The following is a 51,104-nucleotide window of genomic DNA, read 5'->3' on the forward strand; positions in this document are numbered from 1 at the left end:
CGGCGGCGCCGTCCGGGCCGCCGTCGGGCGCCGGGCGGCGCGGTTCGGCCCGCCGGGCCGCCGAGGGCTCGCGCTGGGCGGAGTCCGGGCCCGCCAGGAAGGTGGCAGGCACGGTACGGGGGGTGCGGCCGGGCGGGTCGAGCGGCGTCACGGCGTGGTCCTCCTGCGGAATCGGGGTGGCCGGGGGCGTCGGTGGCGGGCGGGCGTTCTCGGGGGCGGGGGCGGGTGCGGAGCCGGTCTGGCGGAGCCCTCAGACGGTCAGGGCCAGCCGGTTGATCGCGGCCAGCGGGATCGGCAGCCAGCCGGGCCGGTGGCGGGCCTCGTAGACCACCTCGTACACCGCCTTGTCGATCTCCAGGGCGCGCATCAGCTCGGGCGAGGCGGCCGGGTCGGTGCCGCCGCCGGCGGTGTAGCCGGCGCAGAAGGCGGTGCGGTTGCGCTGGGCCCAGGCGGCGGCGAGGTGGGCCAGCTCCGGGTCGGGCGGCGCGCCGGCCAGCAGGTGGGCGGCCGCGTAGTCGAAGGAGCGGAGCATCGCGGCGACGTCGCGCAGCGCGGTCTGCGGTTCGCGCCGCTCGGCGACGGACTTGGCCGGCTCGCCCTCGAAGTCCAGCAGCACCCAGCCGTGCGGGGTCCGCATGGCCTGTCCGAGGTGGAGGTCGCCGTGGATCCGCTGGACCGGCATGCCGTCCGGGTGGGCGTCGGCGAGCTGCTGGAAGGCGGCGCGCAGGGCGGACCGGTAGCGGAGCAGCCCGGGCACGGCGGCCACCGCGCTGTCCAGCCGGTCGGCCATCGCGGTCGCCAGCTGCCGGGTCTGGGTGCGGTCCAGCCGGGCGACCGGCATCGAGCGCGCCAGGACCCGGTGGACCTCGGCGGTGGCCCGGCCGAGCCGGTGCGCCTCGATCGCGAAGTTGCCGGGGGACGGGTCGCCCTTGAGCCGGCCGACCTGGTCCAGGGCCAGCTCCCAGCCGTCCTCGGCCTCCGGCAGGTAGCGCTGGAGCAGGCCGAGAGTGGCCGGTTCCGCGCGCTCCAGCCGGCTCTCGAACCAGGCCGCGACCCGGGGGATCCGGGTGGAGCCGGCCCGCGAGAGCGCCAGCGACAGCTCCAGGTCGGGGTTGGTGCCGGGGTGGATGCGGCGGAAGAGCTTGAGGATGTACGCGGTGCCGTAGATGACCGAGCTGTTGGACTGCTCCGCGGTGGAGGCGCGACCGGGCAGGTTGGTGGGCAGCCCGGAGCCGGGGGTGCGGCGGAACGACAGCGAGCCGAACCGGTCGCCGGTGGCCAGGTGCTCCAGCAGCCGCCCGGTCAGCTCGGGATCGTGCACCGCGTCGTAGAGCGCCGCGCCGTCGTACGGGCCCTGGTTGAGCCGGCCGAGGACGGCGCTCGGCTCGATGTCGGCCGTCCCCGCGGAGCGGATGCCGAGCAGCAGCTGGTAGATGTCCCCGTGCGGTGCGCCCGCGGTGGTGGCGTGCTCGACCCGCAGCAGCAGGTGCAGCAGGGCCGGATCGCCGACCTGGAGCGGGGTGCCGACCACGGGGGTGAGGCCGGTGATGGGCCGTCCCTTGCCGGCGTACCAGCGCTGGGTGGGGAGCCACTCGGCGATCAGGGGCAGGGCCGCCTGGACGAGTTCGCTGACCCCCAGAGCGGTTCTCCGGGCCGCGGCGCCGCGGGAGCCCACCGGCGCGGGGCCGGTGGGGGTGTCGCGGTGCAGATCGGCTTGAGAGCGGGAGGTTTCGGACATGACTCCCTTTCCCCGGAAGCGGGCGGACTGCCCGACGGGTCTGGCCGGGTCCGTCAGTCTTCCGGATTTCGGCGGCGCGGCGGCGACGGCACGCGAGCGGTGCTCAGGTGTCACGCCTTCGTGTAAGTGGCCGTTGGGCTGTTCTCCGTACGCGGTGGTGCAGAGACCTCCGGGGGCGCGGGGTGTACAACTCTCGCGCCCCCGGAGGGTTTGGTGGAACGGGTGCTCCTGACGGATCGTTACTTCGATCGCCTGGCGCTGCTGAGGCGCGGGGGCTGCCGGAGCTGGAACCAGTAGAAGCCGTGCCCGGCGAGGGTGAGCAGGTACGGCCACTCGCCGATCGAGGGGAAGCGCACCCCGCCGATCAGCTCGACCGGGTACCGCCCTCCGAACTGCCGCAGGTCGAGTTCGGTCGGCTGCGCGAACCGCGAGAAGTTGTTCACGCACATGACCAGGTCGCCCTCGTGCTCCCGCACGAAGGCCAGGACCGCGGGATTGCTGGAGGGCAGCTCGGTGTAGGTGCCGAGGCCGAACGCCGAGTTGAGCTTGCGGATCTCGATCATGCGACGCGTCCAGTGCAGCAGTGAACTCGAACTGCTCTGCTGCGCCTCGACGTTGGTCACCTGGTAGCCGTACACCGGATCCATGATGGGCGGCAGACTGAGCCTGCCCGGGTCGGCGGACGAGAAACCCGCGTTGCGGTCCGGGGTCCACTGCATCGGCGTGCGCACGCCGTCCCGGTCGCCCAGCCAGATGTTGTCGCCCATGCCGATCTCGTCCCCGTAGTAGAGCACCGGGGAGCCCGGCAGGGAGAGCAGCAGGGCGGTGAACAGTTCGATCTGGTTGCGGTCGTTCTCCAGCAGCGGGGCGAGCCGGCGGCGGATGCCCACGTTGGCGCGCATCCGGGGGTCCTTGGCGTACTCCGCGTACATGTAGTCGCGCTCCTCGTCGGTGACCATCTCCAGGGTCAGCTCGTCGTGGTTGCGCAGGAAGATGCCCCACTGGCAGCCGTGCGGGATGCGCGGGGTCTTGGCGAGGATCTCCGACACCGGGTAGCGGGACTCCCGGCGGACCGCCATGAAGATGCGCGGCATCACCGGGAAGTGGAACGCCATGTGGCACTCGTCGCCGCCGGAGGCGAAGTCGCCGAAGTAGTCGACGACGTCCTCCGGCCACTGGTTGGCCTCGGCGAGCAGCACGGTGTCGGGGTAGTCGGCGTCGATCTCCTTGCGGACCCGCTGGAGGAACTCGTGCGTCTCCGGCAGGTTCTCGCAGTTGGTGCCCTCGCGGGCGAACAGGTACGGCACGGCGTCCAGCCGGAAGCCGTCGATGCCGAGGTCGAGCCAGAACCGCAGCCCGGCGATCATCTCGTCCTGGACGCGGGGGTTGTCGTAGTTGAGGTCCGGCTGGTGGGAGAAGAACCGGTGCCAGAAGTACTGCTTGCGCACCGGGTCGTAGGTCCAGTTGGAGGTCTCGGTGTCGACGAAGATGATCCGGGCGTCCGGGTACTGCTTGTCGTCGTCGGCCCACATGTAGAAGTCGCCGTACGGGCCGTCCGGGTCCTCCCGGGAGGCCTGGAACCAGGGGTGCTGGTCGCTGGTGTGGTTCATCACGAAGTCGATGACCACGCGCATGCCGCGCAGGTGCGCGGCGTCGACGAACTCCATGAAGTCGGCGAGGTCGCCGAACTCCGGCAGGACCGACTTGTAGTCCGCGACGTCGTACCCGCCGTCGCGCAGCGGCGAGGCGAAGAACGGCGGCAGCCAGAGGCAGTCGACCCCGAGCCACTGGAGGTAGTCGAGCTTGGACGTGAGCCCCCTGAGGTCCCCGATCCCGTCGCCGTTGCTGTCCTGGAAGGACCGCACCAGCACCTCGTAGAAGACCGCACGTTTGAACCACTCGGGGTCCAGGTTCTTCTTCGAGGTCTCGGGGAAGGTGTCGGGGACGGGCTCGTTCACTGTCACGCTGGGTTCCTCCGAACCGTGAGGAGGTGAGCCGGCTCGGCTGAGGGATCGAGCCGGACGTAGTTGTGCCGGCCCCAGGTGTAGGCGGCGCCGGTGAGCTCGTCGTGCACCGCGAACGGGCCGTCCCCGTCGAGGGTGACGGTGGCCTCCTGGGCGTGGTGCGGGTCGAGGTTGACGACCGTGATGACGTGGTCGGTCAGGCCCTCGGTCGTGGTGGCGGTCTTGGAGAAGGCGAGTACCTGGTCGTTGTCGGTCGGGTGGAAGCGCAGGCCGCGCAGCTGCTGGAGCGAGGGGTGCCGGCGGCGCAGCCGGTTCAGCACGGTGAGCAGCGGGGCCAGGGAGTCGGTGCGGGTCCAGTCACGGGGTCGCAGTTCGTACTTCTCGGAGTGCAGGTACTCCTCCGAGCCCGGGTGGGCCGGCTCGTTCTCGTACAGCTCGAAGCCGGCGTAGACGCCGTAGCTGGGGGAGAGGGTGGCGGCCAGTACGGCACGGATCGCGAACGCCGCCCGGCCGCCGGTCTGCAGGTACTCGTGCAGGATGTCCGGGGTGTTGGCGAAGAAGTTGGGCCGCATGTAGGAGGCGGCGTCGCCGGCGAGCTCGGTGAGGTATTCGGTGAGCTCCTGTTTGGTGGTGCGCCAGGTGAAGTACGTGTACGACTGGTGGAAGCCGATCTTCCCGAGGGTGTGCATCATCGCCGGCCGGGTGAAGGCCTCGGCCAGGAAGACCACGTCCGGATCGGTGCGGGCGATGTCGGCGAGCACCTTCTCCCAGAACAGCACCGGCTTGGTGTGCGGGTTGTCGACCCGGAAGATCCGCACGCCGTGGCTCATCCAGAACCGCAGGACCCGGAGGGTTTCCTTGACGATTCCGTCCATGTCCTGATCGAAGTTGATCGGATAAATGTCCTGGTACTTCTTCGGGGGGTTTTCGGCATAGGCGATGGTGCCGTCGGCGCGGTGGCTGAACCACTCCGGGTGCTTGTTGACCCAGGGGTGGTCCGGCGAGCACTGCAGCGCGAAGTCCAGGGCCACCTCCAGGTGCAGCGCCGCCGCCTCGGCGACGAAGTGGTCGAAGTCCTCGATGGTGCCGAGGTCCGGGTGGACGGCGTCGTGGCCGCCCTCCGGCGAGCCGATCGCCCAGGGTGAGCCGACGTCGTGCGGACCGGCCGTCAGGCTGTTGTCCGGCCCCTTGCGGAAGGCTCGCCCGATCGGGTGGACCGGCGGCAGGTAGACCACGTCGAAGCCCATCGCGGCGACGGCGGGCAGCCGCTCGGCGGCGGTGCGCAGGGTGCCCGAGCGCGGCGGCTCGACGCCGGAGGGGTCGACCACCGCGCCCTCCGAGCGGGGGAAGAACTCGTACCAGGAGCCGTACAGCGCGCGCTCGCGGTCCACCTGGAGCGGCAGCGGGCGGGAGGCGCTCACCAGTTCGCGCAGCGGGTAGCGGGCCAGCAGGTCGAGCACCTCGGGGGCGAGCGCCGCGGCCAGCCGGGACAGCGGCGGCAGACCGGCGTCGCGCAGGGCGTCCACCGCGGCCAGGATGTGCGCCCGGCCCTCCTTCTTCGGCACGCCGCCCGCGGCCCGCTCCAGCAGCAGCGCGCCCTCCTCCAGCACCAGCGCGGTGTCGATCCCGGCGGGCAGCTTCACCGCGGCCACCTTGCGCCAGGTGGCCAGCGGGTCGCTCCACGCCTCCACCAGGTAGGACCAGCGGCCGGGCGCGGTCGGGGTGACCTGCGCGCCCCAGCGGTCGGTGCCCTCGGCGAGTTCGCGCATCGGCGTCCACGGGCCGCTGCGGCCGCGCGGGTCGCGCAGGACGACGTTGGCGTTCACCGCGTCGTGGCCCTCGCGGAACACGGTGGCGGTGACCGCGAAGGTCTCGCCGACCACCGCCTTGGCCGGGCGACGGCCGGCGTCGACGAGGGGGCTGACGTCCAGGACGGGGATGCGGCCGATCACGGTGTCGCTCTCTGTCGTCTTGCGGGCGGCTGGCTTGCGGGCTGGGGTCTTGGCGGCGGTCTTGGCGGCCGGCTTGGCGGCGGGTCCGGTCGCGGACCCGCCGGCGGCCGTGGTGCGGGCGGGTGCCCGCCGGGGCGCCGGGCCGGCCTTCGCGGCGGCGCCCGTTCCGGAGCCGGCGATCGTCCCGGTGCCGGCGGTGGTGACCTCGGCGCCGGTGGCGGCGGTGCGGCGCGTGGTGGTGCGCCTGCGGGGTGCCGCCGGCCGGCTCTCCTCGGTCCCGGGTTGTCGGGCCGGTTCGGACGGCTGCTCCGGACGGTCGGCCGCGGCGCCCCGGGGTCCCGGCATCGCCGCGTCTGTCCGAGTGTCAGAATCCATCCGTCCGGCGGATTCCGCGACCGCTGCGTCGTGGCTTTCGGCCACCGGTGTGGACTGGTCCCGCGTGTCGCCGTGCATGCCAAACTCCTGCCCGAGATCGGCGGCAGCTCCCGCGGGCCGGGCCGGCCGGGGGGGAGTACCGGGAGGACTGCTGGGTGGGGAGGACGTGCGACCGGAAGCCTGCCCGCGCCGCCGTCCCCGGCAACCTGCCCCGCTCCCGCCGAGCCCCTGGCGGGGCGCCCGAGAGCCCGCGCGCGTCCCGGCGCACGCCTCTCGGGGCACGCCCCTGGGCGACCCAACCCACCCGTGAACGAGCAGGCCGAGTCCCAGGACACGCGGCGGCGCGCGGTGAGCGCCGAATGGGCTAAGGAGGTTGGGAATCGATCAACGCGAAAAGGATTCGGACGTGCTGCTTCAAGGAGGGCGCCACCCGTCGCCGCACTCCCCGCAGCATCCACGACCTTGGTTCATAGTCGCACCGGCGACCGGACTTTTGCAGCGGTACGACAGTAGTTTCGGGCTTTGTCCGGGGCGGCTCCGCCGGTGGAAATGGATCTGTTCCGCAATGTTCACGCATTGGTAGCGCGATCCGACGGAACGTGCGCCGCGCGCGCCCCCTGTGCAGCCCAATGCGCCGAATGCGATCTCATCAATAGCCCGAACGGAGGCTCAATAGCCCACTTGACGCACCCTCATGACAGCCGCCGGGGCTACGCTTCACGCCGTGAAGGCAATCCGCAGATTCACCGTCCGCACTGTCCTGCCCGAACAACTCCAGCCGTTGCACGAGCTGGCCCTCAACCTGCGCTGGTCCTGGCACCCCGAGACCAGGGACCTCTTCCGGTCCGTGGACCCGGAGGTCTGGGCGGCCACGGGGGAGGACCCGGTGCGCCTGCTGGGCGAGGTCCCGGCCGCGCGGCTCGCCGCGCTGGCCACCGACCGCCGGTTCCTGCGCAGACTCGGCGACCTCGCCGACGACCTGCGGGAGTACCTGGCCGGACCGCGCTGGTACCAGGCCGCCCAGCACGGCCTCGACCAACCGGTCGCCGATGCCGCGCAGCCCACCGCCATCGCCTACTTCTCGCCCGAGTACGGCATCGCCGCGGCGCTGCCCCAGTACTCCGGCGGCCTCGGCATCCTGGCCGGCGACCACCTCAAGGCGGCCAGCGACCTCGGCGTGCCGATCATCGGCGTCGGGCTGTTCTACCGGCACGGCTACTTCCGGCAGTCCCTCAACCGGGACGGCTGGCAGCAGGAGCGCTACCCGCTCCTCGACCCGGACGAACTCGCCGTCACGCTGCTCCGGGAGAGTGACGGCACCCCCTGCCGGATCGACCTCGCGCTGCCCGGCGGCCGCACCCTCGCCGCGCACGTCTGGCGGGCCCAGGTCGGGCGGGTGCCGCTGCTGCTGCTCGACTCCGACATCGAGGCCAACTCGGCCGCCGAGCGCGACGTCACCGACCGCCTGTACGGCGGCGGCAGCGAGCACCGGCTGCTCCAGGAGATGCTGCTCGGCATCGGCGGCGTCCGTGCGGTGCGCGCCTACTGCCGGCTCACCGGCCACCCCGCGCCCGAGGTCTTCCACACCAACGAGGGCCACGCCGGCTTCCTCGGGATCGAGCGGATCCGCGAGCTGATCACCGACGGTCCGGCCGAGCCCGGTCTGGACTTCGCCGCCGCCCTGGAGGCCGTCCGGGCCGGCACCCTGTTCACCACCCACACGCCCGTCCCGGCCGGCATCGACCGCTTCGACCGGGACCTGGTCGCCCGCCACTTCGGCGGCGACGCGGCACTGCCCGGCGTCCCGGCCGACCAGGTGCTCGCGCTCGGCGCCGAGACCTGGCGCGGCGGGGACCCGAAGCTGTTCAACATGGCGGCGATGGGCCTGCGGCTCGCCCAGCGCGCCAACGGCGTCTCGACCCTGCACGGCGAGGTCAGCCGGTCCATGTTCAACGGACTCTGGCCGGGATTCGACGCCGCGGACGTCCCGATCACCTCCGTCACCAACGGCGTCCACGCGGCGACCTGGATCGACCCGGCGGTCGTCCGGCTCGGCGCCGCCGAGATCGGCGCCGACCGCGCCGAGGACGCCATGACCACCGGGGACGCCAAGCGCTGGACGGGCCTGGAGCGGATCGGCAACAGCGAGATCTGGGAGCTGCGCCGCGGCCTGCGCGCCCAGCTCGTCGACGAGGCCCGCCACCGGCTGCGCGCCTCCTGGCGCCAGCGCGGCGCCGGCGAGGCCGAGCTCGGCTGGGTCTCCTCGGTGCTCGACCCGGACGTGCTCACCATCGGGTTCGCCCGCCGGGTGCCCTCCTACAAGCGGCTCACCCTGATGCTGCGCGACCAGGAGCGGCTGCGCGCCCTGCTGCTGAGCCCGACCAGGCCGGTGCAGATCGTGGTCGCCGGCAAGGCCCACCCGGCCGACGACGGCGGCAAGCGGCTGATCCAGCAGATGGTCGCCTTCGCCGACGACCCGGCCGTCCGGCACCGGATCGTCTTCCTGCCGGACTACGACATGGCGATGGCCCGCCACCTCTACCCGGGGTGCGACGTCTGGCTGAACAACCCGCTGCGCCCGCTGGAGGCCTGCGGCACCTCGGGGATGAAGGCCGCGCTGAACGGCTGCCTCAACCTGTCCGTCCTGGACGGCTGGTGGGACGAGTGGTACGACGGCCAGAACGGCTGGGCGATCCCCACCGCCGACGAGAGCGCCGGCGTCCTCGACCCGGAGAGCGGCGAGGCCGAGCGGCGGGACGACATCGAGGCCGCCGCCCTGTACGACCTGATCGAGCACCAGGTGGCCGCCCGGTTCTACGACCGGGGCGCGGACGGGCTGCCGCACCGCTGGATCGCCATGGTCCGGCACACCCTGGTCACCCTCGGGCCCAAGGTGCTGGCGGGGCGGATGGTCCGCGAGTACGTCGAGCGGCTGTACACCCCGGCGGCGCTGGCCCAGCGGGAGCTGGCGGCGGCGGTGCCCGGCGGGCCGGTGACCGGCCCGTACGCGGGCGCCCGCGAGCTGGCCGGCTGGAAGGCCAAGGTCCGGGAGGCCTGGCCGGCCGTCCGGGTCGAGCACGTCGAGGCGGAGTGCCCGGACGAGGCGCAGGAGCTGGGCAGCTCGCTGGCCCTGCGGGTGCAGGTCGCGCTCGGCGCGCTGGAGCCCGGTGACGTGGAGGTGCAGGTGGTCTCCGGCCGGGTGGACGAGTCGGACGGCATCTCGGACGCCTGCCTGCTCGCCCTCAAGCCGGTCGGCGGGCCGGACCTCGACGGGCGCACCCGCTACGAGGGCTCGCTGGAGCTCTGCCGGACGGGCCCGTTCGGGTACACCGTCCGGGTGCTGCCGGCCCATCCGCGGCTGGCCTCGCCGGCCGAGCTGGGCCTGGTGGCGCTGCCGCCGGAATCCACCGGAATGGACGCGGGGCTGCTGCGCTGAACGGGTGGGGAGGGCCGGTCGGTCCGGCTCTCCCCACCCCGCCCGGCCGGGCGGGGCCTAGCGGACGGCGGCGACCAGGGAGTCGGTGACGGAGCGCCAGGCCACCCCGGCCTCGCGGAACCCGGTCTCGACGAGCCGGGCGGTGTGCCAGTCGGCGGGGTGCACGGCGCCCTGGGCGTGCGAGCCGTAGAGCGCGTTGCGGGCGGCGACCTCCTCGGCGAGCAGCGGGTCGGCCGCGGCCGCCGCCCACCAGCCGGCCCAGTCGAGCACGCCGTCGGCCCGCTCGCGTTCCTGGCGCCGCTGCTGGAAGGCCTCGTCGGCCGCGGTGAGCAGCGGGATCGTCGACTCGGGGGTGTGGTCGGCGTTGAGGAAGACGCCCCCGGGGCGGACCAGCCCGGCGAGGTCCCCGTACAGCCGGACGAGGTCGTCGGTGGGCAGCCAGTGCAGGGCGGTGGCGGTCACCACGGCGTCGAACGGGCCGGGCGGGAGCCGGGTGGCCCAGTCCGGGTCCTTGAGGTCGGCGGTCACCAGGGTGAACCGGGGCTCGCCGGCGAAGACGCCGCGGGCGATGGCCATCAGCGCCGGGTCCTGGTCGACGCCGACACTGACCGCGCCGGGCAGCCGGGCGAGCAGTCGTTCGCTGATGCTGCCGGTGCCGCAGGCCAGGTCGAGGACGCGCGGCTCGGGGCCGGCGACCGCCTCGACGACGTCCAGCATGGCGCGGAACCGCTCCTCGCGGTCGGGCAGGTACCACTCCTGCTGGCGGTCCCAGCTGCGCTGCCAGTCCTGCCAGTGCGTCCGGTCGGTCACGTCCGCTCCCTAGGTCGTCGGCCTGCGGACCGGTGCGGGCCGGTGTGGCCCGGTCGGTCCCGGGAACGACTCTAGGCCCTTTCGGTAATGGATGAAAGGGCCTAGAGGCTATTACCCACGGGGCGCGGTCAGACCAGGCTGTCCCGCCAGGCCTGATGCAGCTCGGCGAAGCGGCCGGAGCCGTCGATCAGCTCCTGCGGGGTGCCGTCCTCGACGATCCGGCCCTGGTCCATCACCAGGACGCGGTCGGCGATCTCGACGGTGGAGAGCCGGTGGGCGATGATCACGGCCGTCCGCCCGGCCAGCACGGTGCGCATCGCGCGCTGGACGGCCTGCTCGCCGGGCACGTCCAGCGAGCTGGTCGCCTCGTCCAGGATCAGCACCGCCGGGTCGGCCAGCAGGGCCCGGGCGAAGGCGACCAGCTGGCGCTGGCCGGCCGAGATCCGGCCGCCGCGCTTGCGCACGTCGGTGTCGAAGCCCTCCGGCAGCGCGGCGACGAACTCGTACGCGCCGATGTCCCGGGCGGCTTGCTCGACCTCCGCGCGGGAGGCACCGGGACGGCCGATCGCGATGTTCTCGGCGACGGTGCCGGAGAACAGGAACGACTCCTGCGTCACCATGACCACCCCGCGCCGCAGTTCCGGCGTGGCGAGGTCGCGCAGGTCCACCCCGTCGAGGCTGATCCGGCCGGCGGTCGGGTCGTAGAAGCGGGCCAGCAGCTTGGCGACCGTCGACTTGCCCGCGCCGGTCGCCCCGACCACGGCCACGGTCTGGCCGGCCGGCAGCACCAGGTCGAAGGCGGGCAGCACCTCCTTGCCGGAGCGGTAGCCGAAGGCGGTCTTCTCGAAGTGCACCTCGCGCCCCTTGGCCGCGGCGGTGGACCGCTGGGCCGGGAGCTCCTTCGGCTCGGCGGGCTCCGCGACGGTCGGCTCGTGGGCGAGCAGGCCGGCGATCTTCTCCAGGGCGGCGGCGGCCGACTGGTAGCTGTTCAGGAACATCGCGAGCTGGTCGATCGGGTCGAACAGGCGGCGCAGGTAGAGCACGAAACCGGTGAGCACACCGAGCTCCACCGCGCCGTCGGTGACCAGGAAGGCGCCGAGCAGCACCACACCGGCGCTCCAGACGTTCGCGGTGGCGCGGGAGAGGCCGACGTAGCGGGCGATCTCCAGCAGGCCGTCCGCCGTGGCGGCGGCCGACTGCCGGTTGACCACGGAGAACGCGGCGTCGTTGGCCCGCTCGCGGCGGAAGGCCTGGACGGGGCGGATGCCGTTCATGGTCTCGGTGAAGCGCACGATCAGCGAGGCGGCCGAGGTGCGCGAGCGGCGGTAGACCCGGCGCGAGCGGCTCCGGAACGAGCGGGCGATCAGGAACAGCGGGACGAACGAGGCCAGCGAGACCAGGCCGAGCCGCCAGTCCATCACCAGCAGCAGCACCGAGATGTAGAGGACCGAGAGGAAGACGGTCAGCAGCTCCTGGAGGCCCTCGGAGAGCAGCTCGCGCAGCGCGTCCACGTCGGAGGTGGCGCGGGAGATGATCCGGCCCGAGGTGTACCGCTCGTGGAAGTCCAGGCTGAGCCGCTGGGAGTGCCGGAAGATCCGGCCGCGCAGCTCCAGCAGGATGTCCTGGTTGATCCGGGCGCTGATCTTGATGAACGCCCACTGCAGCACGGTGCTGATCAGCGCGCAGGAGAGGTAGGCGGTGATCACCGCGACCAGCGGGCCGGCGTCGTGGTCGCGCAGGGCCGGGATGCCCCGGTCCATGGCGATCGCCACCAGCAGCGGACCGGACTGCAGCGCCGCCTGCTGGAGCAGGATCACCACCATCGCGACGGTGATCCGGGCCCGGTGCGGGCCGAGCAGCGCGCGCAGCAGCGCCCGGGGCGCGCCGGGCGGGACGGGGATGTCCTCCTCGTCGGCCGGGGGCGCGGGCAGCTCCTCCTCCGGCGCGGCCTTCGCCGCCTCCGTGGACTTCGCCGACTTCTCGGCGGGTTCGAGCGTGGTGGTCATCGGGCGGCGCCCCTCTCCGGTACCAGGGCGGCGTCGCCCGACATCAGTTCGCGGTAGCGCGCCGAGCTGCGCAGCAGCTCCTGGTGGGTGCCGACGGCCTCGATCCGGCCGTCCGAGAGCACCGCGACCCGGTCGGCGAGCAGCACGGTGCTCGGCCGGTGGGCCACCACCAGCGCGGTGGTGGAGCCGAGCACCTGCCGCAGGGCCCGCTCGACGAGCGCCTCGGTGTGCACGTCCAGCGCGGAGAGCGGGTCGTCCAGGACGAGGAAGGCCGGGGCGCCGACCACCGCGCGGGCCAGCGCCAGCCGCTGGCGCTGGCCGCCGGAGAGGCTGAGGCCCTGCTCGCCGACCTCCGTCCCGGCGCCGTCGGGCAGCTTCTCCACGAAGCCGGCCTGGGCGGTGGCCAGCGCGGCGGCGAGCTGCTCGGGGCCGGCGCCGGGCGCGCCCATCAGCACGTTCTCCCGGACGGTGGCGGAGAACAGGGTCGGCTCCTCGAAGGCGACCGAGACCAGCTCGCGCAGCCGCTCGCGGGACAGCTCGCGGATCGGGCGGCCGTCCAGCGTGATGGTGCCGGCGGTGGCGTCGTACAGCCGGGGGAGCAGCGCGGTGAGCGTGGTCTTGCCGCTGCCGGTGGCACCGACCAGGGCCATCGTCTCGCCGCTGCGGATGTGCAGGTCGATGCCCCGGAGCAGGTCGGGGGTGTCGGGCGGGGCGTCCGGGTAGCGGAAGCGGACGCCGGTGAGCCGGATGCCGTCGGGGGCGGCGCCCGGCGTCGTGGCGGTGGCCGTGGTGTCGGCGGCGTCGGCCGGGGCCGGCTCGGTGTCGTCGTCCGGCAGCGGCTCGTCCAGCACCTCGAAGAAGCGGTCGGCGGCGGTGGCGGCCTCGTTGGCGTAGGCGAGCAGCCAGCCCAGCGACTCGACCGGCCAGCGCAGCGCGAGCGCGGTGGAGAGGAAGGCGACCAGGGTGCCGGTGCTCAGCTCGTCGTGCGCGACCAGGTAGCAGCCGACCGCGAGGGCGCAGCCGAGCGCCACCTCGGGCAGGCCGACGATGACCGCCCAGAGGTTGGCGAGCAGGCCGGCCTTGCGCAGCTCGGTCCGGCGCAGGTCGTGCGTCCGGGCCCGGAAGCGGTCGGCCATCGACCGGTGGCGGCCGAAGGCCTTGAGGATGCGGATGCCGAGGATGGACTCCTCGATCACGGTGGCGAGGTCGCCGTTCTGGTCCTGGGCGAGCCGGGCGGCGCCGGAGTAGCCGGCCTCGAACCGCCGGGTCAGCACCATCAGCGGGACGGCGGGCGCCAGGACGATCAGGGCCAGCCGCCAGTCCTGGGTGAACATCAGGGCGGTGCCCGCGAGGAAGGTCGCGGTGTTGACGATCAGGAAGACCAGCGGGAAGGCCAGGAACAGCCGCATGGTGTACATGTCGGAGGTCGCCCGGGAGAGCAGCTGGCCGGAGCCCCAGCGGTCGTGGAAGGAGATCGGCAGCCGCTGCAGCCGGGCGAAGAGGTCGCCGCGCATCGCCGTCTCCACCCCGGCCAGGGGTTTGGCGAGGATGACCCGGCGGGCGTAGAACAGGGCCGCCTCGAAGAGCCCGAGCGCCAGGAGCAGGCCGATCAGCGGCCAGAGCGCGCCGACGTCGTGGTCGGTGATCGGTCCGTCGACGATTCGGCCGAGAACGATCGGGACGAGCAGCACGCTGAGCGCGGCGAACAGCGCGGCGGCGACCGAGGCGGTCAGCCGCCAGCGGATCGCGCGGGCGTAGGGCCACAGGCGCAGCAGCGAGCGGACCGTCGACCGGCGGGCGGACGTGGGGGCGGGGGCTTGGTTCTCGGCCATCGCCGTGAGCGTAGGTCGGGCCCGCGTCATTTCTCATCAGGTTTTTCGCACCTGTCGTCGAGAACCGGCCACCGGTGGCCGGGACGCGTGGGGTGCGGGGGTCAGCGAGGGGCGGGTGCGCGCAGCAGGCGCAGCGAGTGCCCGCCGAGCAGGGCGGTGTCCGGGGAGGGGAGCGGGCCGTTCTCCTCGCTCGCGGTGTCCAGCACCGTCTCGTACCGGGCGTCCGGCGCGGCCCAGGGTTCGCCGGGCAGCGTGAAGGCCACCGGGTCGGGGCCGGTGTTGAGCAGCAGCAGGAAGCTGTCGTCGCGCAACGGGCGTCCGTGCTGGTCGCGTTCGGACATCGCGGTGCCGGAGAGCAGCATCCCGAGGCAGGCCGTGGGGGCGAACCAGTCGGCCTCGGTCATCTCCTTGCCGCGCGGGGTGAACCAGGCCAGGTCCGGCTGGCCGCCGGGGGTGGCGGCCCGGCCGGAGAAGAACGCCCGCTGCCGCAGCACCGGGTGGGCGCGGCGCAGGCGGACGAGGCGGGCGGTGAGGTCGCGCAGCCCGGCCCAGTCGCGGTCCGCCAGCAGGGACCAGTCCAGCCAGCTGATCTCGTTGTCCTGGCAGTACGCGTTGTTGTTGCCGCGCTGGGTGCGGCCGAACTCGTCCCCGGCGGTGATCATCGGGACGCCGGTGGAGAGCAGCAGGGTGGCCATCAGGTTGCGCAACTGGCGCAGGCGCAGGGCGTGGACGGCCGGATCGGCGGTCTCCCCCTCGGCGCCGTGGTTCCAGGACCGGTTGTCGTCGGTGCCGTCCCGGTTGGCCTCGCCGTTGGCCTCGTTGTGCTTGCGGTCGTAGGAGACCAGGTCGCGCAGGGTGAAGCCGTCGTGCGCGGTGACGAAGTTGACCGAGGCGTAGGGGCGTCGGCCGCCGCGCTGGTAGAGGTCGGAGGAGCCGGAGAGCCGGTAGCCGAGCTCACGGACGTCCGGGCGGGCGCCGCGCCAGAAGTCCCGCACGGTGTCCCGGTACTTGTCGTTCCACTCGGCCCACAGCGGGGGGAAGCCGCCGACCTGGTAGCCGCCCGCGCCGACGTCCCAGGGCTCGGCGATCAGCTTGACCCGGCTCAGCACCGGGTCCTGGGAGACGGCGGCGAGGAAGGGGTGGTCCATCTCGACGCCGTCGCTGCCGCGGGCGAGCGCGGCGGCGAGGTCGAAGCGGAAGCCGTCCACGCCCATCTCGGTCACCCAGTACCGCAGCGAGTCGGTGATCAGCCGGATCACCTGCGGCCGCCGGGTGTCCAGGGTGTTGCCGCAGCCGGTGTAGTCGGCGTAGCCGCGCGGGCGGTTCAGCGGCAGCCGGTAGTACCCGGCGTTGTCGATGCCCCGCAGCGAGAGGGCGGGGCCCAGCTCGGCGCCCTCGGCGGTGTGGTTGTAGACCACGTCGAGGACGACCTCGATGCCGGCGGCGTGCAGCGCGCGCACCATCCGCTTGAACTCGCCCACTTGGCCGCCGCGGCTGCCGGAGGAGGAGTAGCCGGCGTGCGGGGCGAAGAAGCCGACGGTGTTGTACCCCCAGTAGTTGCCCAGGCCGCGGGCCTGGAGGTGGTCCTCGCTGGCGTACTGGTGCACCGGCAGCAGCTCGACGGCGGTGACGCCGAGCCCGGTGAGGTGGGCGATCGCGGCGGGGTGGGCGAGGCCCGCGTAGGTGCCGCGCAGCTCCGGCGGCACCTCGGGGTGGCGCATGGTGAAGCCGCGCACGTGCAGCTCGTACAGCACGGTCTCGGCCCAGGGGGTCTTCGGGCGGTGGTCGTCGTACCAGTCGTCGTCGTCGTGGACCACGACGGACCTGGGCACGTAGCGGGCCGAGTCGCGGTTGTCCCGGACGGTGTCGGCGACGTCGGCCTCGGGCCAGTTGCGGACGGCGGAGCAGACCGCGTCGTGGGAGGTGTAACAGCCGTCGACGGCCCGGGCGTACGGGTCGAGCAGCAGCTTGGCCGGGTTCCACCGGGCGCCGGTCCACGGGTCCCAGCGGCCGTGGACCCGGAAGCCGTACCGGGTGCCCGGGCGGACGCCGGGCAGGAAGCCGTGCCAGGTCTGGAAGTTCTGCTCGGTGAGGCGGTGTCTGCTCTCCTGGCCGTCCTCGTCGAAGAGGCAGAGGTCGACCGCCTCGGCGCCGGCCGCCCAGAGCGCGAAGTTGGTGCCCTGGCGACCCTGGGCATCGGTGCGGAAGCGGGCGCCCAGCGGCTGCCAGCTGCCGGGCCACGGTGGCTCGGTGCCGGTACCGCCGCGCGGCCGCACTCCGGCTTCCAGCTCCTGCCCTGACGCCATGGCCCTACCCTCCCTGGGCGGGGTGTCCCGGACCCCGTTCACCTTCTCTTTCCCTGATCCTGCTGATCGGAAGCCGCTGAACGGTGGCTTACCGGCGGATGGCGGCCGGGGGCCGCGCGCCGCGGGGGCGGTTCGGGCACGCCGCCCGGGCCCGCGCCGCGGCCACCACCGGGTCGCCGGCCGCCCGGTGGTGGGCCGCCGGAGTGAGGTTCACCCGGCCGTCCGCGTGTCCTGCCGGGATTGCCCTCGTTGTCCGGGGTATCGGACGGAAACGGCGGGAGGCCCCGGAATGCGGCCCCGAGTACTGGTGTGGGCGCGCCGTGCGGCGGCGCTGGGGTGGAGCCTGGCGGTGCTGACGGGGTGCGCCGGCGGGGGCGGTCCGGCGGCCGGCCCGGCCCAGGACGCGGCGGCCCCGGGGCACACGGCCCCGCCGGCCCCCTCCCGGGCGGCGATCACCGCGCTGCCCGCCGACGGCGCCGAGGACGTCCCGCCGGACGGCGCGGTCCGGGTCTCGGTGGCCCAGGGCCGGCTGGTCTCCGTCCGGCTGGCCGACGCGAAGGGCACCGAGGTGGCCGGGACGCTCTCCCCGGACGGTGCGAGCTGGGCGCCGAACGGCCCGCTGCCGCTCGGCACCGCGTACACCCTGGACTCGGTGGCCGAGGACGACCAGGGCCAGAAGGCGAACCAGCACACGGACTTCTCGACGGTGGCCCGGGCGCACACCTTCGTCGCCTTCTTCACCCCGGAGGACGGCTCCACGGTCGGCGTCGGCATGCCCGTCTCGCTGCGCTTCAGCCGCCCGATCACCGACCGGGCGGCCGTCGAGCGGGCGGTGACGGTGACGGCCGACCCGCCGGTGGAGCTGGCCGCGCACTGGTTCGGCACCCAGCGGCTGGACGTCCGGCCGAAGGCCTACTGGGCGGCCGGCACCAGGGTCGCGGTGGCGCTGCGGCTCAAGGACGTGCAGGGGGCGCCGGGCGCGTTCGGCACCCAGACCAAGGACGTCCGGTTCACCGTCGGCCGGGCCCAGGTCTCCACGGTGGACCTGGACGCCCACACCCTGACCGTGCGGGCCGGGGCGGGCGGCAAGGTGGTGCGCACGCTCAAGGTGTCCGGCGGGGACCCGAAGCACACCACCTACCGGGGCGTGCTGGTGGTCTCCGAGAAGTACCGCACGACCAGGATGAACTCGCAGACCGTCGGGATGGGCGACGAGTACGACATCAAGGACGTCCCGCACGCGATGCGGCTGACCACCTCCGGCACCTTCATCCACGGCAACTACTGGGCCGACCCGGCGGTGTTCGGCACGGCCAACACCAGCCACGGCTGCATCGGCCTGGCCGACGCCAAGGGCGGGACGAGCAAGGACACCCCGGCGGGCTGGCTGTTCGAGCACACCATCCCCGGGGACGTGATCGAGGTGAGGGCGGCCACCGGGGACGCCGTCCCGCCGAGCAACGGGCTCAACGGCTGGAACCTGCCCTGGGCCCAGTGGGTCGCGGGCAGCGCGATCGAGCGCTGAGCCACCGGCGCCCGGCCCCGGCGGTGTCCGCGGGGCGGTGACCCTCCCGCCGGTCTTCACCGCTGTTCCACCTGTGATTCACCGCACTCCCCCCGGGGTTCACTCATTCGGCCCAGCTATCCTGCTTGCCGCGCCGAAGACCGGCGCGGAAGATCGCCGGTCCGGTGCAACCCGTCCGGGCGAACACGCGTCCATCTGGATGGACACCGGGAGGGGAGAAACCGTGAAGCCGGTTTTGGCGGACGACGCCGCGATAGGGACCACCAGCCGTCGGATGCGTCGTGGCGCAGTGGCGCTCGCGATGGGCGGGGTACTGCTGCTCACCGCGGCATGTGGGGACGACAAGGGCAGTGACGGGGGCAGCGGCGGGGGTGACGCGGCCGCCACGGCGGGTGCCAACGGTGGGGGCGCTCCGGCGCCCGGCCAGAGCTCGGCGGCGCCGAAGACCTCGGCCGCGGTGCTGACCGTCGAGCCGAAGGACGGTGCCCAGGACGTCTCGCCGACCAACGCGCTGGCCGTCTCGGTCGCGAGCGGCAAGCTCACCACCGTCGAGGTCACCGACAAGGAGGGCAAGCCGGTCGCCGGGGCGATCACGCCGGACGGCTCCGGCTGGAAGCCCAGCGCGCCCCTGGCCGTCGGCATGGTCTACAAGGTGAGCGCGCAGGCGCAGGACGCCGAGGGCCTGGTGACGGCGTCGACGACCTCGTTCACCACGCTGACCCCGGCGAAGACGATCTCCACGAACGACAACATCGCCGACAACGCCACCTACGGCGTCGGCATGATCGTCTCGGTGGTCTTCAACAAGGACGTGAAGAACAAGGAGGCCGTGGCGAAGGGGATCACCTTCGAGACCAGCGACGGCGCCGCCACCGAGGTGAAGGGCCACTGGTTCGGCACCAAGCGGCTGGACTTCCGCCCGGCCGAGTACTGGAAGCCGGGGACGAAGGTCACCATCCACTACCGGCTGAAGAACGTCGAGGTCGCCCCCGGCATCTACGGCGACGTGGACAAGGACGAGCCGTTCACCATCGGCCGCTCCCAGGTCTCGACGGCCGACGCGGCCGCCCACACGATGACGACCGTCCGGGACGGCAAGAGCACCACGGTGCCGGTCACCCTCGGCGCCGACGCGACCCCCTCGTGGGGCGGCACCATGGTGATCATGTCCAAGGAGAAGGTCACCCGGATGAACTCGCAGACCGTCGGTCTCGGCGGCGAGTACGACATCCAGGACGTCCCGCACGCGATGCGGCTCACCACCTCCGGCACCTTCGTGCACGGCAACTACTGGGCGAACCCCTTCGGCAAGTCCAACGCGAGCCACGGCTGCGTCTCGATGGCCGACGAGAAGGGCGGCAGCGACACCTCGGTGGCGGGCAAGTTCTTCAACGACTCGCTGGTCGGCGACGTGGTGAAGATCGTGAACACCAAGGAGAAGACCGTCGCGCCCGACAACGGCCTCGGCGGCTGGAACATCGGCTGGGCCAACTGGTAGGTCCGGCGACACACGCTCTACCCCGGCGGCAGCCCCGGTAGTCCCGGTTCGACGACGACCGGCCCGATCCTCACTCGTTGGGGTCGGGCCGGTCGTCGTTCGTGGCGTGATCGTCGCCCGGATGGCGCAACCTTTCCGGTGGATGGCGCGTGTATCTGTCGAGTCCCCTCGTGGTCGAGCGGGATCAACGGGAGGAGTCGGCATGAGGTCGATACGGACAGTGGTGGCCGCCGGTCTGATGGGCGGCGCGCTGGTGCTGACCAGCGCGTGCGGCGGGGGCGACGGCGCGGCCGGCGGGAGCGCGGCCAAGGCGGACCTGGGGGGCGCGGCGGGCGTCGCGGCGACCGCCTCCGGGCCGGCGTCCGGAGCGGCACCGGCCTCCGGGGCGGCGCCGGCCGAGGCCCCCGCGTCGACCCCGGCGGCGCCGAAGGTGTCGGCGGCGGTGCTGGACATCCAGCCGAAGAACGGCGCGGTGGACGTGGCCCCGAGCGGCGCGCTCAAGGTCGCGGTGGCGGGCGGCAAGCTCACCACGGTCAAGGTGAGCGACCGGACCGGCAAGGAGGTCGCCGGGACGATCGCCGCCGACGGCGGCAGCTGGACGCCGACGGCCGGCCTGGCGGTCGGCACCGCCTACCAGGTGAGCGCGATGGCGGCGGACGCCAACGGCGTGGTCGCCTCGGCGGACAGCGGCTTCACCACGCTGACGCCCGAGCGCGAGGCGAAGGCGAGCGACAACGTCGAGGACAACGCCACCTACGGGGTCGGCATGATCGTCTCGGTCGACTTCGACAAGGACGTGAAGAACAAGGAGGCGGTCGCCAAGGGCATCACCTTCGAGTCCGACAACGGCACCGTGGTGAAGGGCCACTGGTTCGGCAACCGCCGGCTGGACTTCCGCCCCGAGGCGTACTGGAAGCCGGGGACCAAGGTCACCGTCCACTACCGGCTGAAGAACGTGGAGCTCGCCCCCGGCGTCTACGGCGGCGTGGACCGGGACGAGCCCTTCACGATCGGGCGATCGCAGGTCTCGACGGTTGACGCGAAGACGCACAAGATGACGGTGGTCAACGACGGCAAGAGCTCCGTCGTCGACATCACCTCCGGCTCCTCGGAGCACCCCACCTGGAACGGCACCATGGTGGTGATGTCCAAGGAGGGCGTGGTGCGGATGCAGTCCAGCAGCATGCCCGGGATGACCGGGGACCCGTACGACCTCCAGGTGCCGCACTCGATGCGGCTGACCACGTCCGGCACGTACGTACACGGCAACTACTGGAGCAGCGCCTTCGGCAAGGACAACGTCAGCCACGGCTGCGTCGGCCTCAAGGACGTCAAGGGCGGCGGCGACGGCACCTCGGCGGGCACCTTCTACGACGGCTCGCTGATCGGCGACATCGTGACGGTGCAGAATTCCTCGCGCGGCACGGTGGCTCCGGACAACGGCCTCAGCGGCTGGAACCTGGCCTGGAGTGCCTGGTAGGAGGCGGTTTGCGGCAACCCGGGCTTGACGCGCACCCGGCCCGGGTTGCACCCGGCATATGCCGAGCGGGTAGTGATCGTTTGCTCATTGTCCGTACGCGGCCGCTTGCGTTCCGCAATGATGGACCGCATGGCGGGTTGGGGCGAAACAGATCAGTCATCACTTCCTGGGTCGAGCTTGGTCGCTGAGGCATCGTGGATGTGCTTCCAGGACGCGCTGGCGGCCCTGGAGCGGCTCAGCTCCGAGGAGCTGGAGCGGATGTACTTCGGCAGGCTGTGCGACCAGTCGGCACCGGGCGAGATGCGGTTGCCGTCGAGGCCGGAGTCCGGGCCGCTGGCCCGCCGGCTGGTGCTCTCGGTGCTGGAGTCCTGGGAGCTGCACCAGCAGTTGGAGGTCGGCGAGCTGCTCACCAGCGAGCTGGTGGCCAACGCGGTGCGGCACGCGGCCGGGCGGACCATCGGCGTCCAGGTGTCGCGCAAGCCCGGCTGGCTGCGGGTCGAGGTGCGGGACTCCTCGCGGGCGCTGCCCTGTCTGATCATGGCCGAGCCGCTGCCGATCAACGAGTACGGGCGCGGGCTCAAGGTCGTCGACGACCTCGCCGACCGCTGGGGCGCCGATCTGCTGCCGCGCGGCAAGGGCGTCTGGTTCGAGCTCAAGGTGCGCGAGCGGCACTGAGGCCGTCGCGACGGCTCACCGCCGTGGCCGCGCCGCAGCCATGGTCGCGCCGCAGCCGTGCCCGGAAAACGCGCAGGGCCCCCGATTCACCGTGTTCCGGTGCGTGGGGGCCCCTGCAAGTCATCGCGCGGCCAAGGGGGTGCGTGCCGACACGATGGGCGACGGCCGTGCCAGGTCGGGCGGGCCGTAGTCTCGGTGTCCTCGGCGGGTCGTCGTCCGCCGCCGGACATCTCGACTATCGCACGGATCTCAGCATGTGGGCAAACCGGCTGGCTTTGATTTCAAGGTTTGTAACCTAGTTCACCTTTGGATTTTGCATAGGTTAACGCTGTCGCCTGAGATTATTCATGAGCGAGCCGTGTAGACCCTGTGACGAGGCCCTGGGACGAGGCTCTGTGACGAGGCCTTGTCGGGGCCGGCGGTCCGAGCGCTAGCGGACGCCCTGCCCCGGGCCGCGCAGCGAGAGCAGCGGGGTGTCGACGCCGAGCTTGGTGGCGCTGCCCTGGAGGGCCTCCCGCAGGTACGGGTAGAGCACCGTCACACCGATCCGGTCGACGAACAGCTGCTGCAGTTCGGCGGGGAGCTCGAACGGCGCCCCCAGCGAGAAGGCCGCCGCCGCGTCCACCACGAAGTCGGCCTGGGCGCTCCCCAGTTCCAGCCGGCAGCGGACCTCCAGGGTGGTCCCGTCGTCGCCCTCGCGGAGCCAGACCGCGAGCGTGGTCCGGTTCTCCGCCTCGCTGCGCGGCTCCTGCTGGTCGAAGAGGCGCCGGCCGGAGACCTCCAGAAAGGTGACGTCCTCCAGCTCGGTGGCGGCGGAGAGCTCGTCGAGGGTGGCGAAGCGCCGGACCCCCCGGCGGGCGGGCGAACCGGCCATCAGACGGTCACCGACCGCTGCGCGTCGTCGCCCCAGGCGGTCGGCCGGGACCGCGCCCCGCGCTCGCGGACGGCCACCCGGACCTGCACCTCGACGGGCGCGGGCTTCCAGGCGGGGGCCAGATCCGCGGCGGTGTGGTCGACCAGGCTGTACAGCCGGGCGTCGACCGCGCGGGCGTACCGCTGGAGCGTGGAGTAGCGGGCGTCGCCGCCCACCCGCTCGAACTCGGAGATCGTCGACTGCGACGTCCCCATCAGGTCCGCCACGTCGCGCTGGGTCAGACCGCGCTTCTTGCGGGCCACCACCAGGGTCTCCACGAGTTCGGCGTAGGCCTGCGCGTCGGCCAGGCTCGCGGCGACGCGGGGATCGTCCGGGTCGAGGTCGAGTAGATCGTGCAGCGTGGGTGCCATGGCCGCCTCCCCTCAGAGTGCTTCAACATTATCGCCCGAAGCCGATATCGAGAACCGGGAACTCAGCCCGCCGACGGCCGGTTCCGCCACTCCCTGAGCCGCCGCTCCGCGGCGCCGCGCTCGTTCGGCGGGGTCTTCTGGGACTTCTTCTGGAAGAACGACAGGGCGAGCAGGACCAGGCCCTCGCCCTCCTCCGCGAAGAGCAGCCGGAAGGTGCGGTGATCGCCGGTGAGCCGCACCTCCAGGAGGTCGTTGCCGAGGTCCTTGACGTCCCCCGGCAGGGTCTGCCGCTCCTTGACCCGGTTCATCAGGACGAACAGCCGGGCCCGCTCGTGGGTGGCCAGCCGGGCCTTCTGCAGGTCCTTGACCAGGGGCGTCGAACCGTCCGCGCCCTCGTAGAAGGACCACTCCCGTGTGTTCAACGCCCACCCCCTCGGCCCGTGCGCCGGTCGGCAGTCTAGGGGGGAGGGGGTGAAGGGGAGATCAATGCGGCTGCCGTGCGGACGGGTTGGGGCGGACCGAGGCGCGCACCCGGGCGGCGTGCCGGTGCACGGCCTGGGGCGAGAGCCGGGCCCGCGGTGGCGGGGCGTCGGAGGCGCCCGCCCGGCAGGCCCGGCAGAGGCCGCCGAGGAGGGCCTGCGGCCGGCTCGGGGTGCGGCAGTCGGTGCACTCCACGACGCGGGTGACCGGCGCCGTCGGCTCGCCGGTGCGTTCGGGCGGCATCTTGTCGGCCAGGCGGCGGTGGACGAAGGCGGCCGGGCTGTGGACGGCCGGCGGGAGCCCGGCGGTCAGCGCGGTGGTGAGGTACGCCGTACCGGCCCCGCGCGCGAGCCACTGGGCGGCGAGCGGTTCGAGGGAGTCGCAGTCGCGCGCCGAGAGCGCGAGCCGGGGGTCGGCGAGCCCGAGGGCGGCGAGGGCCCGGTAGGCGGGTGACCGGTTCACGCGGGGGTGGGGCCGCTCGTCCGGGTGAACCTGCGCGGGGCCGGTGGCGGCACCGTCGTCCGTGTCGCCGACGGTCAGGAAGCGGGACCACCAGGCGTCGTCCCGGGGCGTCCGGGAGAAGTAGGTGCGGAACACCCACTGCGTACGGTCGCCGTCGACCCGCTCGCGGACACGACGCAGGTGACCGGCGACGGAGCCGGTTGAGCGCGCTGCGGACGGCCTGCTGGCCGTAGTGCGGCTGCTCGCGGGCGAGGGTCTTGGTGTCCATCGCGGCGCCCTCGGGCAGCCGGTCGACCAGCCGCGCCAGGTAGGCCTCACGGGCGGGCAGCTGCGCGAAGTCGTCGCCGCGAGGGGGATTTTGACCGGGCGCGGAACGTTTTCCGTAGCCGGGGGACGCCATCGGGGGCAGGGCAGCGCTAAAGTCGTGGGTAGCCACAGGATCGACTGCTTTCGATCGTGTCGGTCAGACCCCCGTTCGGTGTTGGTGCACCGGCGGGGGTTGATTCGTTGGTGCGCACGCTACACGGCGTGCGCAGCCCGTGGCGACCGGTGACGATTAGTCATACGGGCTGGCTACGGCGGTGGTTGGGAGGGTGGGTGGGGGGTGTTCACCCACCCGTTCCACTAGGAAGTCACTCGACCCCCGACACCTGAGCTTCGGCCGCGAAGACGAGGAAGTCCCCCCAGGCGGCGGGCGAGAAGGAGAGCTGGGGCCCGGCCTTGTCCTTGGAGTCCCGGACGTGGACGGTGAGGCTGGAGGAGGCGACCTCGACGCAGTTGCCGCCCTCGTAGTCGCTGTAACTCGACCGGTACCAGGTGCTGGTGTCGCTCATAGCTGCTCCGCTGCCTTTCTGATGAACTCTGCAGAATCCTCGACGCTGAGGGCTTGCGCGCGGATCATCGCCTGCCGCTGTGTGAGCATGCTGACGATTTTCGGATCGGAGTGAAGCGCGTTCGTCTCGTGCGTCTCCACATATGCGAAGTGCTCATGATTGACCGTCTCCATGAGGATCATTGATCCGGACAGGCATGACGGGGGCCCGTGCTCGAAGGTCAGGATCTGGATGCGGACGTTGCGCAGCTGCCCTACGTCCAGCAGGTGGTGAAGCTGCCGCTTCATGGTGCCGCTGCCGCCCATGAGGGTGTTGAGAGCTGCCTCGTAGATCACGAAGCTGAACAGCACGGTCGGCCGGAGCGCGAGCTTGCCCTGTCGTTCCAGTCGGGCGGCAACACGGTCCTCGATGGTCTGATCGTCCACTGGCGGGATCGTGTAGCTCAGAGTGGCTCGCGCGTACTCCTCGGTCTGTAGGAGGCCCGGGATGTAGAGCGGTTCGTACGAGTACAGGGCGATGGCCTCGTTCTCGACGGTGCGGTAGGCCTCCGTGCGCGTGGGTGGTCGTTCCGGAATCAAGAACTCGTAGGCCCCGAGGAGGATCCCTCGCGCGTTGCACAGCTCATCGGCTGTTGCGAGCAGTTTGAACGAGGGTTTCCGTCGCCCCGCCTCCATCGACCGAACGCTCTCGATGTCGTAGCTGGCCGCGGTGCTCAACCGCTCTCTCGTCACGCCCGCTTGAGCGCGCCATCGCTTGATCTGATCCCCGCAGTACTTCCACGCCATCGGCGGCTGCGTGGGTGCGCTCATCGCCGGACCCCCATTCTTCATGGTCAACCAGCGAGTCACGGTTCGATGTACCCCTGGCGTCACTTCTGAGGCTATGCGGAGAGACCGAATCCTGGGGCGTGAAATGGCCGATTCCGCCCCCGTGGGTGACGCCAAGGACTCGTCTCACCAAGGACACTGATGATCACTCAGCCCGTCGACATCGAGTGGATGTTCCCTCGCCACCCCCGCAGTGTCGGCCATGCCCGCGTGCAGCTCCTCCGGCAGGCCTACGCCTGGCGGGTGCCCTACGAGACGACCGAGACCGCCCTGCTCCTCCTCAGCGAACTGGTCACCAACGCCTGCCGCCACGCCCGTGGCCCGCGTGACCGCCTCATCGGCGTCCGGTTCGCCGTCACGGAATGCGGTGCGCTCCGGGTCGAGGTCGCCGACGCCAATCCGGACCTGCCCGAGCCCCGTCAGGCCGGGCCCGAGGACGAGGGCGGTCGCGGGCTCGAACTCGTCGGGGCCCTCGCCGCCTCCTGGGGCGCCCGGCCCCGGGGTCCGGGCCGGGTGGGCAAGATCGTCTGGTTCGAGCTCAAGCCGGAGTAGTGGGAAGTCGACCGGCCCGACTTCCTGCTCCGGCCCCTTCCGCGACTCCCGTCACTTTCCTCACTTCGGTCACTCCAGCGCTGTGACCTGCCCTGGTTCGTGCCCCGATAGCCCTTCGCTCAGCGCACTTGTGTCTGTATATATGATTTTCGGTGCACGGCTTCGGGGGCGCCGTGGACAACCGAACGGAGTGCGATGTCCGACATCACCACCGAGGAGTCGCGCCGTGACGGCGTCGATCCGATCGTCCTGGCGCTGGCCGCGGCAGCGGCGGTGCTGGCCGCGCTGGCTGTCAGGATCCTCCTGCTGGACAGCGAGTCGTCGGACTACTACTACTTCCTCGGTCCGTGGTACCGGTACATCGCCGAGAACGGCGGCTTCAACGCTCTCAGCCATGCGGACTTCTCGGACTACAACGTCCCGTACCTCTACCTCATGGCCGCGCTCACCTACCTCCCGGTGACGGCGCTCGCCGGGATCAAGTGGGTCTCGATCCTCTTCGACCTCGCCCTGGCGTCCTACGTGTTCCGCATCGTGGAGCTGCGGTGGCCGCAGCGGCCGTGGCGCGCCCTCGGCGCCGCGGTGGTCGTGCTCTTCCTGCCCACGGTCGTCACCAACAGCGGCTGGTGGGGCCAGGCCGACGCGATCTTCACGACCTTCCTGGTGGGCGGCGTCTACCACCTGCTCCGGGACCGGCCCACCTGGGCGTGCGCGTTCTTCGGGATCGCGCTCGCGTTCAAGCTCCAGGCCGTCTTCCTGTTCCCCGCCCTGCTGGTGCTCGTCCTGGCGAACCGGATCCCCTGGCGGAGCCTGTTCGCCGCCGTGGCCGCGTACGTGGCCCTCGACATCCCCGCCTTCCTGCTCGGCGCGGACCCGTGGCAGCTGCTGACCGTCTACACCCGGCAGCCGGACACGTACAAGGACCTCACGCTCTACGCGCCGTCGGTGTACCAGTTCGTCTCCGTCCCGCAGGACGCCCGGGACACCGCGCGGGGCATCGGCGTCGTGGTCGCCGGGGTGGTGGTCCTGGCGCTGGTGGGGCTCGCGGTGTGGGCCCTGCGGCAGGCGGGGGCCGCCGCGGCCGGCCAGGCGGGGCGGCGGGTGCTCACGGACACCCGGATCCTGCTGCTGGCCACCGCCTCCGCGATCGCGGTGCCCTTCCTGCTGCCGTCGATGCACGAGCGCTACTTCTACATAGCCGACGTGCTCAGCGTGATCGTGGCCTTCCAACTGCCCCGGCAGCTCTGGTACCTGCCGGTGCTGGTGCAGCTGTCCTCGTTCGGCAGCTACCTCAAGTTCATCAACCGCGACGTGGACCCGTACCTGTCGATGCCGGCCCACGGCGTCCTGATGCTGTTCGCCCTGATCGCCGTCCTCCGGGCCACGGTCGCCGACCTCCGCCACCGGCCCACCGTCACGCTGCCGCACCAGGCCGACGGTGGCGAGACCCCGCCGACCCCGGCGCCGATCCCCCGAGCCACCCCGGCCACCTGACCACCCGCCCCGTAGTCGGTCGAGCTTCTCGAACGCCGCTAGGGCATTCCTGGCGGCTGAAGGCCCTCGGCCAGTGGCTCAGGTGACGGTCCGCCTAGCGGTCGTGCAGCACCTGCGGTCGGGTGACCGGGACGACGGTCAGTAGCCCGTCGAGGCCCTTGAAGTCGTCGGGATTCGTCGTGAACAGAGGAAGGCCCTCGGCAATGGCGATGGCGGCGATCATCAGATCCGCCACGCGTCGGCGAGGCTTGCGGCCGCTGCTGATGACGGCAGCGCAGACGCGGCCGTAGATGCGGGCCGCCTCCGTGTCGAACGGAATGGGGTCGAACTCGTTCTCCGCACGTTGGAGCACGTCGAGTCGTCGGGCACGTTCGGCGTGCTCGTCGTAGTCGTTCTGCTCCTCGTTCCTGCGGACCTCATGCGGTCCCGAAGAGAGCTCGGCCAGCGTGATCGCCGTGATGGCCATCTCTGCGGGTAGCTCGTCCGGGTCCACCCACTTGCGCAGGATCATGATGTTGGTGTCCAGGATGCCTTGTTGGATGTCACCGGCCATAGGGGTCATCCGTGTGCTGGTCGGCCAAGGCGTCCTGGTCGGCGCGGAAGGAATCCAGGGAGATGTCCGGGGCGCTACGTGACATGGCTGTGAACTCGCTCCGTGGGACGAATCGTCGCCGCCTTCGTAGCGGGATCAGCTCGCCGATCCGGTGCCCGTCACGTGTGACCGTGAAGGAGTGGCCTGCCTGAACGGCGTCCATGATCTCCTTCGACCGACTTCGTAGATCTCTTTGAGTGATCTCGGGCTGCACTGACATGAGTTCAGCATAATCCCGCTGTGCCACCCTGTGCTACCGCGTGGCACGGGACTCGGAACGCCCTTGGCGCAGGCGGCCCAGCCGCACCGGCGGTTACCGGGGGCCGGGGAGGCGTAGGGCCAGGCCGTCGAGGATGACGTTCAGGCCGTAGGTGAACTTCTCGTTGCGCAGGGCCACCGGGTCGGCGCCCATCGCCGCCGCGTACGCGGCCGAGAGGTGCTCGGTGTCGGCCGCCGCCTGCTGGGCGGCGGGGATCAGGTCGGCGATGAAGTCGGCCTCGGTCCGGCCGGAGCGGGCCACGGTGGTCAGCCAGGCCGTCTCCGTCGTGCTCATCCCGATCACGTAGGTGATCACGGTCTCGATCGCGCGCTCCGGCTCGGGGAACCCGGCGGTGACGAACAGGGCGGCCACGCGCTCGGAGTAGGCCTTCAGGTTGGGGCCGAGGTAGGCGAGCCCCGCCTGGCCGAGGACCGAGGCGAGCCACGGGTGCCGCAGCGCGGTCGCGCGGAAGGACTCGGCGGCCTCGGCGACGGCCTCCCGCCAGTCGGGGCTGTCGGCGGGCGGGACGGTGCTCTCGCCGAAGACCTCGTCCACCGCGAGCTCCATCAGCTCGTCCTTGGTGGCCACATGCCGGTAGAGGGACGTCGCGCCCGCGTTCAGCCGGGCGCCGAGCTTGCGCATGCTGAGCGCGTCGATGCCGTCGGCGTCCAGCACGGCGATCGCCTCACGGACGATGGCGGCGCGGTTGAGCGCCGGCTGCTCCGCCTCCCGCTGCTGCCGTGCCCAGACGGACGGGGCCGGGTTCGCCTTGGTGGCCATGAGGTTCTCCTCTTCACATCTTCCTGCGTACGCCGTGCGCATCCAGCGTACAGGTGCAGTGGGTTGCGCACACTGTTCCGCGATGCGTACAGTGTGCGCAGCGAAGGAACAGCGTGCGCAACTCGGAGGGACAACCCATGGAAACCCGCAACCCACGTCGTTGGTGGATCCTCGTCGTGCTCTGCCTCAGCACGCTGGTCCTGGTGATCGACGGCATGGCGCTCACGGTGGCGGTGCCGTCGATGACGGAGTCCATCGGGGCGAGCGCCCAGGACACCCAGTGGATCCTCGACTCCTACATCCTGGTCTTCGCCGGGCTGCTGCTCACCTCGGGCAGCCTCGGCGACCGGTTCGGCCGCCGCAAGGTGATGATCATCGGCCTGCTGCTGTTCGGCGCCGCCTCACTGGCCGCGACCTACTGCACCAGCCCCGGCGAGGTCATCGCGGCCCGCGTCGCGATGGGTGTCGGCGGTGCGCTGATCATGCCGTCCACCCTCTCCATCCTGATCACCGTCTTCGACGAGGACGAGCGCGGCAAGGCGATGGCGGCCTGGGGCTCGGTGTCGATGCTCGGCCTGGTCGGCAGCCCGGTGCTCGGCGGCGTCCTGATCGACCACTTCTCCTGGCACTCGATCTTCTTCGTCAACGTCCCGGTCGTCGTCCTCGCCGTCGTCGCCGCCCTGACCCTCATGCCGGAGTCGAAGGGCCCCTGGCAGAAGGCCGACCCGCTGGGCGCGGTGCTCTCCGCCGTCGGCATGACCGCCATGATCTGGTGGATCATCGAGATCCCGCAGCACGGCGCCTTCGACGGCCGCTCCGCCGTCACCCTGATCGTCGCCGTCGTCGCCCTCGGGGGGTTCGGGATCTGGGAGAACGTCACCTCCGAGCCGATGGTCCCGCTCGCCCTGTTCAAGCACCGCAACTTCAGCGGCGGCTCGCTCTCGCTGACCCTCGTCCAGATCGGCAACGGCGGTCTGCTGCTCGTCCTCACCCAGTACCTGCAGTTCGTGCTCGGGTACTCCCCGGTCAAGGCGGGCCTCGCCTTCGTGCCGCTGGCCGTGGCCGCGCTGATCGGCAACGGCGCCGGTGCCGGGCTCGCCGCGAAGATCGGCAACCGCCTGCTCGTCCTGGTCGGCATGCTGCTCATGGCCGCCGCCTTCGGCCTCCTGAGCACGGTCTCCGCCGACGCCGGGTTCACCCTCCCGGCCGTCGCCCTCGGCCTGCTCGGCCTCGGTGCCGGGCTGGCGATGCCGGCCGCCATCGGCGCCCTGATGGGCACCATCCCCGCCGAGAAGGCGGGCGTCGGCTCCGCCCTGAACGACACCATCCAGCAGGCCGGCAGCGCGCTCGGCATCGCCATCCTCGGCTCCCTGCTCTCCAGCCGGTTCGCCCGGGAGATGCCCGCCGACAGCTCCGAGCAGGCCAAGCGCTCGATTGGCGACGCCCTGGCCGCCGCCGGCGGGGACGCCGGACTGGTCCACTCCGCCCGGGAGGCCTTCACCTCCTCGATGTCGACCACCTTCACGATCAGCGCGGTCGGCGTCCTCGCCGCGGCCCTGCTCGCCACCCTGGTCATGCGGGACAAGAAGGCCGCGCCGGCCGACGCCCAGGCGGAGGAGGCCACGCTGGCCGCCTGACGCCCCGCCCGTCCGCCGGGAGGGCCGGCCACCCGCTCCGGGTGGCCGGCCTTCCCGGCGTGGGGGCGCGCCCCGGGGTCAGTCCTCGGTCGAGGTGGGGGTCCAGCCCGTGCGGTCGTCCTGGTAGAAGTAGCCCGGCGCGCCCTTCAGGCCCATGGTGCGGAAGGGCTTGTCGTTGGCGTCCTTGACGGTCTGGGTGCCGTGGCTGCTGCCGCTGCTCCACTCCAGCTCCAGGTACCAGCTGACGTCCTGCCCGGCGGTCCCGGCCTCGACGTTCAGCACCTGGGGGTCGGTGGCCGAGACCCGGTAGGGGAAGTCCGAGACGGTCTTGGCCTTCACCTCGCCCTCCTGGGCCGGGACGGCCACCGGCCGGGGGGCCGCCGCGTCGAGGTCGACCGAGAAGGCCGCCGGGGTGATGCTGCCGCCGCAGCCGGAGCCCATCATGTACGCGTTCCACTTCGGGGCCGGGCGGGTGCTGACCACGTGCACGTAGAGGGCGTGCAGGACGACCGGGACGGCGGAGTCGCCCTGCGCCGTCACCTGCAGCCGCAGGTGCCCGGCGGGGACGGCCTCCTGGGCGGCCGCCCAGCTGTCCGTCCGCTTGGGGCTCGGGGGCGCGGGCACCGAGCGCGGCGCCTTGGCGCTCAGGAACCACTGGCCGCAGGGGCTGCCCCAGTTGTCGGTCAGGACGGTGACCTGGAACGGGGCCGGGGTGGCCGCGCTCGTCGCGGCGGGGGTCGCGGTGGGGGTCGCGGCGGTAGTCGCGTCGGACGCCGGAGCGGACGGCTGCCCGGCGACCGGGGCCGGGGCCGCCGGGGTGGAGGGGGCTCCGGCGGCGGTCGGGGACGGGGGAGCCGCCGCCGGGGTGCCGCCGTGCCCGCTCGGGACGAGGAGCGGGATCGCGGCGGCGACGAGGGCCACGGCCGCCGCGCTCAGCAGGATCCGCGAGTACGGGAGCCTGCGGCGCCGGGTCTCGCCGTCGACGGGGTCGCCCTGGGGGCTGCGCGCGGAGTGCAGCGCGTCGACGGGGGGCAGCGTCGCCTCCGGGGCGGTCGCCGGAAGCGGGGCCGGGGCCGGGGCGGCGGGGGCTTCAGGGGCCACGGCGACCACAGGGGTCGGCTGCGGCTCGGCGGGCTCCGGCCGGACCGGTTCGCGAGCGGGCTCCCGGCGCCGGGCCGCGTCCGCCAGGATCCAGCGGCGGTGCAGTTCGACGAGCTCGTCCGCGCCCGCCCCGCAGACCCGGGCGAACCGCTCCACCGGCGCGTACTCGTTGGGGACGGCGGCGCCGTTGCAGTAGCGGTGCAGCGTGGACGTGCTGACGTGCAGCCGGGTGGCGAGCGTGCCGTAGCTGCGGCCCGAACGGTCCTTCAGCTCCCTCAGCATCGACGCGAACTCGTCGGTCTCCACGCTCATCCGGCGCCCCCCTCGTTCCGGTCCGGCGTTCCAGGCGGCACCGAATCCGCAGATCACGGTACCTGTCGCCGTTCCAGCGTCCCGAACTCCCCGGGGGGTCTGGTGGCCGGGACGCCTTCCGGGCCACTGTGCGGTGCAGCGGCGGTCCGCCCTTCGGCCGAGGGGGCCCGCCCGTACCGACCGAGTCCTCAGCGGAGAAGAGCAGCCACGTGTCCGTCCACCTCCACCGAATCCTGATCACCTGCGCGCTGCTCCTGCTCGGGGCGGGCGCCCTCCGGGTGCTGCTCCGGCGGCCGGGCCCGCGCCGGGCCGGTGCGGACGGGGGCCGCCCGGTGGCCGATCGGCCGGAGCCGGGCGGTGGCGCCCGGCGCTGTTCCGGTCGGGTGGCGCGCACCGGGGGCAACTGCGGCGGCCCGGTCCGTCCGGTGCCCCGCCGCTGCCGGCTCACCGGGCCGGGGGCCGTGCGGCACTGACGGGCCCCCGCCCGTCGGCCGGGGCGTCAACGTGGTGGCTCCCTGCGCCACTTTCGGGTCCGGGCGCCGTGCCGGCCGCCCCCGTCAGGGCTTCTGCCCGCCCGCCCGCCGCCGGTGCCCGGTCCGCCGGCCCGGGATCCGCGGTGGGACCCGATCGTGGGTACCGGAACCGCGAGCACCGGTGCCCCTTTCGACCCTCTGCCCCTTCGCCCCTTCGGCCTGACCACCTTCGCCCCGTCGGCCTGACCACCTTCGTCCCGACGACCTCCGCCCTGAGCGATCCGCCCGAGAGAGATGCGAGCCCGCCCGATGCGCAAGCCGTACCGACGCCCGTTGACCGTCCTGCTGGCCTCCGCCGCCCTGGTGGCCGTCGCCGCCACCCCGGCCGCCGCCGTCCACGGGGGCACCGACACCACCACCGCCGCCAACCCGTTCGTCGTGGCCCTGGAGACGGCCGGCGGCGAGCAGTGGTGCACGGGTGCCCTGATCGCCCCCACCAAGGTGCTCACCGCCGGCCACTGCGTGGCCGAGGCCGACGACCCGACCACGCTCCGGGTGATCGCCGGCCGGACCGACCTGACCGGCCACGGCGGGCAGGTGCGGCGGGTGCGGAGCGCCGCGGTCGACCCCCGGTACACCTCCGCCCTGGACCACGACTCGGCCGTCCTCACCCTGGACCGGCCGCTGAACGCGCGGACCGTCCGGGTCGCGACGAACCGGGACGAGGCGCTGTACCGGTACGGCCGCACGGCGACCGTCTACGGCTTCGGCCGGACGGGCGACGGCGGCCCGGGCACCCACCTGAAGAAGGCCGCGCTCACGCTCTCGCCGCTGTCCGGCTGCGAGCCCTACACCGGCCCCGGCGACTCCCCGCGGCTGAAGGTCTGCGGCAGCCCCCGGCCCGGGACGGCCGACAGCATCTGCAAGGGCGACTCCGGCGGGCCGCTCGTGGTCGACGGCGTGGTGATCGGCATCGTCTCGACGGGCAACAAGTACTGCGACACCCAGTACCCCGTCTCGGTCTTCACCCGCGCCACCGACGTACCGGCGCAGATCCTCCGCTAGCTCCGGCCGCGCCCCCTTCGGCTGCATCCCCCTTCGGCTGCCCCGCAGGTCAGCCGGCCGGTCGGGTGGCCTGCTGCTCGGCCAGCCGGCGGTGGGCCTCGGGCCAGCCGACGGGGAGCTGCTCGACCGGGGCCTGCCAGTAGGTGAACACGGACTCCCGCATGGTCGAGCGCAGGCCGGTCATGATCGAGCGGTGCGGCTCGGCGCGGGCGAAGTCCTGGAGCGCCTGCTGGCTCTCCCAGGCCGACAGCGTGTAGAAGGTCCGTTTGGTCGGCCGGGCGATCAGCGAGGCGCCGAGGGCGCCGGGCGCGGACTGGATCTGGCGCCAGACGGCGTAGGACTTCAGGAAGAAGCGCGGGACGTCGGCGAGCGAGCGGACCTCGAACCGGGAGGCCATCACGACGGCCTGCGTGCCGGGAGTGGCCGGGTGCGGGGTGATCCAGGGAATCGTGGGCATGGCTGATGCGCCTCCGTTATTGGGTAGTGGCACTATCTATGTTAGACAGTAGAGGTATCCAATAGCTAGGGGAAAGCGGAGCACCGTGCGCATCTCGGAGTTGAGCCGTCGTAGCGAGGTCCCGATCGCGACGATCAAGTACTACCTGCGGGAGGGCCTGCTGCCGCCCGGCCGCTCCACCTCCGCGACCCAGGCCGAGTACGACGAGACCCATCTGCGCAGGCTGCGGCTGGTCCGGGCGCTGATCGGGGTGCGGGGGCTCAGTGTGAGCGCCACCAAGGAGGTGCTGGGCGCGATCGCCGCGCACGGCGGCGAGCAGCACCAGGTGCTCGGCCTGGCGGTCGGCGCCCGGCCGGCCGACGAGGACGCGGCCCGGCCGGCCACCGCCCCGGGCGCGGCGGAGGTCGACGCGCTGATCGCGGAGCTGGGCTGGGAGGTCTCGCCGTACGCGCCGGCCCGGGCAGTGCTGGGGGAGACCCTGGAAACCCTTCGCTCGCTCGGCGAACCCGTCGACCGGCACACCCTGCTCCCCTACGCGGAACTCGCCGCGCGCACCGCCGTCCTCGACCTCGACCAGCTCCGGACCAGCGACGACCCCCTCGAACAGGCCGAACGCGCCCTGCTCCTGACCGTCCTGCTGGAGCCCGCCCTGCTCGCCCTGCGCCGGCTGGCCCAGGAGAACGAGTCCGCCCGCCGAAACGCCTGAGCCGATCAGGTCGCGGGCGAGGCAGGGGGACGGGCGTTCGAGCCCAGGCGGAGGCGAGCTTGTCGCCGGTCATCGCCAGCGGCCGCCAGATCCGCCGCATCGAGCTGCGCGAGGCGGCGGGCTCGGACGCGGAGTACCGCGAGGAGGACTTCCGGTGAACCCCGCCACCGCGTGACCCTCGTCCACCGCGGTCTTCTCGGAAGGCCAGGTCAGTCCGGGGCCCCGGTGGCCCGGAGGCGGCGCAGGGCCAGGATCAGATTGCCGCTGCCGAACGTCGCGAGCGCGGCGACGCCCCACAGGGTCGCCGCGACACCGGCCCGGTCCAGCACGGCGCCCGCGGCCAGGAAGCCCAGCGGCCCGGCCAGGGCGCTGATCGTGACCACGGCCTGCAACACCTTGGGCCCGAAGCCGTCCGGCAGCCGGGCGGAGAGCAGTCCCATCAGCGGCGCGTTCGCCAGGGGCGCGGCGGCCGCTGACAGGCCGACGGCGACGACGAGCACGCCGGCCGGCACGGGCACCAGGAGCGTCCACAGGGGCAGCGCGACGCAGACCAGGGCCGTACAGGCGAGTCGTACGGGGGCCACCCGTGCCGCCAGCACATAGGCGGCCACCGAGCCCACCAGGCCACCGGCGCCATGAGCGGCGACCAGCAGGCCGCCGACCCTGGCGTCCCCCTCGAACCGGGCGAACGCCAGCACCGGCATGGTGATCATCAGGGTTCGCAGCATCAGCCCGAACACCACGGTGGACAGCATCGCCCGGCTCAGGAACCAGTCGCCGCACAGGTGCCGCACCCCCGCCCACAGGCCTTGGGGTCCGGCTGCGGACCCTCCGGCCCCGCCACGCCCTGCCGGGACGCGGCGCAGCAGCAGCAACCCGGAGAAGGCGAACGAGGCCGCGTCCAGCCACACCACCGATGTGGTCCCCACCAGCGGGATCAGCGCGCCCGCGAGCGCCGGTCCGGCGAACGCCGAGCCGTTCTGCACACCTGCCAGCGCGCTGTTCGCGCGGGCCAGAGAGCGGGCGTGCGGGCTCAGCAGTTCCAGGGCCAGCACCCGCTGGGCCGCGTGGTACGGAACGGCCAGCGCCCCGAGCGCCGTGACGATCGCCACGATGACGGCCAGATTGAGCGCGCCCAGGGTCTGCAGCAGCGGGATCAGCGCCACCACCGGAGCGCGGGCGAGATCGGAGACGACCATGGTCCGGCGGGCGCCCAGGCGCTGGATGACCTCTCCGCCCGCGAAGCCGAGCAGCGCCATGGGCAGCACCTGGGCCGCGAAGACCAGGCCCGCCCGGGTGGCCGAGCCGGTGGTCTCCAGCACCAGCCAGGGCAGCGCGAGCATGGTCATCTGGGTGCCCAACGCCGTCACCGCACCCGCGACGTAGACCGCCGTCAGCGCACGGCTCGGCCTGCCACCCGCTGTGCCGTTCGGCGCTCCGCCGGGTGGGACGGGGGCTGCGTCGGGCCGGGTCGCCGCGATCGTCATCGGGTCGCCCCTCTCTCCTCGGTGGGTCCGGGCCATCTGGTCGCCCCCGCACCCTGTCGCCCGCCCGCCGTCCGGTGCCAGGGCAGGACCGGCAGCAGCTCACTGTCGGTGCCGCTGCGCCTTCTTCCCTGCCACGCAGCCCGCCCGACCGGCAGTGTGATGGCCGTCGGAGCCCACCACAGCCAAGGCCACCGGCGGCGGAAGCGGACACCGACGAAGGGAGGGACGGCGATGAGCGGCGGTATCGGAACGGCGGTGCACGTCCCGACCTTCGCCGCCCGCGACGGACGGCGAGCGGTCGAGACCCGGTATGTGGACGGTCTCCCGCAGATCGTGGCCTGGGACCTGACGACGGATCAGCGCCGCCAGGCGACCACCGCACCACTGGGTGTGGAGACCGCCGCCATCGAGCCGGACGGCCACGGCCTGTGGTGGTTCGACGCCGCTCCCGGCGGTCAAGGCCGCTGGCTTCGCGGGCCGTTCGAGGGCGGGCACCCGCGCCCGGCGCTCGACGGCGTACCCGCCGGGCGGATGCACGGCCTGGCCTTCGACCCCCGCGGCGGCCTCGCCGCCGTCGGCGTCGGGGTCGCGGACCGCTCGCGGCACTACCTCGGCCGACCGGGCGAGCGCGCCCGCCTGGTGGCCGAGGAGCCCGGCTATGCGGCAGTGGTGGGCCTGGCCCCCGGCGGCGGACTGCTGGCCACCGCGGGGTGCCCGGCCGGACCGGCCGCGGTCCGGCTGTGGTCACCGGCCTCCGGCGTTCTCGTGGACGCCATCCCCGGCCCAGCGGGGGACGGCGACGGCGGCGCGGTGTGGGCGCTGGGCTTCCGCCCGGACCTCACCAGCGCACGGCCGGAACTGCTGCTCGTCCTCGAACGCGCGGGCCGCTACACCTTGGCCTTCTGGCGGCAGGGCGAGGGGATCCGTACGCACGGTCCCGGCTCCGCCCTCGACTTCGATACGGAGATCACCGCCTGCTGGTACGGGCCCGGCCGCACGGCGCTGGTCCAGCAGGACCGGGCGGGACGCAGCCGCCTGCTCCGCGCCGACCTCGACCGCGGTACGACGACGGTGCTTCCCACGCCCGAGGGCACGATCATCGACTTCTCCTGCGCACCCGACCGCACAGTCCACTGCCTGTGGAGCCGCGACGGCGAACCGCCCCGGCCACTGATCTGCCACCCGGAGAGCCCGGAGAGCCCGGAGAGCCCGGAAAGCGCGGAGCACCCGGAACCCCCGGAACGTCCCGGCCGCTCCGGCCGCTCCGGCCACGCCGGCCGCTCCACGACGGCGTCACGCGGCACGGCGCCCGGCGGACCGACCGGATCCAGGCGCCGCGAGCTCTGGACGCGCCGGCCGTACGGGCAGATCCACAGCTTCGTGGCCACCCCGCCCGGCCGCAGGGCGGGCCGCCGCCCCTGGCCGACGGTCTTCCTCGTCCACGGCGGACCCCACACCCACGACCGGGACGCCTATGACGCCCGGACCGAGGCCCTGGTCCGGGCCGGATTCGCCGTGGTGCGCACCAACTACCGCGGCTCGACGGGCTACGGCCCCCGCTGGCGGGACGACTTCGGCCACCGGGTCGGCCTCGCCCAGCTCGAAGACCTCGCCGCGGTGCGCGGCCACCTCATCGACGCGGGAGTCTCGGAGCCGGGCCGTACCGGCCTGTGCGGCTACTCCTGGGGCGGCTATCTGACGCTGCTGGCGATGGGCGTCCAGCCCCGGCTGTGGGACGTCGGGCTGGCCGTCGCCCCGGTGGCCGACTACACGGCGGCGTACCGGGCGACGACGCCGGCGCTGCGGGAGGTCGACGACCGCCTCTTCGGCGGCACCCCCGAGCAGGTGCCGCACCGCTATCGCGCGGCCTGCCCGATGACCTATGCGGGCCGCGTACGCGGCCCGCTCTTCCTCGCCGCCTCGGCGGACGACGAGAAGTGCCCTCCGGAACAGATCGAGCGCTATCTCGCCGCGCTGCGGCGCCGCGACGTCCCGCACCGCGTCCGATGGCTCGGCGGCGGACACGACGTGGGCCGTGACCCAGCCGGACACGCCGCCGCCTGGGCCGCCATGGTGCGCTACGCCGACGACACGCTGCGCGCCTCCCCCAGAACCGCCGACCGCCGCACCATCGGGCGGACCGGCTCGCACCACCCCGTCCACCACCACACCGAAGAAAGGTCAACCCCATGAAGCGTCACGGACTGCGCGTCGACCCCATCAGCGCCACCGAGCGGGAGCGCGGGATCATCATTCCGCCGGACCACCAGCTCACCCTGGACAAGGCGGTCCCGGTCCGGCCGAACGGCCAGGCGCGGACCTGCACCACCACCCGCACGGAGAAGAACGCGGAGAAGTAGTCGCCTCCGCAGTGAGCCCGGGCAGCGCCGTAGCGGTGTGCCATGCCCGGCACCCCGCCGCGGCGCCGGCCGTGCCGGTGAGGACAGGAGAGCATCATGACCACAGCTACGGCAGCGACGGCAGCACCCCGGACGAACGGTCCCCAGCCGGAGAAGCACCGGCCGGACAAGCACCAGCCGGACAAGCATCAGCCGGACAAGCCCGAGACGACAGCACCGCGCCAGAACCCGCCGACGTTCCTCAGCGACCCGTACCCGACCCTGGCCAGGATGCGGCAATCGGCCCCGGTCTCCGTGCTGCACAGCGACGGCGGCCTGCGGCTGTGGATCATCCCGCGTTACGACGATGTCCGGGCCGCGCTCTCCGACCCCCGCTTCGCGCAGGATGTGCGGCGCGCCCAGGCCCTGGCCGACAGCCGGGTCGAGGGCGTCAACCTGGGCACCGAGATCACCCATATGCTCAGCAGCGATCCGCCCGACCACACCCGCCTCCGCCGCGTGGTCCAGGCGGCGTTCAGCCGCAAGCGCGTCGAGGCGATGCGGCCGATGGTCGAGCGCATCACCCTCGAACTCCTCGACGGGCTGGCCGCGGCAGCCGCGCGCCACTCGACCCGCACCACCACCACCGCCACGGTGGACCTGGTACGGGACTTCGCCTTCCCGCTGCCGATCCTCGTCGTCTGCGAACTGCTCGGCTTCCCGCCCGAGGACCGCGACCTCTACCGGAAGTGGTCGACCGCCATCGTCACCCAGGAGGGCGACCACGCGGCGTTCCAACAAGCCGTCCAGGAGATGGGCTCGTACGTCCTGGCCATCGCCGACCGGCGGATCCGCCGCAATGACCGTCCCGCCGATCTGCTCACCGAGCTGCTGGAAGCCCGCGAGCGCGGGGAGCTGACGGACGACGAGATCGTGGGCATGGTCGCCCTGCTGCTGATCGGCGGGCATGAGACCACCGTGAACCTGCTGGGCACCTCCTGCCTCGCGCTGCTGCGCGATCCCGGCCAGGCCGCCTGGCTGCGCGCCGATCTCACCCGGATGCCCGGGGCCGTCGAGGAGTTCCTGCGCTACGACTCCCCCATCTGCATGGCCACCACCCGCTTCACCACCGAGCCGGTGGACGTCGGCGGGGTGGAGATCCCGCAGGACGAGTTCGTGCTGCTGTCCCTCGGCGCGGCCAACCGCGACCCGGCGCGCTTCCAGGACCCCGACCGCCTCATCCTCGACCGCCGGGACGCCGGCCATCTCGCCTTCGGCGGTGGCATCCACCGCTGCCTAGGGGCCCTGCTCGGCAAGCTGGAGACCGAGATCGCGCTCACCGCGCTCCTCGCCCGCTTCCCCGGAACGACCCTGGCCTGCCAGGAGCGCGACCTGCGCTGGCGCAACACGATGATGCTGCGCGGCTTGGAGGCGCTGCCCCTCACCCTGCGCCGCTGACCGCCGCCCCGACCCGGTGCGCGGAAGGAGGCCTGCCGGGGAGATTGGGAGGCCGCGGTACGCCAGGCGCCGGCTCCGTCCGCCGCGAGACCGGAAATCCCTGGTCGGCATGGTGCGGACCAGGGATTCGCCAGGGAGTCCTCAGGGAGGTTCAGAGCTGTCCGAGGGGCCTTTCAGGCACGTCGGGCCGTGTGCGCGGAGAAGGGCCTGGCAGCTCTGACGGAGAAATCATGCAGGTCAGCACACTTGCCTAGCACTCGATGACGTTGACGGCGAGGCCGCCGCGCGAGGTCTCCTTGTACTTGATCTTCATGTCGGCGCCGGTCTCCTTCATGGTCTTGATCGCCTTGTCGAGGGAGACGTGGTGGCGGCCGTCGCCACGCAGGGCCATCCGGGCGGCGGTGACGGCCTTGACCGAGGCCATGCCGTTGCGCTCGATGCAGGGGATCTGGACCAGGCCGCCGACCGGGTCGCAGGTGAGGCCCAGGTTGTGCTCGATGCCGATCTCGGCGGCGTTCTCGACCTGCTCGGGGGAGCCGCCGAGGACCTCGGCGAGGCCGCCGGCCGCCATCGAGCAGGCGGAGCCGACCTCGCCCTGGCAGCCGACCTCGGCGCCGGAGATCGAGGCGTTCTCCTTGAAGAGCATGCCGATCGCACCGGCCGCGAGCAGGAAGCGGACGATGCCGTCCTCGTCCGCGCCCGGGATGAAGTTCAGGTAGTAGTGCAGCACGGCGGGGATGATCCCGGCCGCGCCGTTGGTGGGCGCGGTGACGACCCGGCGGCCGGAGGCGTTCTCCTCGTTGACGGCCATCGCGTAGAGGGTCACCCACTCCATGGCGTTGGCCGGGCCGATGCCCTCGGCGCGCAGGGCGCGGGCGCCCGAGGCGGCGCGGCGGCGCACCTTGAGGCCGCCGGGGAGGATGCCCTCGCGCGACATCCCGGCCCGCACGCACTCCTGCATGACGCGCCAGATCTCCAGCAGCCCGGCCCGGATCTCCTCCTCGCTGCGCCAGGCCTTCTCGTTCTCCAGCATCAGGCCGGAGATGGACAGGCCGGTCTCGCGGCTGAGGCGGAGCAGCTCGTCGCCGGTGCGGAAGGGGTACCTCAGCACGGTGTCGTCCGGCTTCACGCGGTCCGCGCCCAGCGCGTCCTCGTCGACGACGAAGCCGCCGCCGACCGAGTAGTAGGTCTTCTCCAGCAGCAGGCCGCCGTCGGCGTCGAAGGCCCAGAGGGTCATCCCGTTGGCGTGGTACGGCAGCGAGCGGCGCCGGTGCAGGATCAGCTGGGTGCCGGGGTCGAAGTCGATCGGGTGGGCGCCGAGCAGGTCGAGCCGCTTCTCGGCGGTGATCCGCTCGACGTCCCGGTCGGCCTGGTCGACGTCGACCGTGCGGGGGGAGTTGCCCTCCAGGCCCAGCAGGACGGCCTTCGGGGTGCCGTGGCCGTGGCCGGTGGCGCCCAGCGAGCCGAAGAGCTCGGCGCGGACGCTCGCCACCCCGGTCAGCAGGTCCTCGGACTTCAGGCGGCGGGCGAACATCCGGGCGGCGCGCATCGGGCCGACGGTGTGGGAACTCGACGGGCCGATGCCGATGGAGAAGAGGTCGAAGACGCTGATGGCCACGGAGGACGTCCTTGTCTGGTCTCGTGGAAGGACTTGCAGGCGGGGTGCTGACACGGAACGGGGCACCGCGCGCACTGTCCAGTGTGCGCGGTGCCCCGGAATCCCAGGTGACCAGGCGAGGTGAGCCCGGTCACCCGTGTCCGAACTACAGGTTCGGGTAGAGCGGGTACTTCTCGGCGAGGGCGGTGACCCGGGCCTTCAGCGCGGTGGCGACGGTCTCGTCGAAGGCGGGCTTCAGCGCCTCGGCGATGATGTCGGCGACCTCGCGGAAGTCCTCGGCCTGGAAGCCGCGGGTGGCCAGGGCCGGGGTGCCGATCCGCAGGCCGGAGGTGACCATCGGCGGGCGCGGGTCGTTCGGGATGGCGTTGCGGTTGACCGTGATGCCGACCTCGTGCAGCCGGTCCTCGGCCTGCTGGCCGTCGAGCTGGCTGTTGCGCAGGTCGACCAGGACCAGGTGGACGTCGGTGCCGCCGGACAGCACCGAGGCGCCGGCCTCGGCGACGTCGGCCTGCAGCAGGCGTTCGGCCAGGATCCGGGCACCGTCCAGGGTGCGCTGCTGGCGCTCCTTGAACTCCTCGGAGGCGGCGACCTTGAAGGCGACGGCCTTGCCGGCGATCACGTGCTCCAGCGGGCCGCCCTGCTGGCCGGGGAAGACCGCGGAGTTGATCTTCTTGGCCCACTCGGCCTTGGAGAGGATGACGCCGCCGCGCGGGCCGCCCAGGGTCTTGTGCGTGGTGGTGGTGACCACGTCCGCGTACGGCACCGGGTTGGGGTGCAGGCCCGCGGCGACCAGACCGGCGAAGTGCGCCATGTCGACCATCAGCAGGGCGCCGACCTCGTCGGCGATCCGGCGGAACGCGGCGAAGTCCAGCTGACGGGGGTAGGCGGACCAGCCGGCGATGATCAGCTTCGGCTGGTGCTCCTTGGCGAGGCGCTCGACCTCGGCCATGTCGACCTGGCCGGTCTTGTCGTCCACGTGGTACGCGGCGACGTTGTAGAGCTTGCCGGAGAAGTTGATCTTCATGCCGTGGGTCAGGTGACCGCCGTGGGCCAGGCTCAGACCCAGGATGGTGTCGCCCGGCTGGATCAGCGCGAACATCGCGGCGGCGTTGGCCTGCGCGCCGGAGTGCGGCTGGACGTTGGCGTGCTCGGCGCCGAACAGGGCCTTGATCCGGTCGATCGCGATCTGCTCGACCACGTCGACGTGCTCGCAGCCACCGTAGTAGCGGCGGCCCGGGTAGCCCTCGGCGTACTTGTTGGTCAGCACCGAACCCTGGGCCTCCATGACCGCCACCGGGGCGAAGTTCTCGGAGGCGATCATTTCCAGGGTGGTCTGCTGGCGGTGCAGCTCGGCGTCGACCGCGGCGGCGATCTCCGGGTCGAGCGAGTGCAGGGACTGGTTGAGAACCGTCATGGTGTGGTCTTCCCAGGGAGGAGAGAAGGAGGTGCCGCGCCTGGCACGCCCCACGGAAGGGTGGCGGCGGGCGACCGGAGGGCGGAGGAGGCCCGGTGGCCGGGGCGGCCGCCGCACTGCGGCCACCCCGAACGGCCGGCTCAGGCCGGGTTGGTCAGGGCGTTGTACTCGTCGGCGTTGAGCAGCTCGTCGGTCGACTCGACGCGCACCTTGAACAGCCAGCCGCCCTCGAACGGGGCGCTGTTGACCAGGGAGTTGTCGTCCAGGACGTCCTGGTTGACCTCGGTGATCTCGCCGGTGACCGGCGAGTACAGGTCGCTGACCGACTTGGTGGACTCCAGCTCGCCGCAGGTCTCACCGGCGGTCACGGTCTCGCCGACCTCGGGCAGCTGCACGTAGACGATGTCACCGAGCGCGTCGGCGGCGTGGGCGGTGATGCCGACCGTGGAGACACCGTCCTCGACGGCGGTCAGCCACTCGTGCTCCTTGGTGTACTGCAGGTGCTGGGGGTTGCTCATGGCGTCATTCTCCAGGATGGGAAGCGGGTACGACGAAGCGGGCCGCCGGACGGACGGCTTCGACGTGGATCTTCGGGGTGGTCAGGCCCGGGCGGGCGCGCTCGCGAGGCCTCGGCGGGCGCGCCCGACGGGCGTCAGCGGGCGCGCTTGTAGAACGGCAGCGCCACGACCTGCACCGGCTCGTGCTTGCCGCGCACGTCCACCGCGACGGTGGTGCCCGGGGCGGCGTGCGCCGCGTCCACGTAGGCGATCGCGATCGGCTTGCCCAGCGTGGGGGAGGGCGCGCCCGAGGTGATCCGGCCGATCGGCTCGCCGTCGGCGGTCACCACGGTGTACTCGGCGCGCGGCACGCGCTTGCCCTCGGAGACCAGGCCGACCAGCACCCGCGGCGGGTTGGCCTCGGCCGCGGCGGCGGCCTGCTCCAGGGCCTTGCGGCCGACGAACGCGCCCTCGTTGGTGGTCTTGTCGAAGCGGACCACCCGGCCGAGGCCGGCGTCGAAGGGGGTCAGGTCGGTGGAGAGCTCGTGCCCGTAGAGCGGCATGCCGGCCTCCAGGCGCAGCGTGTCGCGGCAGGAGAGGCCGCAGGGGACGAGGCCGCGGCCGGTGCCGGCCTCGGTCAGCGCCGTCCAGATGTGCGCGGCGTCGCCCGGGTTGCAGAAGATCTCGAAGCCGTCCTCGCCGGTGTAGCCGGTGCGGGCGAGCAGCACGTCGCGGCCGGCCACCTGGGCCGGGAGGATCGCGTAGTACTTCAGGCCGGGCAGGTCGGCCTCGGTGGTGTCGGCCAGGATCGCGGTGGACTCCGGGCCCTGGACGGCGATCAGCGAGTAGGTGTCGCGGTCGTCGGTGACGACGGCGTCGTAGCCCTTGGCGCGGGCGATCAGCTCGTCCAGCACCAGCTGGGCGTTGGAGGCGTTGGCGACGACCAGGAAGGCGTCCTCGCGCAGGCGGTAGACGATCAGGTCGTCCAGGATGCCGCCGTCCTCGGCGCAGATCATGGTGTAGCGGGCCCGCAGCTCGCCGAGCGCGGAGACGAAGCCGACCAGCGCGTGGTCCAGCATCGCGCCGGCCTGCGGGCCGGTCACGGTGATCTCGCCCATGTGGGAGAGGTCGAACAGACCGGCCTTGGTGCGGACGGCGAGGTGCTCCTCGCGCTCGCTGCCGTAACGCAGCGGCATGTCCCAGCCGGCGAAGTCGGTCATGGTCGCGCCGAGGGCGCGGTGCAGCGCGTCGAGCGCGGTGAGGCGGAGGGACGACATGGCCTGGAACTCCTCGGTCTGGGCACTCAGGTGTGCGCACGCCGGACCGGACCCGCTCGGGGACCGAGCCTGCGCGCGGGCATGCGGCGGCTGGGTCTCCCCATCTGTCGTCGAACCTGAGAGCTTCACCGCACGCGGGCCCGCAGCGCTTCACAGCTAACAGGACAGCATGGCGGCTTGCACCGTGGGTGGGCGCGCGACAGGGCCGTGCGCCGCTTTCCAGATGTGCCTAACCCGTGCGGTAGGGGGGCCTGAGAGATTCCGGGGAGGACTTGCTCCTTCGGCGCCGGCTGTACCGCCTCTCGGGGGCACTCCGGACTCTCCCGCGCGGGTTCGAGCGGCCGGTATGGAGTTGAGGTTCTCGGCGGGGAACACCCGCAGACGCGGACATCATGGCACGTCCCGGCGGAAGACGGGAGAGGGGCCCCGGGCCCGGCCCCGCCCGGCGGGTCCGGCCCGCACCCGCCACCGCCAGCCCACCGGTACCGCCCCGGCCCCGTACCGACCGGTACCGGCGCGCACCGCGGCCCCGGCCGCGGGCCCGCTAGGCTGCTCGGCGTCGGCGGACAGAGGACGGTACAGCGGCGGATGGGGTACCCGGTGGAGCAGCAGCAGGGGTGGGGCGGCCCGGAGGCGGCGCCGCCCGGCGGTGGATGGCCCGCGAACGAGCTGGAGCAGGTGCTCACGGCCGCGCTCGGCGATCCCGGCGCGACCCCCCGGGTGTTCGAGGTGCTCGCCCGCAGCCAGGTGTGGATCCCGCTGCCGGCCGGCGGCGACCCGCAGGGCCAGGCCCTGGACCTGCCGACCATCGAGCTGGCCGGCGACCCCTACGTCCCGGTCTTCTCCTCGCAGGAGGTGCTCCTCCAGCAGGCGCCCGGGATGGCCTTCGCGATCGCGCCGGTCTGGGAGTTCGCCCGCGGGCTGCCGCTGGGCGTGGGCATCGCGGTGAACCCGGAGGCGCCGGTGGGCATCCCGGTGCCGCCGCAGGGCGTCGCCGAGCTGCGGCGCGGGCCGCGCGAGGACCGCTGGGACGCCCCGGAGGCGCCGACCGGCGGCCGGGTGGCGCTGCGCGAACCGGTGCCGGGCGAGGACCCGGAGGCCTTCCTGGCCGCCTGCCGGTACGAGCTCTCGGGCCTGCCCGGCGTCCTGACCGCCAGGCGGGCGCTGGCCAGCGTGGAGGGCGAGCCGACGGTGATGTTCGTCGGCGTCCAGCTCGATCCGGCGGCCCCGGCCGAGCCGGCCGCGGTGAACGAGGCCCTGGGCCGTGCGCTGGGAACCGCGCCGCTGCCCGGCGGCGTCCACCTCGTACTGCTCGACCTCGCGGAGGACCCCGTGGTCGAGTGGCTGCTCAACCGGGTCCAGCCGTTCTACGCACGGATGTGACGCGTTCCTCCTCGCCCGGCACCGGGCCGGAGGCCACCGCCGGGCACGTCGGCGTGGCGGTGGCGGGTGGCGCCCCATAGGGTGCCTGCAGATGACCGCCGGGCCGGCGGCAGGTGAGAGAAGAAGAGGCGCAGCGAGGTGGGCGCATGAGTGCGGGAGCGGTAGCGGGCGGTGCACCGGGGCCCTGGGGCCAGGCACCCGCCGGGCGCCCCGGCGCGGATCCGAGAGCGCTGGAGCACGCCCTGCGCGAGGTCGCGCCGGAACGCTGGGAGGCGTACGAGGCACTGCTGCACGCGCTGGCCGCGGGGCAGGTCTGGATGTTGCTCTGGCACGGTACGCCGGGCAGTCCGGACGCCCAGTACGGGAACATGGAGATCAGCGGCCACGGCTACGCGCCGGCCGTCACCTCGCCCGAGCAGCTGGCGGCGTCCGGCTGGGCGCGGGCGCACGAGGTGATCTCGGGGCGCGAGATCGCCGCCTCGCTCTATCGCACCCGCTGGGGCCTCTGGCTGAACCCGCACGCCCCCGGCGGCGGCGTCGGGGTGCCCTGGGCGGACCTGCGCCGGATCGCGGCCGGCCTGGACCGGCTGCCGGCCGGGCCGCTGAAGCTGAGCGAACCGCAGGTGCAGGCCCAGCAGTTCTTCGCGCTGCTGGAGCGGCAGGCGGTCGAGGTGCGGGCGGTCAAGGCGTTGCGCCGGGCCTGGGTGCAGCCCTCCGTGGGCGAACCGTACCTGGCCATCGGACTTGAGCTGTACGAGAGTTCGCCGCCCACGGTGGAGGCCGTCCGGGCGCTGATGCAGCGCGCGATCGCGGTCGCGCCGGAGGGGCTCGCGGTCTCCACCGTCGCCATGGGGGACGAGTACGACCCGGTGGCGCTCTGGATGCGGGCCAACGCGCGGCCGTTCTACGACCGCGAGGCGGGCGGCCACGGCCGCTCGCAGGCCGCGCCGTACCCGCCGGTGCCGCCGCCGCCCTACGCCTCGCAGGCGGGCCCGGCGTACGGCTACGGCACCCAGGCGCCCGGCCCGGTGTGGCCGGGGCAGCAGCCGCCGCCGCAGCAGCCCTGGCCCGGCTACCCGGGGCGCTGACGCCCGCACGGTCGACGCGGCGCGGGCGCCGCGGTGCCCGCGCCGCACGCCGGGCGTTCCGCCGCCCGTGCCGGGGCTCCGGGCATTGCGGTGCCGGCAGCGCACGCCGGGCATTCGGGCGCCCGGACCGCAACTCCGGGCATTCGGGCGCCCGGACCGCAACTCCGGGCAGACCCGGTGTTCGTGTCCCAACTACGGGCACTTCGGACACCTGTCGCAAGCACGGATGTTCGGGTGTTCTCGGCGTGGTAACGGGTAGTTCGGGTGTATGCGCCCAAAGCCCTCCACCAGGACCGACATGACGATCCGTCATGTCGGTCCTGGCATTTCCGGTCGGATTTCCGGCTGGTTCGGTGCAGCCTCTTGACATGCATGTAACAGCTGTGTGAAGAGGGATATGCCGAAGATCCAGAGGTGCATGCCTACAGATCACAGTTGGGCATCTCTCGGTTGTCAGGGCTGGCGCAAGCGAGTTCGGATGGCAGAGAGTTCTGCGCAACGCACCGCGCGTACTGGGTGCCCCACGAGGGTGAACGCGCTGGCGGACCGCTTGAGCCTCGCGACGCCCATCCCGCGCGGCCGCAGTACCCGAGCACGTCGCACCGCTGAACACCCGCACCTGAACCTCCGCACGTCCGCACCAGCCGTACCGCCGAACCGGCGACCGGCACCCGTGGGCCGGCCACCGTCGGCGAGGGGACCGAACTGACCATGACCGCACCCATCAAGACCGCCGGGAACACGCCGGAGGCAGCCGCCGCCGCGAGCCCGGCCACGAAGATCGAGGGCCGCTCGCTCGGCCGGATCGCCTGGACCCGTTTCAAACGGGACAAGGCCGCCGTCGCCGGCGCCGTCGTGGTGATCCTGCTCGTCCTGCTGGCCGTGCTGGCCAAGCCGATCGAGTCGATGTTCGGCCTGGACCCCGACGCCCTCAACCAGGACCTCCTGGACGCCAACCTCGGTGGTCTGCCGTTCGGCGACTGGGGCGGCATGAGCCTCGACCACCCGCTCGGCGTGGACCCGCTGCAGGGCCGTGACCTGCTCTCCCGGGTCATCGAGGGCTCCTGGGTCTCGCTGCTCGTCGCCTTCGGGGCGACCCTGCTCTCCAACACCCTCGGCACCGTGCTCGGCGTGATGGCCGGCTACTACGGCGGCTGGGTGGACGCCCTGATCAGCCGGGTGATGGACGTCTTCCTGGCGTTCCCGCTGCTGCTCTTCGCCATCGCGATCTCCGCCTCGCTCCAGGGCGGCGCGTTCGGCCTGCACGGCCTCCCGCTGCACATCGGTGTGCTGATCTTCGTGATCGGCTTCTTCAACTGGCCCTACATGGGCCGGATCGTGCGCGGCCAGACCCTCTCACTGCGTGAGCGCGAGTTCGTCTACGCGGCCCGCAGCCTGGGCGCCCGGGGGCCGTTCATCCTGTTCAAGGAGCTGCTGCCCAACCTGGTCGGTCCGATCCTGGTCTACTCGACCCTGCTGATCCCGACCAACATCCTCTTCGAGGCGGGCCTCAGCTTCCTCGGCGTCGGCATCCAGGCCCCGCAGGCCTCCTGGGGCGGGATGCTCAACGACGCGATCAAGTACTACCAGGTGGACCCCCAGTACATGGTGGTCCCCGGTATGGCGATCTTCCTCACGGTGCTCGCCTTCAACCTGCTCGGCGACGGGCTGCGCGACGCCCTCGATCCCAAGAGCAACTGACATTCCGTCAGGACCCTCCGATCCGCCACCACTTCCTCAAGGGGTTGATCTCACCATGCGTAGGTCCCGTACCGTCGGACTGACCGCAGTGGCCGCCGCCGCTGTCCTGGTCGTCACCGGGTGTACCTCCGGTTCATCCAAGAGCGGGGGCGACTCGTCGTCCTCCGCCGCGTCCGGCGGCGGCGCCGACGCGGCCACCAAGGGCATCGTCAACGCCTCGGACAAGAAGGGCGGGACGGTCACCTACGAGATGAAGGGCACGCCGGACTCGCTCGACCCCGGCAACACGTACTACGCCTACATCTACAACTTCTCGCGCCTGTACGGGCGTCCGCTGACCACCTTCGCGCCGGGCCCCGGCGACGAGGGCAACAAGCTCGTCCCGGACCTCGCCGAGTCCATGGGCCAGCCCAGCGCGGACGGCCTGACCTGGACGTACAAGCTGCGCGCCGGTCTGAAGTACGAGGACGGCAGCGCGATCACGTCCAAGGACGTGAAGTACGCGGTGGAGCGCTCCAACTTCGCGCCGGACGTGTTCTCCAACGGTCCGACGTACTTCAAGGACCTCCTGGTCGACAACCCGACCCCGTACGCGGGCCCGTACAAGGACGCGGCCGGCGACCTCAAGTCCATCGAGACGCCGGACGACCTGACCGTCGTCTTCCACCTGAAGCACGCCTTCGCGGACTTCGACTACCTGGTCTCGGCCCCGCAGACCGTCCCGGTCCCCAAGGACAAGGACAAGGGCGCCGACTACGTCAAGCACCCGATGGCCTCGGGCTCCTACAAGTTCGAGTCCTACGAGGACGGCAAGCAGCTCACCCTGGTGCCGAACACCAGCTGGGACGCGAGCACCGACACGATCCGCAAGCAGCTCGCGGACAAGATCGTGCTCAAGATGAACATCGAGCAGTCCACCATCGACAAGGACCTGCTGGCCGGCAACGCCCAGGTGGACCTCGTCGGCGGCGGCGTCGACCCGCAGACCCAGGCGCAGATCCTGCAGAACCCGAAGCTGAAGGCCAAGACGGACAACGCCTACGGCGGCCGCCTGGTCTACACCGCGATCGACAGCCAGGTCGCGCCGTTCGACAACGTCGAGTGCCGCAAGGCCGTGCAGTACGCGATCGACAAGGTCTCGGTGCAGACCGCGGTCGGCGGCCCGATCCGCGGCCAGATCGCCAACTCCGTCCTGCCGGCGGACATCCCCGGTCACCAGGACATCAACCTGTACGAGACCAAGGACAACAAGGGCGACGAGGCCAAGGCCAAGGAAGCCCTCAAGGCCTGCGGCAAGGAGGGCGGCTTCAACACCGTCCTGAGCGCCCGGACCGAGCGCGCCACCGAGATCGCCGCCGCGACCTCGATCCAGGCCGCGCTGAAGAAGGTCGGCATCAACGCCGAGATCCAGCAGTACCCGCAGGGCAAGTACCTCTCCGACAACGTCGGCGTGCCGGCGAAGAACAAGGAGAAGAACATCGGCCTGATGATGATGCAGTGGGGCGCCGACTGGCCGACCGGCTACGGCTTCCTGCAGCAGATCGTCGACGGCCGCGCCATCAAGGAGGCCGGTAACAGCAACCTGGCCTCGCTGAACGACCCGGCGATCAACAAGCTGCTCGACGACGCCGCCGTCAACACCGACAAGGCGGCCCGCGAGAAGATCTACGCGGAGATCGACAAGAAGGTCATGGAGCAGGCGGTCTACGTTCCGCTGACCTACTTCAAGGTGTTCCTGTACCGCTCGGACACCGCCACCAACGTCGTCTCCACCTCGGCCTTCTCGGGTGAGTACGACTACCTGAACATCGGTACGACCAAGTAAGAGCCTGGCTCCGTATCCCTGAAGGCAGGTGAAGGCAGCGGCGCCCGCCGCCGTCCGGAAGATCCCGGACGGCCGCGGGCCCCCCGAGCCCCCCCACAGTGTTTGC

Annotated in this window: 39 protein-coding genes, 1 pseudogene and 1 riboswitch; of the genes and pseudogenes, 17 read left to right on the top strand and 23 right to left on the bottom strand. The window is 72.4% G+C overall.

What is annotated here, in order from left to right:
* Positions 1–250 precede the first annotated feature (250 nt).
* The 3 genes from ACFWA9_RS15490 to ACFWA9_RS15500 all read right to left on the bottom strand — a co-directional run bounded on the left by ACFWA9_RS15490 (position 251) and on the right by ACFWA9_RS15500 (position 5,654).
* The gene (locus ACFWA9_RS15490) at positions 251–1,738 is read right to left on the bottom strand and encodes a phosphotransferase (RefSeq protein ID WP_329489658.1); all 1,488 of its coding nucleotides are present in this window, start codon (positions 1,736–1,738) and stop codon (positions 251–253) included.
* A 239-nt stretch (positions 1,739–1,977) separates the two neighbouring features.
* Positions 1,978–3,702 carry a maltose alpha-D-glucosyltransferase gene (treS, locus tag ACFWA9_RS15495; RefSeq protein ID WP_329489659.1) on the bottom strand — a complete coding sequence of 575 codons (1,725 nt, stop codon included), beginning with the start codon at positions 3,700–3,702 and terminating at the stop codon, positions 1,978–1,980.
* Positions 3,699–5,654, bottom strand: coding sequence for an alpha-1,4-glucan--maltose-1-phosphate maltosyltransferase (locus ACFWA9_RS15500; protein WP_380387466.1), 1,956 nt, complete (start codon positions 5,652–5,654; stop codon positions 3,699–3,701). The genes treS and ACFWA9_RS15500 overlap by 4 nt, the downstream gene beginning before the upstream one ends.
* 1,099 nt (positions 5,655–6,753) lie before the next feature.
* Here ACFWA9_RS15500 and glgP point away from each other — a divergent pair.
* On the top strand, positions 6,754–9,465 hold the full coding sequence (gene glgP, locus ACFWA9_RS15505; protein WP_352289444.1) for an alpha-glucan family phosphorylase: 2,712 nt from the start codon (positions 6,754–6,756) through the stop codon (positions 9,463–9,465).
* Positions 9,466–9,522: 57 nt separating this feature from the next.
* Here the strand turns inward: glgP and ACFWA9_RS15510 are convergent, their stop codons facing one another.
* From ACFWA9_RS15510 to glgX, 4 genes are all read right to left on the bottom strand, one after another.
* Positions 9,523–10,275: a class I SAM-dependent methyltransferase gene (locus ACFWA9_RS15510; RefSeq protein WP_380387410.1), complete on the bottom strand. Its 753-nt coding sequence runs from the start codon at positions 10,273–10,275 to the stop codon at positions 9,523–9,525.
* A 128-nt stretch (positions 10,276–10,403) separates the two neighbouring features.
* Positions 10,404–12,281 carry an ABC transporter ATP-binding protein gene (locus ACFWA9_RS15515; protein WP_380387413.1) on the bottom strand — a complete coding sequence of 626 codons (1,878 nt, stop codon included), beginning with the start codon at positions 12,279–12,281 and terminating at the stop codon, positions 10,404–10,406.
* Positions 12,278–14,113 carry an ABC transporter ATP-binding protein gene (locus ACFWA9_RS15520; RefSeq protein WP_380387416.1) on the bottom strand — a complete coding sequence of 612 codons (1,836 nt, stop codon included), beginning with the start codon at positions 14,111–14,113 and terminating at the stop codon, positions 12,278–12,280. The genes ACFWA9_RS15515 and ACFWA9_RS15520 overlap by 4 nt, the downstream gene beginning before the upstream one ends.
* Before the next feature lie 101 nt (positions 14,114–14,214).
* A complete protein-coding gene (gene glgX, locus ACFWA9_RS15525) occupies positions 14,215–16,419 on the bottom strand; it encodes a glycogen debranching protein GlgX (RefSeq protein WP_352289456.1) in 2,205 nt (734 codons plus the stop codon).
* Between the two features lie 289 nt (positions 16,420–16,708).
* On the opposite strand from glgX, the gene ACFWA9_RS15530 reads away from it, so the two are divergent.
* The 4 genes from ACFWA9_RS15530 (at position 16,709) to ACFWA9_RS15545 (ending at position 21,597) form a co-directional block, all read left to right on the top strand.
* On the top strand, positions 16,709–17,944 hold the full coding sequence (locus ACFWA9_RS15530) for an Ig-like domain-containing protein (protein WP_380387419.1): 1,236 nt from the start codon (positions 16,709–16,711) through the stop codon (positions 17,942–17,944).
* Between the two features lie 274 nt (positions 17,945–18,218).
* Positions 18,219–19,442 (top strand): Ig-like domain-containing protein, encoded by a 1,224-nt coding sequence (locus tag ACFWA9_RS15535; protein ID WP_380387422.1) that lies wholly within the window; start codon positions 18,219–18,221, stop codon positions 19,440–19,442.
* Positions 19,443–19,644: 202 nt separating this feature from the next.
* The gene (locus ACFWA9_RS15540; RefSeq protein ID WP_380387425.1) at positions 19,645–20,922 is read left to right on the top strand and encodes an Ig-like domain-containing protein; all 1,278 of its coding nucleotides are present in this window, start codon (positions 19,645–19,647) and stop codon (positions 20,920–20,922) included.
* Between the two features lie 198 nt (positions 20,923–21,120).
* The gene (locus ACFWA9_RS15545) at positions 21,121–21,597 is read left to right on the top strand and encodes an ATP-binding protein (RefSeq protein ID WP_329489668.1); all 477 of its coding nucleotides are present in this window, start codon (positions 21,121–21,123) and stop codon (positions 21,595–21,597) included.
* 430 nt (positions 21,598–22,027) lie between these two features.
* Here the strand turns inward: ACFWA9_RS15545 and ACFWA9_RS15550 are convergent, their stop codons facing one another.
* The 6 genes and pseudogenes from ACFWA9_RS15550 to ACFWA9_RS15575 form a co-directional block, all read right to left on the bottom strand.
* Entirely contained in the window at positions 22,028–22,471 is a 444-nt protein-coding gene (locus tag ACFWA9_RS15550) for a hypothetical protein (RefSeq protein ID WP_352289468.1), read from the bottom strand.
* Positions 22,471–22,881, bottom strand: coding sequence for a helix-turn-helix transcriptional regulator (locus ACFWA9_RS15555; protein ID WP_352289470.1), 411 nt, complete (start codon positions 22,879–22,881; stop codon positions 22,471–22,473). Before ACFWA9_RS15555 ends, ACFWA9_RS15550 begins: the two co-directional genes overlap by 1 nt.
* A 62-nt stretch (positions 22,882–22,943) precedes the next feature.
* Entirely contained in the window at positions 22,944–23,303 is a 360-nt protein-coding gene (locus ACFWA9_RS15560; protein WP_359803073.1) for a type II toxin-antitoxin system RelE/ParE family toxin, read from the bottom strand.
* Positions 23,304–23,364: 61 nt separating this feature from the next.
* Positions 23,365–24,259: pseudogene (locus ACFWA9_RS15565) on the bottom strand (hypothetical protein).
* A 196-nt stretch (positions 24,260–24,455) separates the two neighbouring features.
* Positions 24,456–24,656, bottom strand: a complete 201-nt coding sequence (locus ACFWA9_RS15570; protein ID WP_352289479.1) for a DUF397 domain-containing protein — start codon at positions 24,654–24,656, stop codon at positions 24,456–24,458.
* Complete coding sequence (locus tag ACFWA9_RS15575) at positions 24,653–25,465, bottom strand: helix-turn-helix transcriptional regulator (protein ID WP_380387430.1); 813 nt, start codon at positions 25,463–25,465, stop codon at positions 24,653–24,655. The genes ACFWA9_RS15570 and ACFWA9_RS15575 overlap by 4 nt, the downstream gene beginning before the upstream one ends.
* A 159-nt stretch (positions 25,466–25,624) precedes the next feature.
* Here ACFWA9_RS15575 and ACFWA9_RS15580 point away from each other — a divergent pair, with 159 nt between their 5' ends.
* Entirely contained in the window at positions 25,625–26,035 is a 411-nt protein-coding gene (locus tag ACFWA9_RS15580) for an ATP-binding protein (protein ID WP_380387433.1), read from the top strand.
* Positions 26,036–26,230: 195 nt separating this feature from the next.
* Positions 26,231–27,529 (top strand): glycosyltransferase 87 family protein, encoded by a 1,299-nt coding sequence (locus ACFWA9_RS15585; protein ID WP_380387436.1) that lies wholly within the window; start codon positions 26,231–26,233, stop codon positions 27,527–27,529.
* 94 nt (positions 27,530–27,623) lie between these two features.
* Here the strand turns inward: ACFWA9_RS15585 and ACFWA9_RS15590 are convergent, their stop codons facing one another.
* The 3 genes from ACFWA9_RS15590 to ACFWA9_RS15600 all read right to left on the bottom strand — a co-directional run bounded on the left by ACFWA9_RS15590 (position 27,624) and on the right by ACFWA9_RS15600 (position 29,160).
* Complete coding sequence (locus ACFWA9_RS15590; protein ID WP_352289491.1) at positions 27,624–28,082, bottom strand: type II toxin-antitoxin system VapC family toxin; 459 nt, start codon at positions 28,080–28,082, stop codon at positions 27,624–27,626.
* Entirely contained in the window at positions 28,072–28,341 is a 270-nt protein-coding gene (locus tag ACFWA9_RS15595; RefSeq protein WP_380387439.1) for a type II toxin-antitoxin system Phd/YefM family antitoxin, read from the bottom strand. Before ACFWA9_RS15595 ends, ACFWA9_RS15590 begins: the two co-directional genes overlap by 11 nt.
* 93 nt (positions 28,342–28,434) lie before the next feature.
* A complete protein-coding gene (locus ACFWA9_RS15600) occupies positions 28,435–29,160 on the bottom strand; it encodes a TetR/AcrR family transcriptional regulator C-terminal domain-containing protein (protein WP_352289497.1) in 726 nt (241 codons plus the stop codon).
* Between the two features lie 137 nt (positions 29,161–29,297).
* Here ACFWA9_RS15600 and ACFWA9_RS15605 point away from each other — a divergent pair, with 137 nt between their 5' ends.
* Entirely contained in the window at positions 29,298–30,797 is a 1,500-nt protein-coding gene (locus ACFWA9_RS15605; RefSeq protein WP_380387442.1) for an MFS transporter, read from the top strand.
* A 78-nt stretch (positions 30,798–30,875) separates the two neighbouring features.
* Here ACFWA9_RS15605 and ACFWA9_RS15610 read toward each other — a convergent pair whose 3' ends face one another.
* Positions 30,876–32,210: a helix-turn-helix domain-containing protein gene (locus tag ACFWA9_RS15610; protein ID WP_380387444.1), complete on the bottom strand. Its 1,335-nt coding sequence runs from the start codon at positions 32,208–32,210 to the stop codon at positions 30,876–30,878.
* Positions 32,211–33,016: 806 nt separating this feature from the next.
* Here ACFWA9_RS15610 and ACFWA9_RS15615 point away from each other — a divergent pair.
* Positions 33,017–33,748: a trypsin-like serine protease gene (locus ACFWA9_RS15615; protein WP_352289509.1), complete on the top strand. Its 732-nt coding sequence runs from the start codon at positions 33,017–33,019 to the stop codon at positions 33,746–33,748.
* 49 nt (positions 33,749–33,797) lie between these two features.
* Here ACFWA9_RS15615 and ACFWA9_RS15620 read toward each other — a convergent pair whose 3' ends face one another.
* Positions 33,798–34,205: a DUF3291 domain-containing protein gene (locus ACFWA9_RS15620; RefSeq protein WP_380387447.1), complete on the bottom strand. Its 408-nt coding sequence runs from the start codon at positions 34,203–34,205 to the stop codon at positions 33,798–33,800.
* A gap of 85 nt (positions 34,206–34,290) precedes the next feature.
* On the opposite strand from ACFWA9_RS15620, the gene ACFWA9_RS15625 reads away from it, so the two are divergent.
* The gene (locus tag ACFWA9_RS15625) at positions 34,291–34,911 is read left to right on the top strand and encodes a MerR family transcriptional regulator (protein ID WP_359835756.1); all 621 of its coding nucleotides are present in this window, start codon (positions 34,291–34,293) and stop codon (positions 34,909–34,911) included.
* A 209-nt stretch (positions 34,912–35,120) separates the two neighbouring features.
* Here the strand turns inward: ACFWA9_RS15625 and ACFWA9_RS15630 are convergent, their stop codons facing one another.
* On the bottom strand, positions 35,121–36,398 hold the full coding sequence (locus ACFWA9_RS15630; RefSeq protein WP_380387450.1) for an MFS transporter: 1,278 nt from the start codon (positions 36,396–36,398) through the stop codon (positions 35,121–35,123).
* A gap of 231 nt (positions 36,399–36,629) precedes the next feature.
* Between ACFWA9_RS15630 and ACFWA9_RS15635 the strand changes: the two genes are divergently transcribed.
* From ACFWA9_RS15635 to ACFWA9_RS15645, 3 genes are all read left to right on the top strand, one after another.
* The gene (locus ACFWA9_RS15635) at positions 36,630–38,591 is read left to right on the top strand and encodes an alpha/beta hydrolase family protein (RefSeq protein ID WP_380387453.1); all 1,962 of its coding nucleotides are present in this window, start codon (positions 36,630–36,632) and stop codon (positions 38,589–38,591) included.
* A complete protein-coding gene (locus tag ACFWA9_RS15640; protein ID WP_329489686.1) occupies positions 38,588–38,758 on the top strand; it encodes a hypothetical protein in 171 nt (56 codons plus the stop codon). Before ACFWA9_RS15635 ends, ACFWA9_RS15640 begins: the two co-directional genes overlap by 4 nt.
* A 96-nt stretch (positions 38,759–38,854) precedes the next feature.
* The gene (locus ACFWA9_RS15645; protein ID WP_380387456.1) at positions 38,855–40,195 is read left to right on the top strand and encodes a cytochrome P450; all 1,341 of its coding nucleotides are present in this window, start codon (positions 38,855–38,857) and stop codon (positions 40,193–40,195) included.
* Positions 40,196–40,445: 250 nt separating this feature from the next.
* Here the strand turns inward: ACFWA9_RS15645 and ACFWA9_RS15650 are convergent, their stop codons facing one another.
* From ACFWA9_RS15650 to gcvT, 4 genes are all read right to left on the bottom strand, one after another.
* Positions 40,446–41,813: an L-serine ammonia-lyase gene (locus ACFWA9_RS15650; protein WP_352289521.1), complete on the bottom strand. Its 1,368-nt coding sequence runs from the start codon at positions 41,811–41,813 to the stop codon at positions 40,446–40,448.
* Between the two features lie 145 nt (positions 41,814–41,958).
* Positions 41,959–43,227: a serine hydroxymethyltransferase gene (gene glyA / locus ACFWA9_RS15655; protein ID WP_329489689.1), complete on the bottom strand. Its 1,269-nt coding sequence runs from the start codon at positions 43,225–43,227 to the stop codon at positions 41,959–41,961.
* Between the two features lie 140 nt (positions 43,228–43,367).
* Positions 43,368–43,745 carry a glycine cleavage system protein GcvH gene (gcvH, locus tag ACFWA9_RS15660; RefSeq protein WP_380387460.1) on the bottom strand — a complete coding sequence of 126 codons (378 nt, stop codon included), beginning with the start codon at positions 43,743–43,745 and terminating at the stop codon, positions 43,368–43,370.
* A gap of 134 nt (positions 43,746–43,879) precedes the next feature.
* On the bottom strand, positions 43,880–45,001 hold the full coding sequence (gcvT, locus tag ACFWA9_RS15665; RefSeq protein WP_329489691.1) for a glycine cleavage system aminomethyltransferase GcvT: 1,122 nt from the start codon (positions 44,999–45,001) through the stop codon (positions 43,880–43,882).
* A gap of 229 nt (positions 45,002–45,230) precedes the next feature.
* Positions 45,231–45,337: riboswitch (glycine riboswitch) on the bottom strand.
* A gap of 252 nt (positions 45,338–45,589) precedes the next feature.
* Here gcvT and ACFWA9_RS15670 point away from each other — a divergent pair.
* The 4 genes from ACFWA9_RS15670 to ACFWA9_RS15685 all read left to right on the top strand — a co-directional run bounded on the left by ACFWA9_RS15670 (position 45,590) and on the right by ACFWA9_RS15685 (position 50,998).
* On the top strand, positions 45,590–46,384 hold the full coding sequence (locus ACFWA9_RS15670; protein WP_329489692.1) for an enhanced serine sensitivity protein SseB C-terminal domain-containing protein: 795 nt from the start codon (positions 45,590–45,592) through the stop codon (positions 46,382–46,384).
* Positions 46,385–46,530: 146 nt separating this feature from the next.
* On the top strand, positions 46,531–47,472 hold the full coding sequence (locus ACFWA9_RS15675) for an enhanced serine sensitivity protein SseB C-terminal domain-containing protein (protein WP_352289527.1): 942 nt from the start codon (positions 46,531–46,533) through the stop codon (positions 47,470–47,472).
* Between the two features lie 711 nt (positions 47,473–48,183).
* Positions 48,184–49,173, top strand: coding sequence for an ABC transporter permease (locus tag ACFWA9_RS15680; RefSeq protein WP_352289530.1), 990 nt, complete (start codon positions 48,184–48,186; stop codon positions 49,171–49,173).
* A 55-nt stretch (positions 49,174–49,228) separates the two neighbouring features.
* Positions 49,229–50,998 carry an ABC transporter substrate-binding protein gene (locus ACFWA9_RS15685; RefSeq protein ID WP_329489695.1) on the top strand — a complete coding sequence of 590 codons (1,770 nt, stop codon included), beginning with the start codon at positions 49,229–49,231 and terminating at the stop codon, positions 50,996–50,998.
* Positions 50,999–51,104 lie beyond the last annotated feature (106 nt).

This window comes from Kitasatospora sp. NPDC059973 (assembly GCF_042737525.1).
Taxonomy (GTDB): domain Bacteria; phylum Actinomycetota; class Actinomycetes; order Streptomycetales; family Streptomycetaceae; genus Kitasatospora.

What these genes read in the sequence shown, in the direction of transcription:
- ACFWA9_RS15490 (WP_329489658.1), bottom strand. Translation starts at nt 1,738, where the DNA reads ATGTCCGAAACCTCCCGCTCTCAAGCCGATCTGCACCGCGACACCCCC.
- ACFWA9_RS15515 (WP_380387413.1), bottom strand. Translation starts at nt 12,281, where the DNA reads ATGACCACCACGCTCGAACCCGCCGAGAAGTCGGCGAAGTCCACGGAG.
- ACFWA9_RS15520 (WP_380387416.1), bottom strand. Translation starts at nt 14,113, where the DNA reads ATGGCCGAGAACCAAGCCCCCGCCCCCACGTCCGCCCGCCGGTCGACG.
- glgX (WP_352289456.1), bottom strand. Translation starts at nt 16,419, where the DNA reads ATGGCGTCAGGGCAGGAGCTGGAAGCCGGAGTGCGGCCGCGCGGCGGT.
- ACFWA9_RS15530 (WP_380387419.1), top strand. Translation starts at nt 16,709, where the DNA reads ATGCGGCCCCGAGTACTGGTGTGGGCGCGCCGTGCGGCGGCGCTGGGG.
- ACFWA9_RS15535 (WP_380387422.1), top strand. Translation starts at nt 18,219, where the DNA reads ATGCGTCGTGGCGCAGTGGCGCTCGCGATGGGCGGGGTACTGCTGCTC.
- ACFWA9_RS15540 (WP_380387425.1), top strand. Translation starts at nt 19,645, where the DNA reads ATGAGGTCGATACGGACAGTGGTGGCCGCCGGTCTGATGGGCGGCGCG.
- ACFWA9_RS15545 (WP_329489668.1), top strand. Translation starts at nt 21,121, where the DNA reads ATGTGCTTCCAGGACGCGCTGGCGGCCCTGGAGCGGCTCAGCTCCGAG.
- ACFWA9_RS15550 (WP_352289468.1), bottom strand. Translation starts at nt 22,471, where the DNA reads ATGGCCGGTTCGCCCGCCCGCCGGGGGGTCCGGCGCTTCGCCACCCTC.
- ACFWA9_RS15555 (WP_352289470.1), bottom strand. Translation starts at nt 22,881, where the DNA reads ATGGCACCCACGCTGCACGATCTACTCGACCTCGACCCGGACGATCCC.
- ACFWA9_RS15570 (WP_352289479.1), bottom strand. Translation starts at nt 24,656, where the DNA reads ATGAGCGACACCAGCACCTGGTACCGGTCGAGTTACAGCGACTACGAG.
- ACFWA9_RS15575 (WP_380387430.1), bottom strand. Translation starts at nt 25,465, where the DNA reads ATGAGCGCACCCACGCAGCCGCCGATGGCGTGGAAGTACTGCGGGGAT.
- ACFWA9_RS15580 (WP_380387433.1), top strand. Translation starts at nt 25,625, where the DNA reads ATGATCACTCAGCCCGTCGACATCGAGTGGATGTTCCCTCGCCACCCC.
- ACFWA9_RS15585 (WP_380387436.1), top strand. Translation starts at nt 26,231, where the DNA reads ATGTCCGACATCACCACCGAGGAGTCGCGCCGTGACGGCGTCGATCCG.
- ACFWA9_RS15590 (WP_352289491.1), bottom strand. Translation starts at nt 28,082, where the DNA reads ATGGCCGGTGACATCCAACAAGGCATCCTGGACACCAACATCATGATC.
- ACFWA9_RS15595 (WP_380387439.1), bottom strand. Translation starts at nt 28,341, where the DNA reads ATGTCAGTGCAGCCCGAGATCACTCAAAGAGATCTACGAAGTCGGTCG.
- ACFWA9_RS15600 (WP_352289497.1), bottom strand. Translation starts at nt 29,160, where the DNA reads ATGGCCACCAAGGCGAACCCGGCCCCGTCCGTCTGGGCACGGCAGCAG.
- ACFWA9_RS15605 (WP_380387442.1), top strand. Translation starts at nt 29,298, where the DNA reads ATGGAAACCCGCAACCCACGTCGTTGGTGGATCCTCGTCGTGCTCTGC.
- ACFWA9_RS15610 (WP_380387444.1), bottom strand. Translation starts at nt 32,210, where the DNA reads ATGAGCGTGGAGACCGACGAGTTCGCGTCGATGCTGAGGGAGCTGAAG.
- ACFWA9_RS15620 (WP_380387447.1), bottom strand. Translation starts at nt 34,205, where the DNA reads ATGCCCACGATTCCCTGGATCACCCCGCACCCGGCCACTCCCGGCACG.
- ACFWA9_RS15630 (WP_380387450.1), bottom strand. Translation starts at nt 36,398, where the DNA reads ATGACGATCGCGGCGACCCGGCCCGACGCAGCCCCCGTCCCACCCGGC.
- ACFWA9_RS15635 (WP_380387453.1), top strand. Translation starts at nt 36,630, where the DNA reads ATGAGCGGCGGTATCGGAACGGCGGTGCACGTCCCGACCTTCGCCGCC.
- ACFWA9_RS15640 (WP_329489686.1), top strand. Translation starts at nt 38,588, where the DNA reads ATGAAGCGTCACGGACTGCGCGTCGACCCCATCAGCGCCACCGAGCGG.
- ACFWA9_RS15645 (WP_380387456.1), top strand. Translation starts at nt 38,855, where the DNA reads ATGACCACAGCTACGGCAGCGACGGCAGCACCCCGGACGAACGGTCCC.
- glyA (WP_329489689.1), bottom strand. Translation starts at nt 43,227, where the DNA reads ATGACGGTTCTCAACCAGTCCCTGCACTCGCTCGACCCGGAGATCGCC.
- gcvH (WP_380387460.1), bottom strand. Translation starts at nt 43,745, where the DNA reads ATGAGCAACCCCCAGCACCTGCAGTACACCAAGGAGCACGAGTGGCTG.
- gcvT (WP_329489691.1), bottom strand. Translation starts at nt 45,001, where the DNA reads ATGTCGTCCCTCCGCCTCACCGCGCTCGACGCGCTGCACCGCGCCCTC.
- ACFWA9_RS15670 (WP_329489692.1), top strand. Translation starts at nt 45,590, where the DNA reads ATGGGGTACCCGGTGGAGCAGCAGCAGGGGTGGGGCGGCCCGGAGGCG.
- ACFWA9_RS15675 (WP_352289527.1), top strand. Translation starts at nt 46,531, where the DNA reads ATGAGTGCGGGAGCGGTAGCGGGCGGTGCACCGGGGCCCTGGGGCCAG.
- ACFWA9_RS15680 (WP_352289530.1), top strand. Translation starts at nt 48,184, where the DNA reads ATGACCGCACCCATCAAGACCGCCGGGAACACGCCGGAGGCAGCCGCC.
- ACFWA9_RS15685 (WP_329489695.1), top strand. Translation starts at nt 49,229, where the DNA reads ATGCGTAGGTCCCGTACCGTCGGACTGACCGCAGTGGCCGCCGCCGCT.